At 72.8% G+C, this 57,064-nt stretch carries 50 protein-coding genes and 1 CRISPR repeat array (2 of these 51 cut by a window edge); of the genes, 32 read left to right on the top strand and 18 right to left on the bottom strand.

The window, feature by feature from the left end; genetic code table 11:
- The 12 genes from AB0I42_RS20155 to AB0I42_RS20100 form a co-directional block, all read left to right on the top strand.
- Positions 1-2,176 carry the 3' portion of a helix-turn-helix domain-containing protein gene (locus AB0I42_RS20155; protein ID WP_357539068.1) on the top strand. Its footprint begins 77 nt before the window's first position, so the window shows 2,176 of its 2,253 coding nt (coding positions 78-2,253); its start codon lies beyond the left edge, outside the window; its stop codon occupies positions 2,174-2,176.
- 263 nt (positions 2,177-2,439) lie between these two features.
- Positions 2,440-3,267: an alpha/beta hydrolase gene (locus AB0I42_RS20150; protein ID WP_357539057.1), complete on the top strand. Its 828-nt coding sequence runs from the start codon at positions 2,440-2,442 to the stop codon at positions 3,265-3,267.
- Positions 3,264-4,166, top strand: coding sequence for an alpha/beta hydrolase (locus tag AB0I42_RS20145; RefSeq protein ID WP_357539067.1), 903 nt, complete (start codon positions 3,264-3,266; stop codon positions 4,164-4,166). The genes AB0I42_RS20150 and AB0I42_RS20145 overlap by 4 nt, the downstream gene beginning before the upstream one ends.
- A 58-nt stretch (positions 4,167-4,224) precedes the next feature.
- Positions 4,225-5,049, top strand: a complete 825-nt coding sequence (locus AB0I42_RS20140; protein ID WP_357539056.1) for an alpha/beta hydrolase — start codon at positions 4,225-4,227, stop codon at positions 5,047-5,049.
- A gap of 77 nt (positions 5,050-5,126) precedes the next feature.
- The gene (locus AB0I42_RS20135; protein WP_357539055.1) at positions 5,127-5,918 is read left to right on the top strand and encodes an MBL fold metallo-hydrolase; all 792 of its coding nucleotides are present in this window, start codon (positions 5,127-5,129) and stop codon (positions 5,916-5,918) included.
- Between the two features lie 479 nt (positions 5,919-6,397).
- Positions 6,398-6,757: a DUF1508 domain-containing protein gene (locus AB0I42_RS20130; RefSeq protein ID WP_357539054.1), complete on the top strand. Its 360-nt coding sequence runs from the start codon at positions 6,398-6,400 to the stop codon at positions 6,755-6,757.
- A 160-nt stretch (positions 6,758-6,917) separates the two neighbouring features.
- On the top strand, positions 6,918-7,721 hold the full coding sequence (locus AB0I42_RS20125; protein ID WP_357539053.1) for an LPXTG cell wall anchor domain-containing protein: 804 nt from the start codon (positions 6,918-6,920) through the stop codon (positions 7,719-7,721).
- A 20-nt stretch (positions 7,722-7,741) separates the two neighbouring features.
- Positions 7,742-8,752: a phosphate ABC transporter permease subunit PstC gene (gene pstC, locus AB0I42_RS20120; protein WP_357539052.1), complete on the top strand. Its 1,011-nt coding sequence runs from the start codon at positions 7,742-7,744 to the stop codon at positions 8,750-8,752.
- 21 nt (positions 8,753-8,773) lie between these two features.
- Positions 8,774-9,937: a phosphate ABC transporter permease PstA gene (gene pstA / locus AB0I42_RS20115; protein ID WP_357539051.1), complete on the top strand. Its 1,164-nt coding sequence runs from the start codon at positions 8,774-8,776 to the stop codon at positions 9,935-9,937.
- Between the two features lie 26 nt (positions 9,938-9,963).
- Positions 9,964-11,571 (top strand): phosphate ABC transporter substrate-binding protein PstS, encoded by a 1,608-nt coding sequence (locus tag AB0I42_RS20110; RefSeq protein WP_357539050.1) that lies wholly within the window; start codon positions 9,964-9,966, stop codon positions 11,569-11,571.
- Positions 11,568-14,060 carry a hypothetical protein gene (locus AB0I42_RS20105; protein ID WP_357539049.1) on the top strand — a complete coding sequence of 831 codons (2,493 nt, stop codon included), beginning with the start codon at positions 11,568-11,570 and terminating at the stop codon, positions 14,058-14,060. The genes AB0I42_RS20110 and AB0I42_RS20105 overlap by 4 nt, the downstream gene beginning before the upstream one ends.
- Positions 14,061-14,131: 71 nt before the next feature.
- On the top strand, positions 14,132-14,995 hold the full coding sequence (locus AB0I42_RS20100) for a sortase (RefSeq protein WP_357539048.1): 864 nt from the start codon (positions 14,132-14,134) through the stop codon (positions 14,993-14,995).
- 58 nt (positions 14,996-15,053) lie between these two features.
- Here the strand turns inward: AB0I42_RS20100 and AB0I42_RS20095 are convergent, their stop codons facing one another.
- On the bottom strand, positions 15,054-16,094 hold the full coding sequence (locus AB0I42_RS20095; protein WP_357539047.1) for a substrate-binding domain-containing protein: 1,041 nt from the start codon (positions 16,092-16,094) through the stop codon (positions 15,054-15,056).
- Positions 16,095-16,351: 257 nt separating this feature from the next.
- On the opposite strand from AB0I42_RS20095, the gene AB0I42_RS20090 reads away from it, so the two are divergent.
- A complete protein-coding gene (locus AB0I42_RS20090; RefSeq protein ID WP_357539046.1) occupies positions 16,352-17,191 on the top strand; it encodes a phosphate ABC transporter ATP-binding protein in 840 nt (279 codons plus the stop codon).
- 44 nt (positions 17,192-17,235) lie between these two features.
- Here the strand turns inward: AB0I42_RS20090 and AB0I42_RS20085 are convergent, their stop codons facing one another.
- Both AB0I42_RS20085 and AB0I42_RS20080 read right to left on the bottom strand, forming a co-directional pair.
- The gene (locus tag AB0I42_RS20085) at positions 17,236-18,153 is read right to left on the bottom strand and encodes an alpha/beta hydrolase (protein ID WP_357539045.1); all 918 of its coding nucleotides are present in this window, start codon (positions 18,151-18,153) and stop codon (positions 17,236-17,238) included.
- A complete protein-coding gene (locus AB0I42_RS20080; RefSeq protein WP_357539044.1) occupies positions 18,146-18,613 on the bottom strand; it encodes a hypothetical protein in 468 nt (155 codons plus the stop codon). Before AB0I42_RS20080 ends, AB0I42_RS20085 begins: the two co-directional genes overlap by 8 nt.
- Before the next feature lie 127 nt (positions 18,614-18,740).
- Between AB0I42_RS20080 and AB0I42_RS20075 the strand changes: the two genes are divergently transcribed.
- Positions 18,741-19,550, top strand: coding sequence for an inositol monophosphatase family protein (locus tag AB0I42_RS20075; protein ID WP_357539043.1), 810 nt, complete (start codon positions 18,741-18,743; stop codon positions 19,548-19,550).
- Between the two features lie 12 nt (positions 19,551-19,562).
- Here AB0I42_RS20075 and AB0I42_RS20070 read toward each other — a convergent pair whose 3' ends face one another.
- Positions 19,563-20,312, bottom strand: a complete 750-nt coding sequence (locus tag AB0I42_RS20070; protein ID WP_357539042.1) for a phosphotransferase — start codon at positions 20,310-20,312, stop codon at positions 19,563-19,565.
- 80 nt (positions 20,313-20,392) lie between these two features.
- Positions 20,393-21,181, bottom strand: a complete 789-nt coding sequence (locus AB0I42_RS20065; protein ID WP_357539041.1) for an alpha/beta hydrolase — start codon at positions 21,179-21,181, stop codon at positions 20,393-20,395.
- A gap of 106 nt (positions 21,182-21,287) precedes the next feature.
- Here AB0I42_RS20065 and AB0I42_RS20060 point away from each other — a divergent pair, with 106 nt between their 5' ends.
- From AB0I42_RS20060 to AB0I42_RS20050, 3 genes are all read left to right on the top strand, one after another.
- Complete coding sequence (locus tag AB0I42_RS20060) at positions 21,288-22,232, top strand: NAD(P)H-binding protein (protein ID WP_357539040.1); 945 nt, start codon at positions 21,288-21,290, stop codon at positions 22,230-22,232.
- 519 nt (positions 22,233-22,751) lie between these two features.
- Positions 22,752-23,877: a CRISPR direct-repeat array (repeat unit 28 nt; unit sequence GGATCACCCCCGCGTGCGCGGGGAGCAG).
- A 272-nt stretch (positions 23,878-24,149) separates the two neighbouring features.
- Positions 24,150-24,290 carry a hypothetical protein gene (locus AB0I42_RS20055; protein WP_357539039.1) on the top strand — a complete coding sequence of 47 codons (141 nt, stop codon included), beginning with the start codon at positions 24,150-24,152 and terminating at the stop codon, positions 24,288-24,290.
- Between the two features lie 91 nt (positions 24,291-24,381).
- Entirely contained in the window at positions 24,382-25,998 is a 1,617-nt protein-coding gene (locus tag AB0I42_RS20050; RefSeq protein ID WP_357539038.1) for a glycosyltransferase 87 family protein, read from the top strand.
- A gap of 34 nt (positions 25,999-26,032) precedes the next feature.
- Here AB0I42_RS20050 and AB0I42_RS20045 read toward each other — a convergent pair whose 3' ends face one another.
- The 4 genes from AB0I42_RS20045 to AB0I42_RS20030 are packed head-to-tail and all read right to left on the bottom strand — an operon-like array spanning position 26,033 to position 29,598.
- Complete coding sequence (locus AB0I42_RS20045) at positions 26,033-26,662, bottom strand: response regulator transcription factor (protein ID WP_357539037.1); 630 nt, start codon at positions 26,660-26,662, stop codon at positions 26,033-26,035.
- Positions 26,659-27,936, bottom strand: a complete 1,278-nt coding sequence (locus tag AB0I42_RS20040; RefSeq protein ID WP_357539036.1) for a sensor histidine kinase — start codon at positions 27,934-27,936, stop codon at positions 26,659-26,661. Before AB0I42_RS20040 ends, AB0I42_RS20045 begins: the two co-directional genes overlap by 4 nt.
- A gap of 3 nt (positions 27,937-27,939) precedes the next feature.
- Entirely contained in the window at positions 27,940-28,680 is a 741-nt protein-coding gene (locus tag AB0I42_RS20035) for an ABC transporter permease (protein ID WP_357539035.1), read from the bottom strand.
- Positions 28,681-28,689: 9 nt separating this feature from the next.
- Positions 28,690-29,598 (bottom strand): ABC transporter ATP-binding protein, encoded by a 909-nt coding sequence (locus AB0I42_RS20030; RefSeq protein WP_357539034.1) that lies wholly within the window; start codon positions 29,596-29,598, stop codon positions 28,690-28,692.
- A gap of 279 nt (positions 29,599-29,877) precedes the next feature.
- Between AB0I42_RS20030 and AB0I42_RS20025 the strand changes: the two genes are divergently transcribed.
- From AB0I42_RS20025 to AB0I42_RS20015, 3 genes are read left to right on the top strand one after another with little or no spacing between them, the layout of a single operon-like run.
- Positions 29,878-30,483 (top strand): DedA family protein, encoded by a 606-nt coding sequence (locus AB0I42_RS20025; RefSeq protein WP_357539033.1) that lies wholly within the window; start codon positions 29,878-29,880, stop codon positions 30,481-30,483.
- A 25-nt stretch (positions 30,484-30,508) separates the two neighbouring features.
- A complete protein-coding gene (locus AB0I42_RS20020; RefSeq protein ID WP_357539066.1) occupies positions 30,509-31,240 on the top strand; it encodes a polysaccharide deacetylase family protein in 732 nt (243 codons plus the stop codon).
- A 9-nt stretch (positions 31,241-31,249) separates the two neighbouring features.
- Positions 31,250-32,485: a UDP-N-acetylglucosamine--LPS N-acetylglucosamine transferase gene (locus AB0I42_RS20015; protein ID WP_357539032.1), complete on the top strand. Its 1,236-nt coding sequence runs from the start codon at positions 31,250-31,252 to the stop codon at positions 32,483-32,485.
- A gap of 15 nt (positions 32,486-32,500) precedes the next feature.
- Here the strand turns inward: AB0I42_RS20015 and AB0I42_RS20010 are convergent, their stop codons facing one another.
- The gene (locus tag AB0I42_RS20010) at positions 32,501-33,682 is read right to left on the bottom strand and encodes a divalent metal cation transporter (protein WP_357539031.1); all 1,182 of its coding nucleotides are present in this window, start codon (positions 33,680-33,682) and stop codon (positions 32,501-32,503) included.
- 457 nt (positions 33,683-34,139) lie between these two features.
- Between AB0I42_RS20010 and AB0I42_RS20005 the strand changes: the two genes are divergently transcribed.
- Positions 34,140-35,909 carry a glycoside hydrolase family 15 protein gene (locus tag AB0I42_RS20005; RefSeq protein WP_357539030.1) on the top strand — a complete coding sequence of 590 codons (1,770 nt, stop codon included), beginning with the start codon at positions 34,140-34,142 and terminating at the stop codon, positions 35,907-35,909.
- Between the two features lie 30 nt (positions 35,910-35,939).
- Here AB0I42_RS20005 and AB0I42_RS20000 read toward each other — a convergent pair whose 3' ends face one another.
- The 3 genes from AB0I42_RS20000 to AB0I42_RS19990 all read right to left on the bottom strand — a co-directional run bounded on the left by AB0I42_RS20000 (position 35,940) and on the right by AB0I42_RS19990 (position 41,333).
- Complete coding sequence (locus AB0I42_RS20000) at positions 35,940-37,064, bottom strand: IS630 family transposase (RefSeq protein ID WP_357539029.1); 1,125 nt, start codon at positions 37,062-37,064, stop codon at positions 35,940-35,942.
- 100 nt (positions 37,065-37,164) lie between these two features.
- Positions 37,165-38,247 (bottom strand): enolase C-terminal domain-like protein, encoded by a 1,083-nt coding sequence (locus AB0I42_RS19995; protein ID WP_357539028.1) that lies wholly within the window; start codon positions 38,245-38,247, stop codon positions 37,165-37,167.
- Positions 38,244-41,333 carry an FAD-linked oxidase C-terminal domain-containing protein gene (locus AB0I42_RS19990; RefSeq protein WP_357539027.1) on the bottom strand — a complete coding sequence of 1,030 codons (3,090 nt, stop codon included), beginning with the start codon at positions 41,331-41,333 and terminating at the stop codon, positions 38,244-38,246. Before AB0I42_RS19990 ends, AB0I42_RS19995 begins: the two co-directional genes overlap by 4 nt.
- 251 nt (positions 41,334-41,584) lie before the next feature.
- On the opposite strand from AB0I42_RS19990, the gene AB0I42_RS19985 reads away from it, so the two are divergent.
- The 7 genes from AB0I42_RS19985 to AB0I42_RS19955 all read left to right on the top strand — a co-directional run bounded on the left by AB0I42_RS19985 (position 41,585) and on the right by AB0I42_RS19955 (position 50,812).
- A complete protein-coding gene (locus tag AB0I42_RS19985; protein WP_357539026.1) occupies positions 41,585-42,400 on the top strand; it encodes a type II CAAX endopeptidase family protein in 816 nt (271 codons plus the stop codon).
- Between the two features lie 227 nt (positions 42,401-42,627).
- A complete protein-coding gene (gene kdpF / locus AB0I42_RS19980) occupies positions 42,628-42,717 on the top strand; it encodes a K(+)-transporting ATPase subunit F (protein WP_212817665.1) in 90 nt (29 codons plus the stop codon).
- The gene (gene kdpA / locus AB0I42_RS19975) at positions 42,717-44,372 is read left to right on the top strand and encodes a potassium-transporting ATPase subunit KdpA (protein WP_357539025.1); all 1,656 of its coding nucleotides are present in this window, start codon (positions 42,717-42,719) and stop codon (positions 44,370-44,372) included. The genes kdpF and kdpA overlap by 1 nt, the downstream gene beginning before the upstream one ends.
- A 20-nt stretch (positions 44,373-44,392) precedes the next feature.
- Positions 44,393-46,594, top strand: a complete 2,202-nt coding sequence (kdpB, locus tag AB0I42_RS19970; RefSeq protein ID WP_357539024.1) for a potassium-transporting ATPase subunit KdpB — start codon at positions 44,393-44,395, stop codon at positions 46,592-46,594.
- Entirely contained in the window at positions 46,594-47,475 is an 882-nt protein-coding gene (locus AB0I42_RS19965; RefSeq protein WP_357539023.1) for a potassium-transporting ATPase subunit C, read from the top strand. The genes kdpB and AB0I42_RS19965 overlap by 1 nt, the downstream gene beginning before the upstream one ends.
- 89 nt (positions 47,476-47,564) lie before the next feature.
- Positions 47,565-50,120 carry a DUF4118 domain-containing protein gene (locus AB0I42_RS19960; protein WP_357539022.1) on the top strand — a complete coding sequence of 852 codons (2,556 nt, stop codon included), beginning with the start codon at positions 47,565-47,567 and terminating at the stop codon, positions 50,118-50,120.
- Entirely contained in the window at positions 50,117-50,812 is a 696-nt protein-coding gene (locus AB0I42_RS19955; RefSeq protein ID WP_357539021.1) for a response regulator, read from the top strand. Before AB0I42_RS19960 ends, AB0I42_RS19955 begins: the two co-directional genes overlap by 4 nt.
- Positions 50,813-50,869: 57 nt before the next feature.
- On the opposite strand, the gene AB0I42_RS19950 is transcribed toward AB0I42_RS19955, so the two are convergent.
- Positions 50,870-51,088: a hypothetical protein gene (locus tag AB0I42_RS19950; protein WP_357539020.1), complete on the bottom strand. Its 219-nt coding sequence runs from the start codon at positions 51,086-51,088 to the stop codon at positions 50,870-50,872.
- An 87-nt stretch (positions 51,089-51,175) separates the two neighbouring features.
- Between AB0I42_RS19950 and AB0I42_RS19945 the strand changes: the two genes are divergently transcribed.
- Positions 51,176-51,901: a TetR/AcrR family transcriptional regulator C-terminal domain-containing protein gene (locus AB0I42_RS19945; protein ID WP_357539019.1), complete on the top strand. Its 726-nt coding sequence runs from the start codon at positions 51,176-51,178 to the stop codon at positions 51,899-51,901.
- Here the strand turns inward: AB0I42_RS19945 and AB0I42_RS19940 are convergent.
- Complete coding sequence (locus AB0I42_RS19940; RefSeq protein ID WP_357539018.1) at positions 51,898-53,115, bottom strand: MFS transporter; 1,218 nt, start codon at positions 53,113-53,115, stop codon at positions 51,898-51,900. The genes AB0I42_RS19945 and AB0I42_RS19940 overlap by 4 nt on opposite strands.
- A gap of 188 nt (positions 53,116-53,303) precedes the next feature.
- Between AB0I42_RS19940 and AB0I42_RS19935 the strand changes: the two genes are divergently transcribed.
- Positions 53,304-53,735: a hypothetical protein gene (locus AB0I42_RS19935; protein WP_357539017.1), complete on the top strand. Its 432-nt coding sequence runs from the start codon at positions 53,304-53,306 to the stop codon at positions 53,733-53,735.
- A 79-nt stretch (positions 53,736-53,814) separates the two neighbouring features.
- On the opposite strand, the gene AB0I42_RS19930 is transcribed toward AB0I42_RS19935, so the two are convergent.
- Positions 53,815-54,363 (bottom strand): CGNR zinc finger domain-containing protein, encoded by a 549-nt coding sequence (locus tag AB0I42_RS19930; protein ID WP_357539016.1) that lies wholly within the window; start codon positions 54,361-54,363, stop codon positions 53,815-53,817.
- A gap of 79 nt (positions 54,364-54,442) precedes the next feature.
- On the opposite strand from AB0I42_RS19930, the gene AB0I42_RS19925 reads away from it, so the two are divergent.
- The gene (locus AB0I42_RS19925; RefSeq protein ID WP_357539015.1) at positions 54,443-55,414 is read left to right on the top strand and encodes an EamA family transporter; all 972 of its coding nucleotides are present in this window, start codon (positions 54,443-54,445) and stop codon (positions 55,412-55,414) included.
- A gap of 38 nt (positions 55,415-55,452) precedes the next feature.
- Here the strand turns inward: AB0I42_RS19925 and AB0I42_RS19920 are convergent, their stop codons facing one another.
- Positions 55,453-55,938, bottom strand: a complete 486-nt coding sequence (locus AB0I42_RS19920) for a hypothetical protein (RefSeq protein ID WP_357539014.1) — start codon at positions 55,936-55,938, stop codon at positions 55,453-55,455.
- Between the two features lie 66 nt (positions 55,939-56,004).
- On the opposite strand from AB0I42_RS19920, the gene AB0I42_RS19915 reads away from it, so the two are divergent.
- Positions 56,005-56,334, top strand: a complete 330-nt coding sequence (locus AB0I42_RS19915) for a hypothetical protein (RefSeq protein ID WP_357539013.1) — start codon at positions 56,005-56,007, stop codon at positions 56,332-56,334.
- Positions 56,335-56,430: 96 nt separating this feature from the next.
- Here the strand turns inward: AB0I42_RS19915 and AB0I42_RS19910 are convergent, their stop codons facing one another.
- On the bottom strand, positions 56,431-57,064 hold the 3' portion of the coding sequence (locus AB0I42_RS19910; RefSeq protein WP_357539012.1) for a GNAT family N-acetyltransferase. 128 nt of this gene lie beyond the right edge of the window; the window shows 634 of its 762 coding nt (coding positions 129-762); its start codon lies off the right edge, out of view; the stop codon is at positions 56,431-56,433.

The following is a 57,064-nucleotide window of genomic DNA, read 5'->3' as shown; positions in this document are numbered from 1 at the left end:
GACCTCCGGGGTCAGCGGGCGGGCGATCAGCGACATGGAGCGTGGGCGCAGCCGGGCACCGCAGGCGCGCACGTTGTCGGCGTTGGCCGACGCGCTGGGACTCGACGACAGCGACCGCGCCGATCTGGTCGAGTTGGCGCGTTCGAGGCGGTCGGAGAGCACGGTCGGGCGACCTCGGGGCGGGGAGCTGCCGCGCGGGGTGAGCGAGTTCGTCGGCCGGGCACCGGAACTGCGGCTGTTGCACCGGCACGGGACGGCCGGAGCCGTGGACGGCCCGACACCGGTGGCGGTCGTGCACGGCCCGCCCGGACTCGGCAAGACGGCGTTCGCCGTCCACGCCGCCGGGCAGTTGCGGGACCGGTTTCCCGACGGGCAGTTCTACGTCGACCTGCGCGGCACCGACGCGGCGCCGATGGCGGCGGGCGAGGCACTGACCCGACTGTTGCGGGCGTTGGACGTGAACCCGCGCGCCATCGCCGACGACGAGCCGGAACGGGCCGGCCAACTGCGGACCATCCTGCGGCAGCGGCGCTGCCTGCTGGTGCTCGACAACGCCGCGCACGAGGCCCAGGTGCGCCCGTTGATGCCGGGGGCGGGGGCGGGGCTGGTGCTGGTGACCAGCCGCCGCGCGCTGGGGGGCCTGGAGGGGGTGCTGCGCATCGGGCTGCCGCCGCTGGCGCCGGCGGAATCGGCCGGCCTGTTGCGGGCACTCGTCCGCGACCTCGCCGACCGGGCCGTGGCGCAGGACGTCGAGGCGGTGGCCCGGTTGTGCGGCCACCTGCCACTGGCGTTGCGGATCGCGGGAACCCGGTTGGTCAGTCGTCCGGAATGGACGATGGCGCACCTGGCGGCGCGGCTGTCGGACGCGGACCGGAGGCTGGCCAGCCTCTCGGTGGGCGACCTCGGGGTGGAGCCGGCCTTCGCGCTGTCGTACGCCCAGCTACCCGGCCCCGCGCGGGCGATGTTCCGGCGGCTGGCGCATGTGCCCGGCGTCGATTTCGCCGCCCCGCTGGGCGCGGTGCTCACCGGGACCGGTCCGCACGACGCGGAGGAGCAACTCGAGGAACTGGTCGAGCTGGGGCTGTTGCAGCCCGTCGGGTTCGACCGGTACCGGTTCCACGATCTGATCCGGCTGTTCGCCGAGAAGCGGCTGCGGAACGAGGAGCCGGCCGACACCCGGGCGGCGACCGAGCGCCGGATGATCGACTGGTTGCTGGAGACGGCGATCGTGGCCGGGCGGTGGTTCGAGCCCGGGTTCGGCGCCCCACCGGCCGACTGGCGCGGTCTGGTTCCACTCGGCACGGCGGAGCAGGCGCAGAGCTGGTTGCAGGCCGAGGCGGACAACTGGCTGGCCGCACTGCGCGGCGCGGCGGCGGCCGGGCAGCACCAGCGGGTGGTCGACGTGGCCGAGGCGATGCACTGGTATTCGGACCGCATGACCCACTGGGGGCACTGGTCCGAGGTCTACCAGCTGTCGTCCGCCGCCGCCGCCCGCCTGCCGGACCGCCGGCAGGAGATCACCCACATCAACTACCACGCCTGGGCACAGGCGGTCTGCGGCCGGCACTACGACGAGAGCGCCGCCCTGGCGATGGACGCCTACCAACTCGCGGAAGCGCTCGGCGACGTCGGTGAGCAGGCGAACGCGCTGTCCTACGCGGGCGACGCCTGGCGGTTCGCCGGCGAGTACGGGCGCGCGCTGTGGGCGTACCGCCGGGCGCAGGAGTTGGCCGACTCGGCCGGCAACCATGACGAGTTCGTCCAGATGGGCCTCGGGGTCGGTCTCGCGCTCATCGGGCTCGGCAGGTTCGACGAGGGGTTGGCGGAACTGCGGACGGTTCTGCGCGAGGTCGACACGCGCCCGGTGGCGCCGTCACCGAAGAACGCGGCCCAGGTGGTGGCCCGGGTGTTCACGGCCAGGGCCCTGGCCGAGCTGCGGCGCTGGCCGGAGGCCATCGAGGAGGCGACGGCGGTGCTGCCCGCCGCCACCGGGTTCGGCGCCCTGACGCCGCTCGGCCACCTCCATCTGGCGCTGGGCCGGGCGTACGCCGCACTCGGCTCGACCGACGAGGCGCGCGGGCACCTCACCCGCGCGGTCGAACTGTTCGACGAGGGCGGCGCCCGCGAGGGTGCGCCCGAGCTGGCGAGATCCGCGCTGGCGGCCCTCGACGCCTGAACGCCGTCCCGGGGTGGAGACCCCGGTTCTGCGTATTGTTCTGCATGGTTCCCGCCTTCCGTCGCTGGTTGCATGGCTGTACGAGCCGATCCGCCCGACGACGCGAGGATCGGCCGGACACCGCAGGCGGTGGACCGCCGGGTGACCCCCGGCGCGTGTCCGCCAGACCACCAGCGCTCCTTCCTTCCACGTCGCCCCGTGGACCGACCCCGTACGCCCTCCGCCGCCCGGCGGAGCCGTGCCCGCCGAAGGGAAGAACCGCCATGCCCGTCTCCGCCAGCCGCCGCTCGCTGCTCGCCGGCACGGCGCTCGTCGCCGCCACCGCGCTCGCCGCCGCCCCGGCCGCGTCCGCCGGCCCGCGGCACCGGCCCGATCCGAAGCCGACCGTCGTGCTGGTGCACGGCGCGTTCGCCGACGCGTCCGGCTGGGCCGAGGTGACCCGCAGGCTGCAACGCGGCGGCTACCCCGTGCTCGCCCCGGCGAACCCGCTGCGCGGCGTCGACTCCGACTCCGCCTACCTGGCCAGCATCCTGCGGACCATCCCCGGCCCGGTCGTCCTGGTCGGCCACTCCTACGGCGGCGTCGTCATCAGCAACGCCGCGACCGGCAACCCCAACGTCAAGGCCCTGGTGTACGTCGCCGCGTTCGCCCCGGACGAGGGCGAGACGGTCTACGCGCTCCAGGGCAGGTTCCCCGGCACCAAACTCACCGAGGAGGCGCTGGACCTGCGGCCGTACCCGCTGCCCGACGGCACCACCAGCTACGACGGGTACGTCAAGCCGGCCCTGTTCCGTGACATCTTCGCCGGCGACCTGCCGGCCGCCACCGTCGCCGTCATGGCCACCGCCCAGCGGCCCGGTGACGCCCACACCCTCCAGCAGCCGGCCGGCGCGCCCGCCTGGCGCGGCATCCCGTCGTGGTACCTGGTCGCCCGCGACGACAACCTCATCCCGGCGGCGACCCAGCGGTTCATGGCCCGGCGGGCCGGTGCCCGCACGGTCGAGGTCAGGGCCTCGCACGTCGCGATGATCTCGCAGCCCGAGGCGACCACCGACCTGATCAAGGCGGCCGCCCGCGCCGCGACCCGCTGACCGCCTCGACGGGACGGCGGGCCGTCGACCGGCGGCCCGCCAGCGCGGAACGAAGGGAATCCCCGATGAGCTACGTGACCGCCGCCGACGGCGCCCAGATCTTCTACAAGGACTGGGGCGCCGGCCGCCCGGTCGTGCTGTCCCACGGCTGGCCGCTGAACTCCGACAGTTGGGAGGCGCAGGCGCTCTTCCTGGCCGGCAACGGCTACCGGGTCGTCGCCCACGACCGGCGCGGCCACGGCCGCTCCACCCAGACCTGGCACGGCAACGAGATGGACACCTACGCCGACGACCTGGCCACCCTGATCGACACCCTCGACCTGCGCGAGGTCACCCTGATCGGCTTCTCCACCGGCGGTGGCGAGGTCGCCCGCTACATCGGCCGGCACGGCACCGCCCGCGTCGCGCAGGCCGTCCTCGTGTCCGCCGTACCGCCGCTCATGCTGCGCACCGACGACAACTCCGGCGGCGTACCGGTCGAGGTCTTCGACGGCATCCGTGCCGGCTCCCGCACCGACCGCTCCCAGCTCTACCGGGACCTCGCCGACGGCCCCTTCTTCGGCAACAACCGGCCCGGCGCGAACGTCTCGCAGGGCATCCGCGACGCCTTCTGGCTGCAGAGCATGCAGGCCGGCCACCGCAACGCCTATGAGTGCGTCGCCGCCTTCTCCGCCACCGACTTCCGCCCCGACCTCGACGCCTTCGACATCCCGACCCTGGTCATCCACGGCGACGACGACCAGGTCGTCCCGTTCGAGGTCGGTGGCAAGGCCGCCGCCGCCCGGATCAGCAACGCCGAACTCAGGGTCTATCCGGGCGCCCCGCACGGCATCACCGACACCCACAAGGAGCAGCTCGGCTCCGACCTGCTCGCCTTCCTCGACACCTACGGCGCCTGACCCACCATCCTCGACACCTACGGCGCCTGACCCGCCCTCCTCGAAAGGACGATCCGCCATGACCGGCAAACCCGACACCATCCTTCTCATCCACGGTTTCTGGGTCACCCCGCGCTCCTGGGAGAACTGGAAGACCCGCTACGAGAGCCAGGGCTACCGGGTCCTCACCCCCACCTACCCCGGCTTCGACGTCGAGGTCGAGGCGCTTAACGCCGACCCGACCCCGATCGAGACGGTGACCGTGCCGCAGATCATCGACCGCCTCGAAGCACTGATCAAGGAACTGCCGACCCCGCCGATCCTGATGGGACACTCCGCCGGCGGCGCGTTCACCCAGATCCTGCTCGACCACGGGTACGGCGCCGCCGGCGTCGCCATCAACTCCGCCCCCACCGAGGGCGTGGCGGTCGTGCCGCCGAGCCAGATCAGGTCGCTGCTGCCGGTGCTGAAGAACCCCGCCAACCGGCACCGGGCCGTCGGCCTCACCTTCAAGCAGTGGCGCTACGCCTTCACCAACACGTTCCCCGAGGAGCGGGCACGGGCCACGTACGAGCGCTACCACATCCCGGCCCCCGGCTCGATCGTCTGGGGCAGCGCGCTGGCGAACTTCCAGCCCGGCCACCAGGACACCTGGGTCGACTACCACAACGACGACCGGGCGCCACTGCTGTTCATCGCCGGCGAGAACGACCACATCATGCCGCCGGTCATCCAGCGCTCCAACGCCAGGCACTACAAGTCCCACACCACCACCGAGGTCGTCGAGTTCCCCGGCCGGGCACACCTGCTGCCCGCCGAGGACGGCTGGGAGGAGATCGCCGACTACGCCCTGAATTGGGCCCTCGAACACGCCCGCCCGGCCACCCCGACCACCGCCCGCTGAACCTTCGCCGGTGGTCGTTCCGGGGGCCACCGGCGTACCCGTCCCGACAGGACCACCAGGAGAGGTAGCCAGAGGTCATGACCGACGTACGCATCACCCACATCGGCGGACCGACCGCGCTGATCGAGTTCGGCGGGTGGCGCCTGCTCACCGACCCGACCTTCGACCCGGCCGGCGAGCGGTACGGGTTCGGCTGGGGCACGTCGTCGCGCAAGCTCACCGACCCCGCGATCACGCCCGGCGAACTGCCGCCGATCGACGCGGTCCTGCTCACCCACGACCACCACGGCGACAACCTGGACCGGGCCGGCCGCGCCCTGCTGCCGTCGGCCGGCACCGTGGTCACCACGACGTCCGGCGCCCGCCGGCTCGGCGGCACCGCCCGCGGCCTCGCGCCCTGGGCGGCGACCCGGCTCGAGGCACCGGGCCGACCCACGATCGAGGTAACCGCCACCCCGGCCCGGCACGGCCCGCCGCTGAGCCGCCCGATCGTCGGCGGCGTGGTCGGATTCGCCTTGCGTTGGGCCGGCCAGCGGCACGGAGTCCTGTGGATCACCGGCGACACCGTGCTCCACTCCGGCCTGAGGCGGGTCGCCGACCGCTTCGCGGTCAGCGTCGTGCTGCTGCATCTGGGCGCCGTACGGTTCCCGGTCACCGGCCCGTTGCGCTACACGATGACGGCGCGTGAGGGTGTCGAACTGTGCCGCCTCGTCCGGGCGCGGACCGTCGTGCCGGTGCACTACGAGGGCTGGGCACATTTCCGGCAGGACGGTGACGCCGTCGACGGCGCCTTCGCGACGGCGCCCGACGAGATTCGGCGCGGCCTGCGCCGGCTGCCGGTCGGCACCCCGGCCACCGTCACCGTCTGAACCCGGTCACCGCCGCCCGGACCCCGGCGGCGGTGACCGTACGGGTCCGCGTCCCGACCATCTGGCGATATCAGACCGGCGTCCGCCAGGTGCTTTCCCAGCCCGGGAAAGCTGCCTCGACGCACCATGTCTGACGTTATTGGCCGAGGATTGAATACGTTCGTTGGGCGACCATTTCGCCGATCATTGTGCCGCCCCGGAAACCGCTGCGCGGCCACCCCGTCCAACGCCTGGTGAACGTCGGCGAATGCTCCCGTTCATGCGTAGCACGCCCGTCGTTCACACGTGCCTCCACTCATGGTTAGTGCCTACTTGGAGCATGCGTCTCCGGGGGCGAAGCGCCCTGTGTATCCGGCATTTCGGCGACCCGCGCGATATGACCTATGGCGTGGGCGATCAGGCCATGCCCGAAGATCCGGCGTGGCGGGACGGAGCGCTCGCGTATGGATGCTGGCCACCGGCCGGTCGCGCAGTTCCGCGTGTACCGCACTTCGCGGGGGGTGATCGTCTGGCGGCTGGTCGCCTCGAACAACCGCGTCCTCGGGGTGTCGTCGAGCGGCTTCCCCGCACTTCAGGACGCGATGACGGCGATCCGGGCGGTACGCGACGGGGTGTCGGCCGCATCGATCGAGGTGGTCCACGTCCCGGACCGGGACTGGACGTGGCGGATGTACGGGAACGGGGACGACGTGACCGCCGTCTCCTACCGCAGCTACAAACGCAGAATCGACTGCCACCGGGCAACCGAACGCTTTCTCGCGGCCGCACCGTACGCGGAGGTCGACCCGGCCGTCGGCCGGCGCGGACGATTCTGGTCGGCGGACCCACCCGCCGGCTAATGCGATCTTGAATTGTGGCCGCCGTTTCGCGGTGACGCTTCCTTTGTGGTCCGTTAACCGGGCGTCGACACCCCGGTAACCGGCCCTGAGTTTCCTGGGCTCGATTCCCGGCGCGGGATCCCGCGCAACCGGTCGCCGGTTTCCGACAGGAGTTCTCATCGTGCCTCGCAATGCGTCAACGCCGTCGCGCGTACGGACCGCCCGGCTGTTCGGTGCCACCGCGATCGCCGTCGGGGTGGCGGTGGCGGTCGCCGTACCGGTGCTGGTCGGCCCCGCCGTGGCGGCACCGGTCGGGACGATCACGCTCGACCCGACCGCCGGCCAGGTCGCGACGGCACCGTTCGCCGACTTCACCGCCAGCGGACCCTGCCCGACCGGCTACGGCACCGCCGCGGACCTCTTCCTGCGCAACGACGAGGTGACGCCGTTCAGCCTGGTCTCCGTTCCGGGACCCGGCCTGGACCAGGCTCCGGTGAGTGGCACGGTCGACGGCTCGCTCACCGACCTCGCGCAGGCCGGCGGCGTCCTCGACCTGCCCGACGGTGCCTACGTCCTCGAACTGATCTGCTACGACGACGAGTTCAACTTCTCGCCGGACACCCTCGAGGCCCGGATCCGCGTCACCGGAGACGGATGGGAGGTCGTCACCGGCGAACCGACCGCCACCCCGTCGGCCTCCGCCTCGCCGACGCCGTCGCAGTCGCCGACCGGATCGCCCTCGCCGACCCCGACGCCGACCGGATCGCCCACCCCGACGCCGACGGACGACCCGACGCCGACCCCGACGCCGACCGAGGACCCGACCCCGACCCCGACCGGCACCCCGCCGCCGGGCTCGCTGCCGAAGACCGGGATCGGGCTCGGCGGCTTCCTCTACGTCGCGGCGCTGCTCGTCGCCGGCGGTGCGGCGGCCGTGCTCTGGGCCCGCCGGCAGCAACTCGCCGCCGCCCCGCCACGGCCCTGACCGGGACGGGGGGAGCGGTGGTGCGCGCCACGAAGGTGGACGACGAGCGGCGCCGGTCGACGGGCACCGGTGCCGCGCCGGTCGACCGGCTCTTCCGGGCCGGGGCCCGCGCCGCTGGCGTCCTCATGCTGCTGATCATGGGTGGGATCGGGGTCTTCCTGGCCGTCCAGGCGGTGCCCACGCTGCGCAACTACGGGTGGCGGTTCTTCGTCGAGAGCGACTGGAACCCCGAACGCAACGTGCTCGGCATCGCCGCCGTCGTGGTCGGTACGGGGCTCGTCGCCGCGGTGGCCATCGCCGTCGCCTTCCCGCTGGCGCTGGTGACCGCGCTCTACATCACCGAGTACGCCCCGACCCGGCTGCGCCGGCCACTGGTGTCCACCGTGGACCTGATGGCGGCCGTACCCAGTGTGGTCTACGGGCTCGTCGGGCTGGCGTTCCTCCAGCCTGAACTGATCAGGATCGCCCGCTGGCTGCACGCGTACGGAAGCTGGCTGCCGTTCTTCGCCGTCGGGACGGACGCCGACCCGGTCGACCCGCACGCCGCGATCTGGCCGGAGAGCCGCTACACCTCCTCGGCGTTCGTCGCCGGTGTCGTCGTCGCCATGATGGTGCTCCCGATCGCCTGCTCGGTGATGCGGGAGGTCTTCGCGCAGGCCCCGCAGAGCGAACGGGAAGCGGCCTGGGCACTGGGCGCCACCCAGTGGGGCGTGATCCGTTCGGTGGTCCTGCCGTTCGGCCGGGGCGGGATCATCGGCGGCGCCATGCTCGGCCTGGGCCGGGCGCTGGGCGAGACGATCGCCGTGGTCTTCATCATCTCGACCGCGTTCGACGTGAAGATCCGGATCCTGGAGAACGGCACCATCACCACCTCGTCGCTGATCGCGGTCCGGTTCGGCGACGCCGACGCCGGTCAACTCTCCGCGCTGCTCGCGGCGGGCCTGGTGCTCTTCCTCATCACGCTGGCCGTCAACACGGTCGCCGCCGTCGTCGTGGGCCGTGGCCGCAGCGGCGCCGCGACCGAGATCTGACCGAGAGAGCGAGCCCGACCGGTGCCGACCGAGACGACCACACCACCACCCGCCGCCCCGCCGGCCGGCAACGGCACCGTGGCGCGCGGCACCACCAGCGTCCGCGCCGAACCACCGCCGGCCGCCGCGGAGCCGTCGGCCGCCGAGCCGCGCCGCGAACTGCGCCCACGCACCCTCGACGACGTACTGGCCCTGGTCGGCTCGGTCGTCGGCGGGCTGTCCCTGGCCTGGCTGCTGTTTCGCGGGCTGCTGCCCACCGACGGCACCATCGGCTTCCTGCTGCTGTGGCTCGGCTGCTTCCTGCTGCTGTACGCCGCCGTCACCGTGGTCCGGCACCCGGCCCCGGTGGTCGCCGACCGGATCGCCGCCGCGGTCGTGCACGCCGGGGCGGCCCTCGTCGGCGCCGCCCTGCTCACCGTGATCGGCTACACCGTCTGGCGCGGCCTGGACGCGCTGGTCCAGCCGAACTTCTACACGCAGGACCTGTCGGCCGCCGGCCCGCTGACCCCGCTCGACACCGGCGGCGCGCTGCACGCGATCGTCGGCACCCTCATCGAGATCAGCATCGCGATCGCCGTGACCCTGCCGCTCGGCGTGGCCACCGCCGTGTTCATCACCGAGGTCGGCGGCCGGTTCAGCCGCCTGGTCCGCACCATCGTCGAGGCGATGACCGCGCTGCCGTCGATCGTGGCGGGCCTGTTCATCTACACGGTGCTGCAGGTGACCCTCGGCTTCCCGCGTTCCGGGCTGGCCGCCGCGCTGGCCCTGTCGGTGATGATGCTGCCGATCATCGCCCGCGCCGCCGACGTCGTACTCCGCGTGGTGCCCGGCGGGCTGCGCGAGGCGAGCCTGGCCCTGGGCGCGTCGCAGTGGCAGACGGTGTGGCACGTGGTGCTGCCGACCGCCCGGCCGGGCCTGGCCACCGCCCTGATCCTGGGCACCGCCCGCGGTGTCGGCGAGACCTCGCCGGTCCTGCTGACCTCGGGCGCGTCCAACTTCCTCAACGCCGACCCGCTGAACAACTCGATGAACTCGCTGCCGCTGTTCGTCTACTCGCTGGTCCGCAGCGGCGAGCCGACGTACATCGCCCGGGCGTTCGGCGGCGCGGCCCTGCTGCTCGTACTCGTGCTCGTGCTCTTCGTCGTGGCCCGCCTGGTCGCGGCCCGGCGGGACGGCACGCGATGACCACCGAACCGTCTGGAGGAGCAACGATGAAGCGGCGCGGCAGGCTGGCCGGCGCGGTGCTGGCGATACTGGTCGCGGTGACGACACCGGCGGCACCCGCCTTCGCGGTGCCGTACGAGCAGGTCGAGGGGACCGGCTCGACGTGGAGCGCGAACGCGCTGCAACAGTGGGTCACCGGCGTGCAGACGACCGGCAACCGGGTCGTCTACACCGCGAACGGGTCGTCGGCGGGGCGCCGCGACTTCAGCAACTTCCAGAGCGACTTCGGCGTCTCGGAGATCCCGTACCAGACCCGGCCGGACCCGGTCACGGGCGTGGTCGAGGAGGCCCGGCGGGAGTTCGCCTACATGCCGATCGTCGCCGGCGGCACCTCGTTCATGTACCACATCGAGGTCGGCGGCCGGCTCTACCGCGACCTGCGGCTGTCCGGCGAGACGATCGTCGGCATCTTCACCAACCGGATCACCAAGTGGAACGACCCGGCGATCACCCGGGACAACAACGGCCGGGCGCTGCCGGCGATCGACATCGTCCCGGTGGTGCGCTCCGACGGCTCGGGTACGACCGCCCAGTTCTCGCTCTGGATGGACAAGCAGCATCAGCGGCAGTGGCGCGACTACTGCGGCTGCCAGGGCCTGACGTCGTACTACCCGCGCAAGGGCCGGCAGGTGGCGCAGAGCGGGTCCGACAACGTCGCCAACTACGTGGCCGCCGGCTCCGGCAACGGCACCATCGGCTACGTCGAGTTCTCCTACGCCCGCAACAAGAACTATCCGGTGGCCAAGATGCTCAACCGGGCCGGCTACTACGTCGCGCCGACCGACCACAACGTCGCCGTCGCGTTGCAGGAGGCCCGGATCAACACCGACCGCAGCAACCCGCGCGAATACCTCACCCAGGTCCTCGACGGGGTGTACGCCAGTTCCGACCGGCGGGCGTACCCGCTGTCGTCGTACTCGTACATGATCCTGCCGGTCGACGTGAACGACCGGCGGATGACGCCCGGCCGGGCCCGGGCACTGGCCGACTACGCCTATTACTCGATCTGCGAGGGGCAGCGCAACGCCGGCCAGCTCGGCTACTCGCCGCTGCCGCGCAACCTCGTGCAGGCCGGCTTCGACCAGATCGGCCGGATCGCGAAGCTCTCGGCCGAGGACCGGACCGACAAGGACTTCGCCAACTGTCCGAACCCGACCTTCGACCCGCGTAACCCCGGTGTCAACAAGCTCGCCCGCGAAGCGCCGAACCCGCCGGAGTGCGACCGGCAGGGCCAGGGCCCGTGCGGCGCGGCGGGTGGCGGCCCCCGCCCGACCGGTACGGCGACCCCGCCGCCCGGCGGCGGCACGCCGTCGGGCGGGGTGCCGTCCGCCGGTACGTCCCCGTCGGCGGGCGCGCCCCCGGTCGACCTCGACGGCGACGGCATCGCCGACGTCGACCCGGAGACCGGCCAGCCGATCCTCGCCGGCGGGTCCGAGACCGACCTGGTCGGCTCGGCGACCGAGGTGGCCGCCTTCCGGCAGGACGGCACCAGCCGGTGGCTGCCGGTGCTCGCCGCCGGCCTCGTCCTGCTCGTGGTGCTGCTGCCCGCGCTGGTCACCCGGTCGCTGGCCCGCCGGCCGGAGCCCCGGCGGTGAGCGCCGCCCGACGCGCCGCGTTCGCGGTCGCGCTGCTCGCCGCCGCGGCCGTCGCCCCCGGCCTGCTCGGCCGGCCGGCGACGGCGGAACCAGCGGCCGCGGTCGCCTGGACCCTGACCAGGGAGATCGAGCGCGGCGACCGGGAGACCCGGACCGCGACCGTCTCGGTCTCCGCACACCAGAACCTGATCAACCGGCAGGTGATCCGGTTGAGCTGGTCCGGTTTCGTGCCCAGCCACGGCCTGCCGATCGGGACCGTCCCGCAGAACGCCAGCGTGCCCCACGAGATGGAATACCCGGTCGTCGTGATGCAGTGCGCCGGCGTCGACCCCGCGCAGGAGGACTGCTACTTCCAGCGCCCGATCGTCCACATGGCGTCGCGGATGTCGTACTGGGACGCGCTCCAGCCGGCGCCGCGGCAGGCCGTCGGATACGTGCACCCGTTCAAGGCGGTCACCCGCGGCGAGCCGTACCGGATGCAGACCGGCGACGTGCCGCCGGACTTCGGCACGGCTTCCTTCGCCGGCACCACCCTGGTCGAGCCGACCGGCCTCTCCGGCAGCCGGTCCGACGTCCGGTTCGAGATCCGCGACGAGGTGACGACCCCGAGCCTCGGCTGCTCGTCGACCCGCGAGTGTTCCATCGTGGTCGTGCCGGTCATGGACCTGGTCTGCACCGCCGACGCCGACGCACCCTGCCGGGCCGGGCCCCTCGCCCCGCTCGGCGCCCCGAACCAGGGCGTCACCTTCAACGAGAGCCTGACCGCACAGGCGTGGTCGCTGGAGTCGAACTGGCGCAACCGGTTCGTCGTGCCGATCACGATCGCGCCGCCGGACGCGACCTGCGACGCCACCGACCCACGGCCTCAACGCGCCCTCGTCGGCGCCGAGACCGCCGACCTGGCGATGCGCCGCCTCGGGCAGGACATGTGCGTCGACACGTCCGCCCCGAAGATCGCGCACGTGCGGCAGAGCGAGGAGGTGGCCCGCAACCTGCTCGTCACCCCGAGCGGCACCGAGTACGCCGCCGACGCCGCCCTGGTCACCCGGCCGGTGACGAACTCGCCCCGGCCGCTGGTGCACGCACCGGTGCTGGCCACCGGGGTCGCGGTGACGTTCGCGGTCGACGTGCAGGTGCCGGGCGCCGACCCGTACGAACTGGCCGGCCTGCGGCTCAACCCACGGCTGCTGGCCAAGCTGCTGACCCAGTCGTACAAGAACGTCGGCTGGGGCAACCACGACCACCCGGCGGTCGGGGAGAACCCGCAGACGCTGTTCCACGACCCGGAGTTCCACGCCCTCAACCCCGACTATCCGGTCGCCGACGGGGAGCCGGCCAACCGCAACAACGCGGTCGTGGCGCAGAGCATCGCGGTGATCACCAACGACTCGGACGCCTACCACGAACTGACCCGCTACATCGCCGCCGACGGGGAGGCGGCGCGGTGGCTCGGCGGCCAGCCCGACGAGTACGGCACCGTGGTCAACCCGGCCTACCGGGGCACGCCGTTCCCGATGGCCCGCTTCGAGCTGCGCGACGACTGGCGGCAGGAGGGCGTGCCGTGCGGGCCGCTGCCGGCGCTGACCGCCAGCCAGCACGTCGCGCCCAGCCTGGAGGCCGCCGCCTACATGATCGCCGACTCGCAGGGCCTCAACCAGGAGTGCAGCAACACGGGCACGATCGAGGCGCCGAACTGGGTGTGGAGCAAGCCGAACCGCCTCTACCACCCGAGCCGGGTCTACCTCGCCGTCACCTCGGTCGCGTACGCGCGGGCGTACGGGCTGCCGACGGCACAGCTTCAGACCGGCCGGACGGCCGACGGCGGGCGTACGTTCGCCGGCCCGACCCCGGAGTCGATGACGGAAGCGCTGCGGCACACGGTGCGTGACGAGGCGAGCGGCACGCTGCGTGTCGACCACGCCAACCTGCCCGCCGGCGCCTACCCGGGCACGCTGCCCGTCTACGCGGCGGTGCCGACCGCCGGGCTGGCCGCCGACGTCGCCGCCGACTACGCCGAGTTCCTGCGCCGGGCGGTCGACGACCGGCGGCAGACGCCCGGCACCGGACCGGGGCAGCTGCCCGACGGCTACGCGCCGCTGCCGCCGGAGTTGCGCCGGCAGACCCGCACCCTGGCCGAGGCGGTCGCCCGGCAACAGGGAGCGCCGCCGACACCCACCCCCGGGCCGTCGTCGCCGGCCGGTGCCGGCGGTGGGTCGACGGACCCCGGTCCGACTGGCACCCCGTCGGCGCCGGCGTCCGGCACGCCGGCACCGACGTCGGCGGCACCGGCACCGGCCGGACCACCGGCCGTCGTGCCACGGGCGCTGACCCGCGGCGAGACGTCGGTGCTCGGCCGGTGGGCGCTGCCGGCGGTGCTCGGCACCGGCCTGCTCGTCCTGCTCGTCCTGCCGTTCGTGCTGCTGGCCGCCCAGCCGGACCATCCGCTGCGCCGGCTCGGCCAGACCGCCCGGCGGCTGCTGGTCCGGTAGCGGATCCCGTTTCTCCCCGGCCGGGGGCGGCCCACGCGCCGCCCCCGGCCTCGTCACGAAGGAGCCAGGAAATGGCTGGTACGCAGGTCGACGCCGGTCCGGTCCGGACCGGTCGCGGCGCGTTGTCGGTGGCGGGCGCGCTGACGCTGGTGGCGCTGCTGGTGTTCGGCTTCGTCGGCTATCTGCTGGTGGTCAGCCCGTTGCAGCAGCAGCGGACGCAGAACAACCTGTTCGACCAGATCCGGGGCGACCTGGCGCAGGCCACCGCGCCGATCGGCGGTGCCATCGCGCCCGGCACGCCGGTCGCCGTCCTCACCGCCCCGTCGATCGGGCTGGAGACGGTGGTGGTCGAGGGCACGTCAGCGGCCGACCTGCTCGCCGGGCCGGGACACCGCCGCGACACCCCGCTGCCCGGCCAGGCCGGGGTGTCGCTGCTCTACGGCCGGGCCGGCACCTTCGGGGCGCCGTTCCGGCGGGTGCCGGACCTCGTCCCCGGCGCGACCGTCAATCTCGTCACCGGCCAGGGCGAGGTCACCTACCGGGTCGAGGGTGTCCGGCGCGACGGCGATCCGCTGCCGGCACCGCTGCCGGCCGGTGGTGGCCGGCTGACCCTGGTGACGACCGACGCCACCCGGATGCTGACCGCCGCCGACACCGTCTTCGTCGACGCCGTACTCGTCGGCGAACCCTGGCCGGCACCGGCCGGCCGGCCCCGGCTCGTGGCGGCGTACGAGCGGGCGCTCCAGCCGGACCCGACGGCCGCGTTCCCGCTGGTGCTGTGGTTGCAGGCACTCGCCCTGGCCGCCGGGGGGCTCACCTGGGCCCGGCACCGCTGGGGCCGGGTCGAGGCGTGGGTGGTCGGCACCCCGATCGTGCTGGCCTGCGGCTGGCAGGTGTACGAGGCCGCCGTCCGGCTGCTGCCCAACCTGCTCTGAGCGGGGTATGGAGCGGGGCCGGACGGCAACGCCGTCCGGCCCCGGGAACAGGTGCTCGTCACACGCCGCAGTTGCCGGGGGACGTGCCCTTCGGCAGCGGCGTGAAGCCGTTCGCCGTGATGATGGCGTCAGCGGCGGCGCTGCAGACGAAGCCGGTCGGGGAGAAGAAGGCGCCGACCGTGGCGATCCGGCTGACCTTTACCACGTTGTAGAGCCGGCGGCTGGGGTTGAAGTTGCCGGTGCTGGTACGCAGGGCGATGATCTTCTGCCCGTTGACCACCGGGACGTCGGTGTTGTAGCGACCGACCGAGAACGGCGCGATCGCGTTGGCGTTCGAGTTGATCGGGGCCGGGTCGTGCTCCTGCGGGTCGTCGTTGACGCAGAAGCTGCCCGGGCTCTCGCTCTTGGTCACGATCTGCGCCTCGGTCAGACCGATCTGGGAGAGGAAGTAGGAGCGGGTGCCGGAGCCGGGCTGGGGCAGCAGCGGCCGGATGGTGGCGGTGGAGGCGCCGGGGACGAAGTCGCTCCACTGGTTGGCGGTCGCGGTGCACTGGTAGATCGCGGCCAGCCGGGCGACGGTGAAGACGAGGGTCGCCGGGGCGTTGGTGTTCGGGGAGCCGTCGGCGTTGCTACGGGCGACCGCGATCGCCAGCGAGTCGAGGGCGAAGGGGTAGAACTTCAGCGGAACCGGCGGCGACGGGTAGTTCTCCGGCGGGCTGGACGAGCGGGCGAAGTCGAGGTAGTCGTCCTCCGGGTTGCTGGTGGGGCTGTTGGCGGCGGCGGTCAGCGCGTTGATGCCCGCGGTCGAACCGTTCGGGCGGGCGATGGACGGTGCGCCGGCCTGCGGCTGGAGCGGGTTCGGCGTACCGGTCGCGTCCCACGAGGCCAGCCGGCTGGTCGGGGCGGGGCTCTGTCCGTTGTAGGAGGTGGCCAGGGCGTTCAAGACGAACTGGCTGGTGTCCGAGCCCGCGCCGACGATGTCGTCGGCGTCCGGGGTGAACGGCGGGTCGGCGTACGCGGCGTTGCCGGCACCGAGCGCCAGCGACAGAGCCACGGCGGTGAACGCCACCGCGGCACCCTTCAGGGTGGTCTTGCGCATCTGCGGGATACCTCCGCTGGATTTCGATCAGCCTCGATCTGAGGCCGGGTCCCAGCCCATCAGTCGGTGACTCTTCGTGCCACCAACGTCACTCAACGGCTGAATTCGCGCGACACGGCCTCCGCGTTAACGCGCAGCCAATCGGGCAAAAGGGCTCCGGATGCCCGGCCATTTCCAGGAGTGTCCACGTTCACCCTCCGGTCGCCGGAAACGGTTAACGTCCCCGGCGGCCGCGCTCGGATTCGAAGGAGTCGCCGATGACTGCCGCCACCACGGAATTCGAACTGGACGGGATCCACGCCCACGCCCCCGCCCACGCCACCGGCTCGGCCCTGCGTACGCAGGACCTGTCGGCCTGGTTCGGCACCCACAAGGTCCTCGACCGGGTGTCGCTGACCATGCCCGCCGGCGTGGTCACCGCCCTGATCGGACCCTCCGGCTGCGGCAAGTCGACGTTCCTGCGCATCCTCAACCGGATGCACGAACTGGTGCCGTCCGCGTCGCTCGCCGGTGAGGTCCTTCTCGACGAGCAGGACATCTACGCGCCCGGGCCGCGGCTCACCGAGACCCGCCGACGTATCGGGATGGTCTTCCAGAAGCCGAACCCGTTTCCCACCATGTCCATCGCCGACAACGTCACCGCCGGCCTCAAGCTCACCGGCATCCGTGCCGGCCGGGCCGAGAAGGCCCAGCTCGTCGAGGAGTGCCTCACCCGGGCCGGACTGTGGCGCGAGGTCAAGGACCGGCTCCGGCAGCCCGGCGGGGCCCTGTCCGGTGGACAGCAGCAGCGGCTGTGCATCGCCCGCTCCCTCGCCGTACGCCCCGACGTGCTCCTGATGGACGAACCCTGCTCGGCGCTCGACCCGACCTCGACCCGGCGCATCGAGGAGACCATCGGCGAACTACGTTCCGAGGTCACCATCATCATCGTCACCCACAACATGCAGCAAGCCGCCCGGGTCTCCCAGCAGTGCGCGTTCTTCCTCGCCGAGGAGGGCCGGCCCGGCTACGTCGTGGAGCACGGCGACACCGGGCGGATGTTCGGCGACCCGCAGGACCGCCGCACCGCCGACTACGTCAACGGCCGCTTCGGCTGACCCGCCATCCCGGGCCGCGCCCGCCGGTCGGAGCGACCCCGCGCTCAGCGGCCGGCGGCCGCCGTGGCGAGGAAGTCGGTGACCAGCGCGGCGATCCGCGCCGGGTCCTCGGCGACCATCGCGTGGCTCGCGCCGGAAAGACACACCACCCGCAAGGCCGGATTGTCCACAGCGGCCAGCCGTTCGGCGGTGCCACGACGGTACGCCGCGTACAGCTCGCGGAACGGCTGCTGTTCGGGCAGATCCTCGGTGGCGAGCACGAGCAGCAGCGGGGACCGGGTCTCCCGGTAGGCCGGGAGCAGGTCGAGCGAGGACATCGCCTCGCGCAGCCGGGCGGTCAGCTCCGGCCCGGGACGCAGCCGGCTGCGGCCGTCGTCGCACGGCACCAGGTTGCGTTCGAACGCCGCCGCCCACTCCCGCGGGTCCGCGCCGTACCGCTGCGCCATCGCGCGCTGCCCGGCCAGTGCCGCGGCCACCTGGTCGGCGCCGAGCGGCTCGGCGAGCATCGCGCCCATCGCGTCGAAGACCGCCCGCAGCTTGGCGAGGTCGCCCGCCGCCTGCTCCGCGTCCATTCCGGACAGTTGGTCGAGACGGTCCAGGGTGGGGGTTCCGTCGAGGCTGACCGCGCCGGGGCACTCCGGGTGGCGCTGCGCCCAGAGGGCGGCCAGCATCCCGCCGAGCGAGTGGCCGACCACCGCCGGCCGGACCAGGCCGAGGCTGTCGGCGACGCCGGCCAGATCGGCCAGGACCTCGTCCCAGTGCCACGGTCCGTCCCCGGATCGTCCGTGGCCGCGCAGGTCGACGGTGACCACCCGGTGTGCCGGCCGCAACGCCTCGGCGAGAGCCGTCATCTGGGCGAGGTTGCCGCCCGCGCCGTGCAGGAGCAGCAGCGGGCGTCCGGGGCCGCCGAGGTCGCGGGCCGCGATGGGTACGGGGCCGGAGTCGACGAGCGTGTCAGGCATTCCTGCTTCCCTGCTGTAGTAGCCGGTCGCGGACGGAGGCGGGAAGCACGCCGCCCTCCGGGTGACGGGCGAGCTTGCCACGGGAGACCAGGTCGTGGACGCCCTGCCGGGTGATGCCGAGCATGGCGCCGGCCACCGCGTACGACACCGACTGGGCGGTGGGGTGGCCCATCCGTCCGGCGACGACCTGGCCGAGCGGGCTGCGCCACCAGTCCAGGGGCGGGTCGAACGGGCTGTCGCCCGGGTAGAGCGTCGAGATTGCCCGCACGATCGCCCCGACGGCGACCCGGTGATCGTCGCCGAGCATCTGGGTGGCCCAGGACCTGGCGCGGGAGCGGACGATTTCCCGTAGGGCGGCGACCGCGTCGTCGCCGTCGAGCAGGATCTCGAGCGGGTCGAGCAGGCGGATGTCGATCAACCTGACGAGTTGCTCGACCAGCTCTTGCTGGCTCGGTGGCAAGGTGGCACCTCCTTCATTGCTTGACGCTTATCGTCAAGTACTTGATGGTTGCTGTCAAGTAGTGGAATCCGGTCACCCGCCGCGACCGGGGCGCACGGCAGCCACGGCCGGCCCATATCCTGCGCGCATGCCGATGACCGACCGGGACCTGGCCATCACCGCCGCGCGCGCCGGGGCCGCCGTCGTGCGTTCCAGGTACGGAACATCGCTGACGCGCGTCGAGAAGGGTGACGGCGACTTCGCCACCGCCGCCGACCTCGAGGCGGAGCAGGCCATCCTCGACGTCCTACGGGCCGCCCGACCCGACGACACCGTGGTGGGCGAGGAGAGTGGACGCAGCGGGGCCGGCACGACCGGCCGGGTGTGGCTGGTGGACCCACTGTGCGGAACCGCCAACTACGCGGCACGCGGCATGCTGGTCGCGGTGAACGTCGCCCTGCGCGCGGGTACGCGAACCGTGGCGGCGGCCTGCGCCGACCCGTTCGCCGACGAGGTGTTCTGGACCGACGGCACCCGCGCGTGCGTACGCCACGGCGGCGTCGACGAGCCGCTCACCCCGTCGGCCGGCACGCGACTCGTGGACGTCAACCTCGACTCGCCGGACCCGTACGACCCGGCCTTCCGGGCACTCCGGCTGATCGCCGACCCGCGGTTCGTCGAGCGGTTCCGGCCACGCGTGGTCTCCACCACCCTGGCGGTGACCTGGGTCGCGGCCGGCCGGCGGGCCGCCTACGTCACCGACGGCGACCTGCGCGACAGCGTGCACTTCGCCAGCGGCATCGCCCTGTGCCAGGCCGCCGGCTGCGTCGTGACCGGCATCGACGGACAGCCGCTCCACACCGGCGCGGGCGGGCTCGTCGTGGCCGCCGACGAGGAGACGCACACCACCCTGCTGGCCCTCCTCGACGGTCAGCCCTTGGCAGCAGCCGGTCGGTGAGCCGACCCTCCCTCAGCGCAACGCCTCGCGCCACGCCTCGCGGTGCGCGTCGAGATACTCCGCGGTCGCCAGCCAGTAGGGGCCGTTCTCGGTCCAGATCCTGGCCCACGGCTGAACCTGCCGGTCCGCGCCGTCCCGCAGCAGGTCGTACATGGCCCGGGCACGGCGCCCCAGCAGATCCGCCAACCCCGCGCGTACGGCGTCATCGGCGCCGTAGCCGTCGACGAACGCCCGCAGCCGGGCCGCGGACTCCGGCACCGGCCGGTCGACGCGCAGGCCGGCCATGCTCTGCGCCGCGTACGCGACGTCCCAGGACCGCGAACCCGGCGCCGCGGCGTCCCAGTCGATCAACACCCAGCCCCGGTCGGACCGGACCAGGTTCCACGGCGCCACGTCGTTGTGGCAGACCATCTCCTCCCGGTCCGGCGGGATCAGCCGGTTCCAGACCGCACCGGCCGGCGGCACGAAACCCGCCAGCGCCTCGTGCAACCCGGCCAGCATCCGGCCGATCGCGGGCAACTCCGCCGTCGGGTAGGTGCCGGCCGCGTCGCCGATCTCGCCGGGGACGTACTCCAGCACCTGCCGGCCCCGCTCGTCGCGTCCGAGCGGCCGGGGCGCCCCGGTGAAGCCCACCGCGGCCAGGTGTTCCAGCAGGGCGTCGACCGCGTCGGTCCACGGCCCGGCCGGACGCCGTACGGTGTCACCGACGCGTACGACGCCACTCGTGGCGTTTCCCGGCAACGGCTCCTCGTCGGCATACATCCCGGCATGATGGCCCACGCGGGCGGCGGCCGGCGATCCGTTATCGGCACGGGACCGGGGGTTCCGCCGGTCCGGCGCGGTCAGCCCACGAACGCCCGCAGCACGTCGACCCAGGCCCGGTGCTGGTCGAGGTGCACGTCATGACCGGCATCCGCGACGACAACGTGCGTGACGTCGGCACCCGTAGCGCACATGCGCGCCAGTTCCTCCGGCTGGACGGTGCCCCGCTGGCCGGACACGAGCAAGGTGGGGGCTGCCACCTTGCTCCACTCCGGCCAGCGGGCCGTCTCGACGACCGCCGCGATGGCGTCCCGCATGACATCCGGTTCGAACCGGGGCCACAGACCGTCGGGACGCTCCTCCAGATCCCTGATCCACGACCGCGACATCGGGGTCGTGCCCAGGAAGTCCGCCGCCGCCCGCGCGTCGCGGAACGGCACCGGCCAGGAGGCGAACCAGGCACCGAGTTCTGCCGGCAGGTCCCCGCCGCCGCCCCCGACGCCGGCCTCGACCATCACCAGCCGGCGCACCAGCTCGGGATGCCAGGCCGCGACCAGCATGGCGGTGTGTCCGCCCATCGACTGGCCGACGAGCGTCACCGGCCGCTCGACGCCCAGCGCCTCGATCACGTGGACCACGTCGCCGACGTACGCCCGGCGGGACAGGTCGTCGGGGCGGCGGGCGGAGTGGCCGTGCCCGCGCTGGTCGACGGCGACGACGCGGTGGTGCGGGGCCAGCGCGGTCGCCGACGGCCACAACTCCCGGGCACTGCCGGCCAGTCCGTGCAGGAAGACGACCGGGTCACCGCCCGATCCGCTGTCGAGACAGGACAGCGTCACACTCCCGTTGCGGATCTCCACCCGTTCCATCGGGGTATTCCAACCGAGGTCCGCCGGCATCCGCAAGCCGTGCAAAGCACGCCCAGAAGCGGTCATCGCTTGACAAGGGGCCAGGTCCAGCGTGGACGATCCAGGTATGCGGATTCTCGTGGTGGGTGGAACCGGCCTGATCGGCTCCCATGTCGTGGACGTACTGCGCGAGCGCGGCCACGCCGCGACCACCCTGGCACGCACCGCCGGCCCGGGCGTCGATCATTCACTCGATTTCGGATCTGCCTCGACAGACGAGCTGCGACCGTTGCTCGCCGGCCACGACGGTGTCGTGTACGCCACCCGCGCGGACGAGCCACGCTCGCTGCCCAGGCCGATCTATCCCAAACTTCGCCGAGACCTCGTCGACCCGGTGGTACGCCTGCTCACCGCCGCCCGCGAGCAAGGTCTCACCCGCGGCGTCGTCATGGGGTCGTACTACACCTACTACGATCGGCTGCATCCCCAATGGCGCCTCCCGGCCCACCACGCGTACATCCGATGCCGGCTGGAGCAGGCCCGGGAAGGACGAGCGGCTGCCGGCCCGGGTCTACCGGTCGCCGTACTCGAACTGCCTTTCATCTTCGGACGGGCCGGCGACCGGGTGTCGAACTGGGTCGGTCCGCTGGATCGTTGGGCGAGGTCTCGCGCACCCCTGCTCGTCCCGGCCGGCGGGACTGCCGCAGCCTCGGCACGCAGCGTCGCCGATGTCGCGGTCGACGCACTTGAGCAGCGTCGAGGTGAGGACATCCCGGTCGGTGACGAGAACCTCACCTGGTCCGAGATGATCGCCCGCATCGCCGAGGCCGTCGACCGACGCCGCCGGGTCGGTCGCCTACCGGCAGCCGCCGTCCGGACCTCTGCACGACTTGGTGGCGCGTTACAGGCCCTCGGCCGCAAACAGTCCGGCATCAACCCAGCCCACCTCGCCGACCTCCTGCTCGCCGAGTTGTTCATCGAGCCGACGACCGGCCGGTCACTTGACCCGGCGCTTCGCGAAACCTTCACCGAACCAACGGCAGCCGCAGGGCACGAATCGCCGCGAAGCTGACCACCGTTTGGTGATCGTGGCCGTGAAGCCGGCAGCGGGCGCGTGTTCCCGACAGGCGCATGCACGATGTCGGCGGCTACCTGGGCCGCTGCTCCTCCGCGTGCTGTCGCGGAAACACCCTCCTCGGCTCGGCTTGTCCGCGGCTACCCGATCATCTGGTAGGTGCCGCGTTCTGCTTGGGCGTCGTTCGGAGCCCAGCTTTCGCACCATGTCGTCCATCGCGGAGAAGAAGGTCAGGCCAGGTCAGCCCTCACTATCTGGGACGAGCCCTAAGCCAATACCGTCCGCACCTTCTCTGGGACTACACCGTGTACGCGGGGAACAGTCGGCTGGCGTCGCCGACGCGGTCAAAGCGATGGGATCATCCCCGCGTGCGCAGGAAACGACCGACCACCAGCCGGCCCCGCCGGTCGGTCCGGGATTACCCCCGCGTACGCGGGGAACAGGCTCGCACCGGCTACGACCCGATCCACTACGGGGGATCAGCAAGCGTGCGGAGAGAGGTTGATGTGACTACCGGGATCACCCCCGCGTGCGCGGGGAACAGAGCTGACGGCCGGCATCCTGCATGGCGAGAGCGGGATCACCCCCGCGTGCGCGGGGAACAGGGTGATATCCGCCCACCGCAGGACGGCACCCAGGGATCACCCCCGCGTGCGCGGGGAGCAGTAGGCCGGCACGCGATTGAGCGCCGCCACCTACGGATCACCCCCGCGTGCGCGGGGAGCAGAGCAAGGACCACGAATGGCACGGGCACGCCGACGGATCACCCCCGCGTGCGCGGGGAACAGTGGCCCTCCAATGCCGGAGACCTTCTCGCGCCGGGATCACCCCCGCGTGCGCGGGGAACAGAGAACCGGTACGGCGCGCGCTCCTGACCGAGGTGGATCACCCCCGCGTGCGCGGGGAACAGTGCGAGTGCGGCGGCGTGCCGGCGCTGCCCGTGGGATCACCCCCGCGTGCGCGGGGAGCAGAGCCTCAAGAACACGGATCGCAGGTTCACGCCGGGATCACCCCCGCGTGCGCGGGGAGCAGGCGAGTGCCGCCTGCACCTCCGCGCGGAGCTGGGGATCACCCCCGCGTGCGCGGGGAGCAGACCATGGCCCAGCCGGGAGAGCCGACCTCGGCGGGATCACCCCCGCGTGCGCGGGGAGCAGGACGGGGGCGATCCGACCCTCTTCGTGTTCCCGGGATCACCCCCGCGTGCGCGGGGAGCAGTCCGACGGCCCGAACGGCGCCCAGGAAGCACAGGGATCACCCCCGCGTGCGCGGGGAGCAGGGCTGTACGGCCTGCTCAGGCGCGACGCACGCGGGATCACCCCCGCGTGCGCGGGGAGCAGCCAGCCACCGCCGGGTTCGAGTCCTGCGCCTCGGGATCACCCCCGCGTGCGCGGGGAGCAGGGAGAATTCACATGCTGCTCTTCGCCGGTCGGAGGATCACCCCCGCGTGCGCGGGGAGCAGTTCCTGGCGGCGCCGGCGGGCGCCGCGTACCGAGGATCACCCCCGCGTGCGCGGGGAGCAGAAGCGCGGACGGGCGTTCAAGCCGGAGGACTTCGGATCACCCCCGCGTGCGCGGGGAGCAGGTGCGCGACTTCTTCGCAGCGATCGCGCGCACGGGATCACCCCCGCGTGCGCGGGGAGCAGGCTTCCTGACCTGGTGTTCCAGTGATCAACTACGCGGTTTTTCTTCACTTTGGTTGGCAACGCTGCCATCTGGGGCCCAGGGCTCTGGCGACGATCTCAGCGTGCACCACCCCGGTCAACGGGTTCGTTTCGACGGGGCCGGCTCGTCGCAGTGATCTTCTCGGTGGTCGGGAGTTCGCGGCTCTCGGACGCATTGTAGAGGAGCGAGTGATGTCGGCTTCTGTGTGCGAGACGCGCTCTGGTCCGTCTCAAGGAGCGTGTCGAGGGCGTCGATGTCCTCCTGGGACGGGCTTCGCCGCGAAGCCGCACACGGCCTGGCCGACAAGATCGCCGCGTCCGGCGGGCGGGAGACCGACCGGGTCGGATACGCCCGCGCCGAACTCGCCCGGTTCGGCCGGGCAGACGCATCCTGACACCGCGCCCACCGCCGAAACCCAACCCGCTCGCGGTGGCGGCACCACAGCATCGGAGCCTGGGCTTGAACGCTCCTTTTATCCTCAGCGGATGCGAGACCGTCGGGTGATTCTGCTGTGGACCGTGTTCGCGCTCGTCGCGGCGGTTTCCATCGGCCTGGTGCTCCAGCGCCCCGACCATCTCTCCGACCTGTACATCTACCGGGGCGCGCTCGCCGACCTGCTCGCCGGTCGGCCCCTGTACGAGTACGAGGCGGCCAACGGAGGCCCGTTCACCTACCCGCCGTTCGCCGCGCTCGTGCTCTGGCCGGTCGCGGTGCTTCCGGCGCCGGTGCTGGAGGTGGTCTGGCTGCTGCTGACGGTCGCCGCCGTGATCGCCGTCGCGGTGCCGGTCGGCCGGGTCCTGGCCACCGCCCCGCCCGGCGCCTCGACGGCGCGGTTCGGCGGGCCGCTGGTCGTCGCGGCGACCGCGACGGTGCTGATGCTCTCCGCGCCGGTGCAGAGCAACCTGCGTTTCGGGCAGGTGAGCATCTTCATCGTGCTGCTGGCGCTGCTGGACGGCATGAAGATCGTTCCGGCCCGGTGGCGCGGGGTGCTGGTCGGGGTGGCCGCCGCGGTGAAACTGACTCCGCTGCTGTTCGTGGCGTACTTCCTCGCCGCCCGCCGCTACCGTGACGCCGCCCGCGCGATGGCGGCCTTCCTGGCCTGCGCGGCGGTCGCCGCCGTGGTGCTGCCGGGGGAGAGTTGGACCTACTGGGCCGGCACGGTGGCACAGACGTCGCGGATCGGCGACCTGGCCTCGCTGGGCAACCAGTCGGTGCACGGGATGCTGATGCGGATCGGACTGCCCCCGGCCACCCTGCCGTTCGTGTGGGCCGCCCTGGTCGCCGCCATCTGCCTGGTCGCGCTCTGGCGGGCCCGGCAGCTCACCGTCGACGGGCGCCCCGGGCACGCCGCGGTGCTGGTCGGCTGCGCCACGGTGGCCGCCTCGCCGGTCTCCTGGACCCACCACCAGATCTGGCCCGTACTGGCCGGGATGCTCCTGATCGGATCGACCGGTGTGGCCCGGCGGGTCGCCGGGGCCGCCCTGCTGCTGACGATGGTGGTCTCGCTCGGCGTGGCGTTCGGCCCGGTCTCGACCCGACCGGGGGTCCAGTTCCTGCTGGAGAACGCCCGTACGATCGGCGCCTGCGTGCTCTGCCTGGCCGGCTTCGGTGGCGTCGCGGTCGCCGCCTCCCGGGTACGCCGTCACGGGACCGCCGGCCGGGCGTGGCTACGGGTCGGCGTCGCGGCCACCGCCACGCTGGCGTTCTTCGCCGTACAACCGCTGCCCGCCGGCGCCGATCCGACCTTCAAGGCCTACTCCCTGGCCGAGGTGGCCAATCCCCGCTACTTCTTCGTCTGCCGTGGCGCCGCCGAGTGCGCCGCGTACGGCGGCCCGGAGCCGGTCACCTTCGGCACCGCCGTCGAGCCGACGAAGGTACGCGTCAACGGGGTGGTGTCCGGGCAGGTGGACCGCCTGGAGTACTACTCGGCGCCCGGCGGGGCGCCCCGGGGCATCCCGCTGCTCGCCGCCTACCCCGGATCCCGCACGTTCTCCTTCCGGGCCGCGACGATGGCCCACGGCCGGCTCGTGGCGTACGCCGCCGACGGCCGGCCCCTCGCCACGTACGACGACGAGTTGGCCGCCGCGTTCGCCCGCCGGTGACCGGATCGCGACGGGCGGGGCGGCCGCCGGCCCGTCAGGCCCGCGGCGTCAGGTAGCCGCGCGAGAACGCCTCGGCCACGGCCGCCGCCCGGTCGTTGACGCCGAGTTTGGCGTACACGTGCAGCAGGTGTGTCTTGACCGTCGCCTCGCTGATGAACAGCCGTTTCGCGGCCTCGCGGTTCGTCGAGCCCCGGGCGATCAGCTCCAGGACCTCCAGCTCGCGCTGGGACAGCGGCTCGGACGCGGGCTGGCGGACCTGTCCCATCAGCCGGGTCGCGACGGCGGGGGAGAGCGCCGCCTGCCCCCGCGCCGCCGCCTCCACCGCGCGGAACAGTTCTTCGCGCGGCGCGTCCTTCAGCAGGTAGCCGGTGGCCCCGGCTTCGATGGCCGGCAGGACGTCGCTGTCGGTGTCGTACGTGGTGAGCACCAGCACCCGCGCCGGGACGCCGCGTTTCGCCAGTTCCTTGATCGCGACGACGCCGTCGGTCCTCGGCATTCGCAGGTCCATCAGGATCACGTCGGGTCGCAGCCGTTCCCCGGCCGCGATGGCCTCGGCGCCGTCACCGGCCTCGCCGAGCACCTCGAAGCGTGGGTCGGCGCTGAACATGCTCCGCAGCCCGTCCCGCACCACCGGGTGGTCGTCGACGATCAACAGCGAGATCAAGGCCGGGCTCCCGCCGGGATGGCGGGTACGGTCGCCGAGATCGCGGTGCCGCCGCCCGGCTCCGACTCGATGTCCAACCGGCCGGCGAGCCGCTGCACACGCTGCCGCATGCCGGCGAGCCCGAAGCCTCCGGTCGTGGAACCGTTGACCCGCCTGGCGTCCGGCTCGAAACCCACCCCGTCGTCGCGTACGTCCAGCGTCACCAGGTCCTCCATGTACGACAGGGTCAGTCCGACCCGGCTGGCCTTCGCGTGCTTGGCCACGTTGGTCAGCGCCTCCTGCGCCGCCCGCAGCAGCGTCACCTCGACGTCGGCGTGCATCGGCCGGGGGTCGCCGGTGGTCGTCAGCATCGCGTCGATGTGGTGCGCCTCCGACCAGCGCCGGGTCACGTCGCTGATCGCGTCCGGCAGCCGGGCCTCGGCGAGCATCGCCGGTCCGACCGCGTGGACGGTCCGGCGGGCCTCGGTGAGGCTCTCCCGGGCCAGGTTGATCGCGTTCGTGACGTGTCGGCGCGACACCGCGGGCCCGTCCGGTGACTGTTCGGCGGCCTGGAGCTGGGTGATGATGCCGGCGAGCCCCTGGGCCAGGGTGTCGTGGATCTCCCGTGCCATCCGCTGCCGCTCGTCCAGCACCCCGGCCTCGCGTGCCTGGACCAGCAGCTGGGCGTGCAGGCCGGCGTTCTCGGCCATCGCCTCCTCGAGCTTGACGTTGGCCTCGTGCAACTCGGAGAGTGCCCGCTTCTGCTGGTGGTTGCGCTGGTGACCCATGTCGGCGAAGTGGAAGAACGCCCCGGCCAGCACGATGGTGATCAGGGCGACGACCACCCACTCCCACCATCCGTCGGCGCTGATGCGGGCCAGGCCGCCGACGTACGACACGGCCTGGACCATCGACGTGGCGGCGACGCCGACGTATCGCCAGCGGCCCCGCAGCAGCAGGAAGGCGTGGACGTAGCCGACGAAGGTGAAGATGCCGTACCAGGGCGCCAGCGCCACCAGGCTCCCGCCGAGCACCATCAGGCCCGCGTAGTACAGGCCCATCAGCGGGCCGTCCTGATGCCACTGCGGGCGGGTGTGGAACCAGACCACCCAGATCGTGGTCGCGAGCGTGAGCCCGAGCACCGCCGGAAGGTGCATCTGCGCGCCCCAGATCCGCTGGAGCAGTGTGACGACGGTGCTCGCCGCCAGGAGGAGGTAGGGGAGGACGTTGATGACCGCGTACTCGCGGCGTTCCCAACGGTCGAATTCCTCGCGCAGTTCGGCCTCGATGCTCACGACCTACTCCCAGCGGAAGTACCGGGCGGCCAGCCCGCCGGCCACGATCGCCCATCCCAGCATGACGGCCACGTGCGGCAGTGACGGCCAGTGACCGGCCGTGGCGTCCTGCAATGATTGCACGCCGGCGCCGAGCGGCGTGAAATCGCTGATGGTGCGCAGCACGTCGTTCATCGCCTCCCGGGGTAGCCACAGGCCGGCGAAGAACATGATCGGGAAGAGGAGCACCGTCCCGGCCGCGCCGGCACTCCTGCCGCTGGGCGCCAGCGCGGCCACGAGCAGTCCGATGGCGAACATCGCCAGCACACTCAGCAGGTACGCCACCAGGTAGGCGGGTATCTGGCGGGGCAGGTCCACGCCGAACGCCAGCCGGCCCAGGGCCAGCACGGCCAGCATCGTGACCACGGACAGGAGCGTGGACATCAGAAGTTGCGCGCCGAGCATCATCGCCGGCCGGACCGGGGTGGTCCGCATCCGCCGCAGGATGCCCTTCTCGCGGTAGGTGGCGAACTGCTGGGGCAGGCCGGTCATCGCGAACATGGTGATGCCCATCGCGACGACGATCGGCGCGTACAGGTCGAGGATCCGCAGCCCGCCGAGGTCGGGGTCGGGCTCCCGGAACGACGGGATCGCGCCGAAGATGACGAGCAGGAACGGCGGGAACGCGAGCGCGAAGCCCACGCTCATCGGCTCGCGGAAGAACAGCCTGGTCTCGGTGGCGGTGAGGCGGAGCAGGGCGGACACGACGTCTCCTCAGTGGTCTGCGGGGCGGCCGGTGAGCGCGACGAACGCGTCGTCGAGCGAGGTCTGCTCGACGCGCAGGTCGGCGGCGACGACCTGGTGGCGGGCGAGCACGGTGGTGACGGCGAGCAGCAGGTTCCCGGTGCCGGTCACGACGAGTTGGCCGCCGGCCCGCTCGACCGAGGTGACCTCGGGCAACGCGGTCAGCAGCGCGTGGTCCAGCGGCGCGGACGGCCGGAACCGGATCCGCTGCCGGTCGTCGATCTTCGACACCAGTCCGGCGGGGGTGTCGAGGGCGACGAGCCGACCGGAGTCGATCACGGCGAGCCGGTCGCAGAGCCGCTCCGCCTCCTCCATGAAGTGCGTGACCATCAGGATCGTGACGCCGCGGTCGCGGATGTTCTCGATGAGATCCCACGCGTCCCGGCGAGCCTGCGGGTCGAGGCCGGTGGTGAGTTCGTCGAGGACCGCCACCCTCGGGTTGCCGACCAGCGCGAGCGCGATCGACAGCCGCTGCTTCTGCCCGCCGGACAGCCGGCGGAACTGGGTGCCCAGCTTGTCGGTGAGGCGCAGGATGTCGATCAGCTCCCGCCAGTCGGCGGGGTCGCGGTAGAAGGAGCTGTACAGCTCCATCGCCTCGCCGACCTTGAGCTTCTCGGGCAGTTCGCTGCGCTGCAGTTGCGCGCCGAGCACCTGCCGCAGTTCGTCGGAGTCCTGTCGTGGGTCGATGCCGCAGACCCGGATGGTGCCGCCGTCCGGCGTACGCAGTCCCTCGATGCACTCGACGGTGGTGGTCTTGCCGGCCCCGTTCGGGCCCAGGATGCCGAAGATCTCGCCCTGCTCGACGGCGAAGCCGACCCCGTTCACCGCGGTGTGGTCGCCGTAGCGTTTGACGAGGTTGTCTACCTCGATGATTGCCATGACCGAAGCGTGCCGTCCGGCACCGCGCGCCGAATCGACCGCGTGGCCGGCACCGGGCGGGAACGCGATGGGTGCCGCGGTCAACCGGTTGGTTGATGCGCGGATCGGTAGGGCGGCGTACCGGGCCGGACGGGGCGACCCGAGGCGGCCGAATCCGGTCCCCGGCGCGGCGTGCGGCGCGTACGTTCGGGGGCGGGAGACCGGCCGTCGGCCGGCCACCACTCGACGCGGAGCCGGGTGCGGAAGACGGGCGGTTACGACAGAGCTGTGGACCGGGTCATGGCGGCGATCACCGGGCTGCCGCCCGTACTGGTGTTGGTGGTGGTGTTCGTCCTGCCCGCACTGGAGTCCTCGACGTTGCTGGGCGTCGTCGTGCCCGGCGAGATCGCCGTACTCCTCGGCGGTGTGGTGGCCCACGGTGGCCGGCTGCCGCTGTGGGCGGTGCTGGTCGTCGCGGCGGCCGGCGCCGCCGTCGGCGACCAGGTCGGCTACCTGCTCGGGCGCCGGTACGGGCCGGGGCTGCTGGCCCGGGCCCCGGAGCGGATACGCCGCTCACCGGTGCTGGACCGGGCGCGGGCCCTGATCCGTACCCGGGGCGCGGTGGCGGTGGTGCTGGGCCGCTGGACGGCGGTGCTCCGGACCGTGGTGCCGGCGGTCGCCGGGGCCGGTGGCATGGCGCGGATGCCGTTCACCGTCGCCAACGTGACCGGCGGGCTGCTCTGGGCGGCGGCCGTGAGCGTCCTGGGCTATCTCGGTGCCGCCTCCTACCACTACCTGGAGCGCAGGCTGAGCATCGGTGGCGAGGTGCTGTTCGGCGTCGTCGCCGTGGTCGTGGCGCTGTGGATCTGGCGGCAGCGGGTGGCGACGCGGCGTGCGGCCGACTGATCCGGCCGGCGGTCGCCCCGCACGGATGCCGGCCGGCGCGGCCGCCGTCCTGGCCGCCGGCATGCTGGCGCACGCCGTGCCGTCGCTGGCCGCGATCTCCGCGCTGCGCCGTCGGGCGTTCCCCGACCTGGCCGGCGTCGGTGCGCCCACCGGCATCGCGCTGACCTTCGACGACGGCCCCGACCGCGAATCCACCCCCGCGTTCCTCCACATGCTCGCCGAGATGGACGTACAGGCGACGTTCTTCCTGCTCGGCCGGATGCTGGACGCCGACCCCGGGCTGGGGCGCGAGATCGTCGCGCATGGCCACGAGGTCGCGGTCCGCGGGTGGGACCACCGCTGCCTGCTGTGGCGGACGCCGCGGTCGACGTACCGGGAGATCGCCCGGACCAGGGACCGGATCGTCGAGGTGACCGGTGCGGTGCCGCGGTGGTACCGGCCGCCGTACGGGGTGCTGACGGCGGGTGCCCTTTCCGCGTGCCGTCGCCTCGCGCTCCAGCCACGTCTGTGGACCGCCTGGGGGCGGGACTGGGAGGCGGGCCGGACCGCGACGGCGATCCAGCGAACCGTGATCCGGACGCTCGGCGCCGGCGGCACCGTGCTGCTGCACGACTCGGACTGCACCTCGGCGCCGGGATCGTGGCGGGCGACGCTGCGGGCGGTGCCCGGTCTCGTCGAGTGGGCCCGGCTACGCGGCCTCGACGTCGGGCCCCTTCGTCGGCACCACCGGCTCGACGGCGAGCCGGACCCTCCGTGACCGGCCGGAATGATCCGGGCGGAGCCGGGTAACCGCGCCGACGTGATGCGGGAGCGGGGTGCGTACCTGGCTCGACCCGCGCCGCCCCGGCTCGCTTCGCGTCCGTGGACCCCGGTCCTCGCCGGCCCGGGGGTCGGCCCCGGCGGCGCCGGGCGCCGGGTCGTGATCGTCTCCGGCGACATCGGCGGCGGGCACGACGCCGCCGCCGACGAACTGGCGGCGCGTCTCGCGGCCCGGGGCGTCCCGGTCGACCGGCTGAACTTCCTGTCTATGCTCTCCCGCCCCGTCCACGCTCTGGTGCGGGAGTCCTACCGCACCATGCTGCGCTGGGCGCCGTGGAGCTACCAGGCGTTGTTCGCCGCGACCGGCGAGTCGGCCTCGTCGGTCAGGCTGATCCGCGGTGCGCTTCGGCCGGCGTGGAGCCGGGTACGGCGCCGGCTGCCCGGCGACACGGGGGTGGTGGTGACGACCTTCCCGTTCGCCAACCAGCTCTTCGGCCCGCTGCGCCGGCAGGGTGGACTCGCCGCGCCGGTGGTCACCTACGTGACGGACTTCGTGGCGCACCCGATCTGGCGCTGCCCCGGCGTGGACGTCTACTGCGTGGTCCACGAGCAGGTGCTCGGCCGGGACCCGGCGACCGGGGCCGGCGACGTGCGGGTCGTACGCCCGCTCATCTCCGATCGGTTCGGCGTGGGGCCGGGGATCAGCCGGGCGACGGCCCGGCACCGGTTCGGGCTACCGGAACGCGGCCGGCTCGCGCTGATCGGCGCCGGGGCATGGGGCGTCGGCGACGTACGACGTACCGCCGCGGACGTGCTGGCGACCGGCTGCGCGCTGCCGGTGGTGCTGTGCGGCCGCAACGAATCGCTCTACCGCCACATGCTCGGCTTTCCCGGGCACGTCCTGGGCTGGGTCGACGACATGCCCACCCTGATGCGGGCGGTGGACGTCGTCGTCGAGAACGCCGGCGGGCTGACCTGCCTGGAGTCGATCGCGTCCGGCCTGCCCACCGTCACCTACCGGCCGCTGCCCGGCCACGGCCGGGCGAGCGCGGCGGTGCTGCGGGGGACCGGACTGACCACGTACGTCGACTCGGTGGAGCGCCTCGGGCCGGCACTGACCTCGCTGCTCGACGGCGGGGGGCCGGCCGCGAACCTGGCGGCGGAGGCCGAGATGGCGGACGTCGTGTCGGAGGCGGCGGCCCGGCTGCCCGGCGGTCCGCCGGGTCATGGCCGGCCGGGCTGAACACCGCCCGGGCACTCACAGCCGCACGAGGTGGAACTGCTGGGCCAGGAACAGCAGCGATACGGCGGCCGTACCGGCGGCGACGAACCAGCCGGCGGCGCGCAACCCCCGGCTGATCGGCCGCTCACCGACCAGCCTCGGGTTTCCCGCGCAGAGCACCAGCAGCACCAACCCGAACGGCGTGGCGACGCCGGCCACCAGGCTGGCGAAGAACAGCAGTCGGATCGGGCTCACCACACCCATCGCCAGTACGGAGCCGACGACGGCCTGTAACGCGATCAGCGCGTAGAAGCCGGGTGCCTGCCGTGGGCGGTAACTCAGGCCGCGCCGCCAGCCGAACGCGGACGCCGCCGCGTAGCCGCCGGCGGCCATGATGACCGGGGCCGCGATCACCGCGGCCGCGAGCAGTCCCACCGCGAACAATTCACTGGCCAGGGAACCGGCCAGCGGCCGCAGCGCCTGGGCCGCCTGCTGCGCGGTGTCGACCTTCTCGTGGTGGACGCCGAGGGTGGCCCCGCTGGCCACCAGGATCGACCAGCCGATCACGCACGCCAGCGTCGCCCCGACCACGGCGTCGAACTCACGGATCCGCAGGGACTTGCCGGCGGCCTTCTCCTCCACCTGTTCGACCGTCTGCCACAGGTACATGTACGTCGTCAGCAACGTCCCAAGGATCGCCAGCGCGCCGGTGACGTGCGCCGCGGTGACGGACAGCGGCGGCAGCAGGCTGCCCCGGGCCACCGCCGACCACTCCGGCCGGGCCAGCACCACGGCACCGCCGTAGGCGAGCAGGCCGATCATGATCCACTTCAGGACCCGCTCGACCTCGTCGTACCCGCCGAGGAACAACAACGTCAGCACCGCGACCGCGAACACCGGAACCAGCCACCGCGACTCCAGCCCGACCAGCAGGCCGATCGCGGCCGCCCCCGCCGCGATGTCGGCGCCCACGGTCACCACGTTGACCACCAGCACGGACACCAGCAGCAACGAACTCACCAGCCGGCCGTAGCCGTCCTGAACCGCCCGCTGCAGATTGCGCCCGGTCAGCGCGCCGACCCGGGTTGCCAGCACCTGGACCACCGCCAGGGCCGGAATCGCCAACAGCGTCAGCCACGCCAACCCGTAACCGGAAGCCGCCCCGACCACGACCAGGGTCGCCACCGTCGTCGGGTCGGTGTCCGCCGCGCCCGACACCAGCCCGGGGCCGAGGGCCCGGAACCCCGGCTTGGACCCCTGCCGCCGTCTCCGGCCACCACCTGCCCACACGGCCCGCGCCCTTCGGCTCCATCCGACGTCCGCCCGACGCCGCCGCCGAGAACCCCGGCGCCGCCGCCACGGCCCGCCACCGCCCATGACCTCCGGGCGGCGGACGGACGCGGAGTACGAGGTACGGCCGTAGTCTGCCGACGGCCGGAGCGCCCGGTTCGCGAACCGGCATTGAACAGGCCAAAAGCGGTCGGCGTCTGGCGGAACAGTCACCGGGCGGGGGCCACCCCGCCGCTTCCGCCGACGCTCCGGCCCATCCGGCCACCGAGGCAGCGGGGGAGCCCGGCCCGCGTCCCCGTTTCGGTGGTCCGCGCCGGGGAACTCCGGCCAGTCAGACGGTGGCGTGGGCGGCCGGCGAGCGCCCGGGCGCGGTGGAGGCTCCGGAATGTCGCACGGTGACGGTGCCGCGAAGGGCGCGACGGCGCCGGCCATCCTGCGCGACTACGCGCTGCTCGCCGACGGCCACCGGGGTGCCCTGGTGGGGCCGGCGGGTGAGGTGGGCTGGCTCTGCGCGCCCGGATGGTCCGACCCGGCGGTCTTCAGCGCGCTGCTCGGCGGGGCTGGACGGTACGTGGTGACCCCGGCGGCGGACCGTTTCGTGTGGGGCGGGTACTACGAGCCGGACTCCCTGATCTGGGTGAGCCGTTGGGTCACCACGGACGGCATCGTCGAGTCCCGGGAGGCACTCGTCTTTCCCGGCGAGGCGGACCGGCTGGTGCTGCTGCGCCAGGTTCGCCCGCTGGACCGGCCGATGCGGGTGCGGGTAGTGCTTGACCCGCGCGCCGACTTCGGCCGGGAACCGGTCCGTGACGTCGCCCGGCACGGCGACCTGTGGACGGCCCGCACCGGCGGGCTGCACGTGCGGTTCACCGGCGGCGGCGATCTCCACCAGGGGCCCGAGGGCTTCCTCGCCGGTGACCTGGTCGTGCCGGGCGGTGGCCGGCACGACCTCGTGCTGGAACTGTCCACCAACCCGCTCACCGGGACCAGCCCCGAGGCGGGCGAACTGTGGCGTACGACCGAACACCACTGGCGGTCGGTGGTGCCGTCCCTGGCCGGCGCCGCGCAACGGGACGCCACCCTGGCGTACACCGTGCTGCGCGGGATGACGCGCCCCGGCGGTGGCATGGTCGCCGCCGCCACCACCGCGCTGCCCGAGCGGGCGCTGGCCGGCCGCAACTACGACTACCGGTACGCCTGGATCCGGGACCAGTCCTTCGCCGGACAGGCCGCCGCCCTGGTCGGCCGGTACGACGTGCTCGACGACGCCGTCGCCTTCGTCACCGACCGGATCCTCGCCGACGGGGACCGGATGGCACCGGCGTACACGGTGTGCGGTGGGCCGGTGCCGAACGAGCGGTCGCTGCCGGAGCTGCCCGGATATCCGGGCGCCGACGGGCGTACCGGGAACTGGGTCCGCGAGCAGTTCCAGCTCGACGTCTACGGCGAGGTGCTCATGGTGCTCGCCGCGGCGCACCGCCACGACCGGCTGGACACCGACGCCTACCGGGCCATGCAGGTGGCCGCGGACGTCATCGCCGGCCGCTGGACCGATCCCGACTCCGGCATCTGGGAACTGCCACCACGCCAGTGGACGCACTCCAAGCTCACCTGCGTGGCGGGACTGCGCGCGGCGGCCCGGTCGGCGACGGCGGAGCTGGCGGGCCGGTGGTCGACGCTGGCCGACCGGGTCCTCGCCGACACCGCGGTGCACGGGCTGTCCCCGCAGGGGCACTGGCAGCGGGCGTACGACGACGGGCGGGTCGACGCGGCACTGCTGCTGCCGGGCATCCGGGGCGCGCTGCCGGCGGGGGACCCGCGCACCGAGCGGACCCGCCAGGCGGTGCTGGGGGAACTGACGTCGGACGGCTACCTCTACCGCTTCCGGCCCGACCGCCGGCCGCTGGGTGACGCCGAGGGGGCCTTCCTGCTCTGCGGGTTCACCGCGGCACTGGCGGCGTGGCAGGCGGGGGACGTGGTGGACGCCAACCGGTGGTTCGAACGCAGCCGGGCCGCGTGCGGGCCGCCGGGTCTCTACACCGAGGAGTACGACGTGCAGCAGCGGCAGTTGCGCGGCAACCTGCCGCAGGGGTTCGTGCACGCGCTGATGCTGGAGACCGCGGTGACACTTGGCCAGGTGGACCCGTGCGGCTAGTGCTCTGACCACGAACGTTCACGGTGTGGGTCAGGCTGCCGTTCGCGCGGCGGGCTGACCCCATCGTCGTTGGCGTTCGGAGCGGATGCGAGCGCGTTCGCGGCGTTGTGCGGCCAGGACGTCGGGGTGTCGGGCGTTGGCGTTGCGCCACCGTAGATAGGCGTGGATCGCCTTGGTCGAGGACGGGTGGTTGGGCCGGTTCGACCCGGCGACGGTGAACATCCGCAGCGGCCCGAAGTGCGCCTCGATCGGGTTCGCCCAGGACGAGTACGTCGGCGTGAAACACAACTCGACCCGGTTGTGTGCCGCCCACTGGCGGATCTTCACGCCGCGGTGGGCGGACAGGTTGTCCAGGATCACGTAGATCGGTGCCCCGTCGGGGCGGGCCCGGCGGATCGTCTTGAGCGCGGCCAGGGTGTTGGTCGCGGACTTGCGCCGTCGTACGACGCCCCAGAGGGTGTCGTCGCCGATGCTGTAGCAGCCGTGGAACTGCCGCACCCCGTGCAGCTTGTGATAGTTCGCGGGGAGCCGGTCGGGGTGCCCGGCCGGTGCCCAGGTCGCGCCGCCGTGCGGGCGGATGGTCAGCGGCCCGAACTCGTCGAACGCGAACGTCCGGTCCGGGAACTCGGTCATGACCTGTTCGATCCGGGCGAGTTTGGTGGCTTTGGCGGGGTCGTTGGACTCCTTCCATGTCTTCGTCCGTTGGAAGGTGATGTCGTGCTTACGCAGTAGTTGCCGGAGTCGTTCCCGACCGACCTGGACCCGGCGGGGGCCGGGATTGTGGGCGAGGTGGTCGGCGAGTTTGCGCAGGCTCCACCGGGTGAACGGCTGGCCGAGGGCTTCGGGTCGGGTGTTGGCCGTCGCGACGATGAACGCTTCGTCGTCTTCACTGATCAGGCGGGGACGGCCACCCGCCCACCGAGGGTTCAGACAGGCCATGCCCATCTCGTTGAACCGGTGGATGACCTGCCGGACCGAGTCCTCGTCGGCCTGGACCAGCCTTGCGATCACCGGCACGGTGTTGCCGCCGGCCGAGGCGAGCACGACCATCGCCCGCCGCAACCGGATCGCCGACCCGGTCCCTCGTCTGGTTATTCGCAGCAACTGCTGACCTTCCTGGTCAGACAGCCGCCGCACACGCACGGGTTCTGCCACCGGCACAGCCTGAACGCAGACACGCCGCCCACCCCGGAGGCTGAGCGGCGTGTCATCCAACACCGTGAACGTTCGTGGTCAGAGCACTAGCGGCCGGCGCTCAGGCCACCCGGTATCCCTCGGCCCGCCCGGTGCGGAACTCCAGCCCGGTGCCGGGCCGGTCCAGGACGACGTCGACGCTGCCGCCGGTCGCCGGCCCCGCCCCGTCGAAGAGCATCGACTCGACGCGTACGTGGTCGTGGAACCACTCCAGGTGCCGCAGGTTCGGGGTGGCCGCCGCGACCGCCAGGTGCTGGTGCGGTGCGCAGTGCGCGGAGACCTCCAGGCCGGCCGCCTCGGCGACCGCGGCCGCCCGCAGGAAGCCGGTGATCCCGCCGCAGCGGGTGACGTCGATCTGGAGGCAGTCGACGTACGGCGCCATCCGGTGGAAGTAGACCAGGTCGAAGCCGTACTCGCCGGCGGCCACGTCCGGCCCGACCCGGTCGCGGACCAGCCCGAGACCGGCCAGGTCGTCGGAGCTGACCGGCTCCTCGAACCAGCGCACGTCCAGGTCGGCGGCGGCACTCGCCACCCGGATCGCCTGCTTGCGCTGGTACGCGCCGTTGGCGTCGACGTACAACTCGGCGTCGTCGCCGATGGTCCGTCGCGCGGCGGCCATCCGGGCCAGGTCCCGGGGCACCTCGGTGCCGCACGATCCACCGATCTTGATCTTCACCCGGGGGATGCCGTCCCGGTGCACCCAGTCGGCGAGCTGCCGCTGCTGCTGCTCGTCGTCGTACGTGGTGAAACCGCCGCTGCCGTAGACCGGCACCCGCCGGCGGGCGGTGCCGAGCAGCCGGGCCAGCGGCAGGTCGTGCCGGCGCGCCTTGAGGTCCCAGACGGCGCAGTCGGCGGCGGACAGGGCGAGTCCCGCGATCCCGGGCCGGCCGGCGTTGCGCAGGTTCCGGCGCATCGCCGACCAGACCGCCGGCACGTCGTCCGGCTCCAGGTCGGTCAGCGCCGGGTCGAGCAACTCCGGCACCGCGGCCGCGACGGCGGACGGCCCGTACGTCCAGCCGGTGCCGGTGTGCCCGTCGGCCTCGGCCCGGACCAGGACGAGGGTGGTGCTGGTCCAGGCCAGGGTGCCGTCCCCGCCCGGGAGGTCGGTCGGCAACCGGTACGCCGCCGCGGACAGCCGGATCACCGTCGTCGCCGGGCGGCCCGTACGGCGAGCGCGGCGGCCGGCCCGACGGCGGCGAGCCCGGCGAGCCCGGCGGCCATCCACCCGGCCCGCCGGGACGGCGGCCCGGGCCGGTCGCCCCAGCCGGACTCCGGCGGATCCGGTACGGACCCGTCGCGCAGCCCCGCGCGCAGCAGTTCGGCCAGGTGGATCGGCGACCGGCCACCGGCCGCGCCCTGCTCGACCTGGGTACGGCAGCTGAATCCGTCGGCCAGGATGACGTCGGTGGCGGCGGCGCCCCGGACGGCGGGCAGCAGCACCCGCTCCGCGCACGCCTGGGACACCTCGTAGTGCCCGCGCTCGAAGCCGAAGTTGCCGGCCAGCCCGCAGCAGCCGGAGTCCAGGAGGTCGGCGTCGACGCCGGCCGCGGCCAGCACCGCCCGGTCGGCGGCGGTGCCGAGGATCGCGTGGTGATGGCAGTGGGTCTGCACCAGGGCGTGGGCCGGCACCCGCGGCGGCCGCCAGCCCGGGCTGTGGTCGTGCAGCAGCTCGGCGAGGGTGACGGTCTGCTCGCGCAGCCGGGTGAAGTCGTCGTCGCCCGGGAAGAGTTCGTGGGCGTCGCTGCGGAACACCGCGGTGCAGCTCGGCTCCAGGCCGACGACCCGGGTGCCGGCCCGCAGGTACGGGCGCAGCGTGTCCACGGTGCGCCGCAGCACCCGCCGGGCGACCCCCAGTTGCCCGGTGGAGATCCAGGTCAGTCCGCAGCACACCGTACGGCCGGGCACCCGTACCCGCCAGCCGGCCGCCTCCAGCACCTCGACCGCCGCCCGGCCGACGCCGGGGTGGAAGCGGTTGTTGAAGGTGTCCGGCCACAGCACCACCTCGCCGCGTGAGCCGTCCCCGGCCGGCGTACGGCGGGCGAACCAGCGCTGGAACGACTCGGCGGCGAAGACCGGGATGTCCCGGCGCGGGTCGATCCCGCCGGCCAGCTTGGCGAGCCGGCCGAGTCCGGGCGCGTGCGCGGCGGCGTTGACCGCACGCGGTGCGAGACCGGCGGCGGCCGCCACCACCGGCAGCCAGCCCATCGAGTAGTGCGAGCGGGGCCGCAACCGGCCGGCGTAGTGGTGGGACAGGAACTCCGCCTTGTAGGTGGCCATGTCGACGTTGACCGGGCAGTCGGCCCGGCAGCCCTTGCAGGCCAGGCAGAGGTCGAGGGCGTCGCGGACCGCCGTCGAGCGCCAGCCGTCACCGATCGTGCCGCCGCGGCCCGTGCCGTCGAGCATCTCGAACAGCAGCCGGGCCCGGCCCCGGGTGGAGTGTTCCTCCTCCCGGGTGACCATGTAGGACGGACACATCACCCCGCCCTCGTGGCGCCGGCACTTGCCCACGCCGACGCACCGCAGGACCGCGTCGCCGAACTTCCCGTCGTCGTCGGGGTAGGCGAACATCGTCTCGACCTCGCCGTGGTCGTAGTCGATGCCGAGCCGCAGGTTGCTGTCGAGCGGGTACGGGGGCATGATCTTGCCCGGGTTCATCCGGTCGTCCGGGTCGAAGATCGCCTTGAGCTGGCCGAACGCCCGGGTCAGTCGTTCGCCGTACATCCTGGGCAGCAGTTCGCCACGGGCCTGGCCGTCGCCGTGCTCGCCGGAGAACGACCCGCCGTGCGAGGCGACGAGGTCGGCGGCGCGTTCCAGGAAGGACCGGAACTGCCGTACGCCGTCGGCGGAGCGCAGCCGGAACGGGATGCTGGTGTGCACGCACCCCTGCCCGAAGTGCCCGTACAGGGAAGCACCCTGGTAGCCGTACTCCTCGAAAAGCTGCTGGAGGCCCCGCAGGTAGGCGCCGAGCCGGTCCGGGGCGACCGCGGAGTCCTCCCAGCCGGGCCAGGTGTGGTCCGAGTCCGGCATCCGCGCGGTGGCGCCCAGCGCCGATTCCCGGACGGCCCACATCCGCTTCTCGTCGACGGGATCGGCGAACTCGTGCACCCGCGGCCCGCCGTCGCGGCGCATCGCGGCGATCAGCCGGTCGGCCGCCGTCCTCGCCTCCTGCGGCGTGTCGGCGCCGAGCTGCACCATCAGCCAGGCGCCGCCCTCGGGAAGGTCGTGCAGGGCGCGCGGGTGCAGGTGTTTGCGTCGTTCGAGGTCGACGAGCTTGTCGTCGATCCCCTCCAGGGCGATCGGCCGGTGTTCCAGGACCTGGGGTACGTCGTCGGCGGCGGTGGCGATGTCGGGATAGCTGAGGAACACGATGGCGTTGGCCTTGACCACCGGGACCAGTCTCAGCCGGGCCCGCAGGACGGTGACCAGGGTGCTCTCCGAGCCGACGAGCGCCTGGGCGACGTGGAAGTCCTTCTCCGGCAGGAGGCTGTCGAGGTTGTAACCGGAGACCCGGCGGGGGATGTGCGGATAGCGGGCCCGGATGTCGGCCCCGTACTCGTCGCACAGTGCGCGCAGTTGCCGGTAGATCTCCGCCTTCCGGCCGCCGTCGCGCTGGATGCGGTCGTACTCCGCGTCACCGGTCGCGCCGACCCACATCCGGGTGCCGTCGTAGAGCAGCACCTCCAGTTCGACGACGTTGTCGACCACCTTCCCCGTACGCTGCGCGGTCGAGCCGCACGAGTTGTTGCCGATCATGCCGCCGATGGTGCAGTGGTCGTGTGTCGCCGGGCGCGGCCCGTACTCCAGGCCGGTCGGCCGCAGCCGCGCGTTGAGCTGGTCGAGCACGATGCCCGGCTCGACCAGGCAGGTCCGGGCGTCGGCGTCGACGTCGAGCACCCGGTGGCAGTACTTCGACCAGTCCAGCACCACGGCCGTGTTGGTGGACTGTCCGGCCAGGCCGGTGCCGCCACCCCGGGAGACCAGCGGCGCGTGGTGCCGGCGGCAGACGGCGACCGCCGCCACCGCCGCCTCGACGGTACGGGGTACGACGACCCCGAGCGGCACCTGCCGGTAGTTGGAGGCGTCGGTCGAGTACGCGGCGCGCGATCCGGCGTCGAAGCGCACCTCGCCGTCGACCTCGGCGCGCAGGTCGGCCGCGAGCGCGGTCAGGTCGACGTCCCGGCCCGGGCCGGGCGGGCGCAGGACCGGGCTGGGCAGCGGCTGCGGGCTCACGGTCGGCACCCGCTGGTCGTGTCGCCGGTGGCGGTCACCCACCGGTGCGGGGGAGTGGTGCCCACCGTCGCATCACCGAGCCTGTCCAGGTCCACCACGCCGACCGCCCTCTCCGTCACCGGTGCCGCGTCGTACCCGCCCACCGCCCGGCGAAACGGCCGGCCCGCAGTTGGCACGGGCGGTCGGCCCGGCGCTCCGTCGGAACGGGGAAGCTCGCGGTGGAAGCCGTGAAACGCTAATACCCTGCGGTTATGGCTACCCGGGGGCCCGCGCGGCGCGAACCCGTCCGGCCGGCCGGGGGGCGACGCCTGTCCGTCCTCGCCTTCGTCGGCCTGGTCGTCGTCTACCTCATCGTGTTGCACGGGCTGGCGTTGATCCTGACCAGTGGCCTGGTGACCAGGTACGCGGCGCCCGGGACGCTGAACGAGATGTGGCGCGGCATCACGCTGCCGGAGGCGGTCTCGGTCGTCCTGGTGGTGGCGGTCATCTCGTGGCTGCGCTGGTGGCCGCCGGTCCTGCGGGACGACCGTCCGGTCCAGCGCTGGGTCGTGGTCGTGCCCGTCGGCATGGCGGCCTGCGCCGTCGTCGTGACCGACTACGCCGCCCTCGCCGGCAAGGGCGCCGCCTTCACCCTGACGCTCCTGCTCTCCGCGGCGCTGATCGGCGTCGGCGAGGAACTGATGTTTCGCGGGCTGGGCGTGACCGTCTTTCGCGCCAACGGCTTCCGGGAGGGAATGGTCGCCCTGTGGTCCACGGTCATCTTCGCCGTGGCCCATGCCGCCAACCTGCTCACCGAGGGCGCCGGAGCCTTCGTCCAGGTCCTGACGACCATGGTCGCCGGCTACTTCCTCTACCTGATCCGGCGCCGGTCGGGAGGCATCGCCGTGCCGGCCGTCATCCACGCCATGTGGGACTTCTCCCTCATCTCGGGTCAGGTGAATCCGGACCGGCCCTACCCGCTCTCGCTCCTGGCCATCGTCACCATGGTGGTCCTGGCGATCGTCGTGCTCGTACGCCGGCACCACATCGAACCGACCCCGGTTACCGGACCCGGCCGGGTCCGGTAACCGGACGGCGCCGTGAAAACGGCGTCAAGAAACGGCTCCCGGGCGTCATCGTCGCGTTATGGCCCCTGTCCACCCGATCGCGGGCGGCGTATTCGTTGTCACGCGGCCCGAAACGGGCGCGAAAAGGGTTCGGTCAAAGGAGTCAGCGTGTCCGACGTGGTGTTCGTGCTGTTGACGGTGGGGCTGTTCGCGGCCCTGGCCCTCGTGGTGCGGGGCGTGGAGAAACTGTGAGCGTCGTCAACTCCGTCGGCCTGGTGCTGGCGATCGGACTGGCGGTATTCCTGGTCGCCGCACTGCTCTTTCCGGAGCGTTTCTGATGACCACGACAACGGCCGGCGTCATTTTCGTGGTGTCGTTGGTGGTGGCCCTGGTCCTCGCCTACCGCCCGGTCGGCGACCACCTCCACCGCGTGGTCTCCGGCACCCGGCACTCTCGCGTCGAGCGGGGCATCTACCGCCTGGTCGGGGTCGACGCGACGGCCGGACAGACGTGGGGCGTCTACGCCCGTGGCCTGCTGGCGTTCTCGGCGGTGTCGATCCTGTTCCTGTACGCGTTCCAGCGCCTGCAGGACCACCTGTGGCTGTCGCTGGGCTTCGACCCCGTCGTACCCCACGGGGCGTGGAACACCGCGGTGTCGTTCGTGACCAACACCAACTGGCAGTGGTACTCGGGCGAGTCGACGATGGGCCATCTGGTGCAGATGGCCGGCCTGGCGGTGCAGAACTTCCTCTCCGCCGCCGTCGGGATGGCGGTCGCGGTCGCCCTGCTGCGCGGGTTCGCCGGTGGCCGTACCGGCGAACTCGGCAACTTCTGGGTCGACCTGACCCGGATCACCCTGCGCGTCCTGCTGCCGGTCTCGGTCGTCGGCGCGCTGGCCCTGATGCTCGGCGGCGTGGTGCAGAACCTGTCCGCCGGCACCGAGGTGACCACCCTGACCGGCGGCACCCAGCTCGTCCCCGGTGGCCCGGTCGCCGGCCAGGAGGTCATCAAGGAACTGGGCACCAACGGCGGCGGCTTCTACAACGCGAACAGCGCCCACCCGTTCGAGAACCCGACCAGCTGGACCAACTGGCTGCAGGTCTTCCTGATCCTGCTGATCCCGTTCAGCCTGCCCCGGGTCTTCGGCCGCATGGTCGGCCAGCACCGGCAGGGCTACGCGATCGCGGCCGTCATGGCGATCCTCGCGTTGGCCAGCGTCGCGCTGACCAACGTCTTCGAACTGACCGGGCACGGCACGGTGCCGCAGGCGGTCGGGGCGGCGCTGGAGGGCAAGGAGACCCGGTTCGGGATCTCGAACTCGGCGACCTTCGCCGCCGCGACCACCCTGACGTCGACCGGCGCGGTGAACTCGTTCCACGACTCGTACACCGCACTGGGCGGCATGGTCCCGCTGGTCAACATGATGCTCGGCGAGGTCGCGCCCGGCGGCGTCGGTGCCGGCCTGTACGGCATCCTCGTCCTCGCGGTGATCACCGTGTTCGTCGCCGGCCTGATGGTCGGCCGCACCCCGGAGTACGTCGGCAAGAAGATCGGCGCGCGGGAGGTCAAGCTCGCCTCGCTCTACTTCCTCGTCACCCCGGCCCTGATCCTCGCCGGCACCGCCGCCGCCTTCGCCACCGGCAACGCCTCGACGGCACTCAACGTCGGCCCGCACGCGCTGTCCGAGGTGCTCTACGCCTTCACCTCGGCGAGCAACAACAACGGCTCCGCGTTCGCCGGCATCACCGTGAACACGCCGTGGTGGAACACCGCCCTCGGCCTGTGCATGCTTCTCGGTCGGTTCCTGCCGATCATCCTCGTGCTGGCGCTGGCCGGCTCGCTGGCCGGCCAGCGGCCGATCCCGGCCTCCGCGGGCACCCTGCCGACCCACCGGCCGCTGTTCGTCGGGATGGTCGCCGGGGTCACGGTGATCCTCGTGGCGCTGACCTTCCTGCCCGCCCTCGCGCTCGGCCCGCTGGCCGAAGGGCTGTGACCATCGTGAGAGGAAAGGCCATGACCACGACCACGCCGGCGCCGCCCGGCGCCGGCACCACCGGTACCACCGCTACCGCCGGCGCACCGGTCACCCGGGGCCGGGCCGGCGGTAGCCTGCTCGACCCCGGGCAGTTGATCCGGTCGCTGCCCGACGCGCTGCGCAAGCTCGACCCGCGCACCCTGTGGCGCAACCCGGTGATGCTCGTCGTCGAGGTCGGCGCGCTGTTCACCACCGTCCTCGCCGTCACCGACCCGTCGGTGTTCGCCTGGTCGGTCACCGGCTGGCTGTGGCTGACCGTCGTCTTCGCCAACCTCGCCGAGGCCGTCGCCGAGGGGCGCGGCAAGGCCCAGGCGGCGACCCTGCGGCGGGCGAAGAAGGACACCGTCGCCACCCGCCTGGTCGGCTGGCGGCCGGGCCAACCGGCGAACCGCCACCGCGAGGAGACGGTGCCCGCACCCGAACTTCAGCGGGGCGACGTCGTCCTGGTCGAGGCAGGGGAGATCATCCCCGGCGACGGCGACGTGGTGGAGGGCATCGCCAGCGTCGACGAGTCCGCCATCACCGGCGAGTCCGCACCCGTGATCCGCGAGTCCGGCGGTGATCGCAGCGCGGTCACCGGAGGCACCCGGGTGCTGTCCGACCGGATCATCGTCAAGATCACCCAGAAGACCGGGGAGAGCTTCATCGACCGGATGATCGCCCTGGTCGAGGGCGCCGACCGGCAGAAGACCCCGAACGAGATCGCGCTGAACATCCTGCTGGCCGCGCTCACCGTCATCTTCCTGCTGGCCGTGGTCACCATCCAGCCACTGGCGATCTTCGCCAAGGGCCACCAGGCCGCCGCCCCCGACACCCCGGCGATCACCGACGGCGGCGTCACCGGCATCGTGCTGGTCGCGCTGCTGGTCTGCCTCATCCCGACCACCATCGGGGCGCTGCTGTCGGCGATCGGCATCGCCGGCATGGACCGCCTCGTCCAGCACAACGTGCTGGCGATGAGCGGCCGCGCCGTCGAGGCCGCCGGCGACGTCGACACCCTGCTGCTGGACAAGACCGGCACGATCACCCTCGGCAACCGGCAGGCCGCCGAGTTCCTGCCGGTCGGCGGCGTCGACGCGGCGACCGTCGCCGACGCGGCACAGCTGTCCAGCCTGGCCGACGAGACCCCGGAGGGCCGGTCGGTGGTGCTGCTGGCCGGGACCGCCTTCGGGGTGCGCGCCCGGGAACCCGGCCTCGTGCCGCGGGCCACCTTCGTACCGTTCACCGCCCAGACCCGGATGAGCGGTGTCGACCTCGACACCGGCGGCGGTGCCCGTGCCGGCCGCCGGATCCGCAAGGGCGCCGCCGCCGCGGTGATGAAGTGGGTACGCGACAACGGCGGCCACCCGACCGGCGAGGTCGGCGACCTCGTCGAGGCCATCAGCGGCACCGGCGGCACCCCGCTGGTCGTCGCCGAACACGTCGACGGCGAGCCCGCCCGGGCGCTCGGCGTGATCCACCTCAAGGACGTGGTCAAGGCCGGCATGCGGGACCGGTTCGCCGAGATGCGCCGGATGGGCATCCGCACCGTCATGGTCACCGGCGACAACCCCCGTACGGCGAAGGCGATCGCCGACGAGGCCGGCGTCGACGACTTCCTCGCCGAGGCGACCCCGGAGGACAAGCTCGCCCTGATCCGCCGGGAACAGGAGGGCGGGCGGCTGGTCGCGATGACCGGCGACGGCACCAACGACGCCCCCGCCCTGGCCCGCGCCGACGTCGGCGTGGCGATGAACACCGGTACGTCGGCCGCGAAGGAGGCCGGCAACATGGTCGACCTCGACTCCGACCCGACCAAGCTCATCGAGATCGTCGAGATCGGCAAGCAACTGCTGATAACCCGCGGCGCGTTGACCACCTTCTCGATCGCCAACGACGTCGCGAAGTACTTCGCGATCATCCCGGCGATGTTCGCCGGCATCTACCCGAGCCTGGACGCGCTCAACATCATGCGACTGGCCGGCCCCGAGTCGGCGATCCTGTCCGCGGTGATCTTCAACGCGGTCGTGATCGTCGCCCTGGTCCCGCTCGCCCTGCGCGGCGTACGGTACCGGCCGGCCAGCGCATCCGAACTGCTGCGCCGCAACCTCTGGCGGTACGGCCTCGGCGGCCTGATCGCGCCGTTCGCCGGCATCAAACTCATCGACCTGATCGTCCAGTCCATCCCAGGGATCTCGTGATGCGCCTTCCCAACTGGCTCGCCCGACACCTTGCCGCCCTCCGGGCCGTCCTGGTCCTCACCGTCCTACTCGGCCTGGCCTACCCGCTGGCCCTGGTCGCCGTCGGCCGGCTCCCCGGCCTCGCCGACCGGGCCGACGGGTCGCTGATCAGCGCGGGCGGTCGGACCGTCGGCAGCGCGCTGATCGGGCAGTCGTTCACCGACGTCGACGGCAACCCCGTCCCGCGCTACTTCCAGTCCCGTCCCTCGGCGGCCGGCGACGGCTACGACCCGACCGCCACCGCCGCCAGCAACCTCGGCCCGGAAAGCGTGGTCGACACCATCGCCACCGACCCCGCGGACTCCGGTCACAGCCTGCTCACCCAGGTCTGCGCCCGCAGCCTGGCCGTCGCGGAACTCGACGGCGTCGACGGGCGGCGGCCGTACTGCACCACAGACGGCGTCGGCGCCGTGCTGGCCGTCTTCCGCGCCGACGGGTTCACCGGACCGGTCGTCAGGGTCGTCAGCGTCAACCAGGTCGCCCCCGCCGCCCCGTTCCTGGCCAGCTACGAAGGGGTGCCGGTCGAGCTGGCCCGGCCGGGCCACGACTACGTCGCCGAAGGCGGCGTCGTCACCCCGATCCGCGGCGACGCACCCGACGAGCCGGCCGTACCCGCCGACGCCGTCACCGCCAGCGGCAGCGGCCTCGACCCGCACATCTCGCCCGCGTACGCCGAGATCCAGGTGGCCCGGGTCGCGCGGGAACGCGGCGTCGACCCGGCGCGGATCCAACGCCTGGTCGACGAGCACACGCGGGGGCGGGGACTCGGCTTCCTGGGCGAGCCGGTGGTCGACGTGCTGCGCCTCAACCTCGCCCTCGACCGGCGGTATCCCGCACCCTGACCGGCACCGCCGGGTGGGCCGCCGGCCCGTGTACAGCCTGGCGGCGTGGGTCCGGTGGGACGGCCGCGTGAACAGGAAGGATGGGCCACGTGCCCAGGGGAGAACTGCGCATCTACCTCGGAGCCGCCCCCGGCGTCGGCAAGACCTACGCCATGCTCGAGGAGGCGCGGCGGCGGGCCGGGCGTGGCACCGAGGTGGTGGTCGGCCTGGTGGAGACGCACGGCCGTCGCCACACCGCGGCGATGATCGGCGACCTGGAGGTCGTACCGCGCCGCACGGTCACCTACCGCGGGGTCGAGTTCAGCGAGATGGACCTCGACGCCGTCCTGGCCCGCCGCCCCGAGGTCGCGGTCGTCGACGAACTCGCGCACACCAACGTGCCCGGCTCCGCCAACGAGAAGCGCTGGCAGGACATCCAGCGGCTGTGCGACGCCGGCATCACCGTCCTGTCCACGGTCAACATCCAGCACCTGGAGTCGGTCAACGACGTCGTCGCCCAGATCACCGGTACGACCCAGCGCGAAACCGTCCCCGACGAGATCGTGCGCACGGCCGAGCAGGTCGAACTGGTCGACATGACCCCGCAGGCGTTGCGGCAGCGGATGGCGCACGGCAACATCTACCGCCCGGACCGGATCGACGCGGCGCTGGGCAACTACTTCCGGGTCGGCAACCTGACCGCGCTGCGCGAACTCGCCCTGCTCTGGCTCGCCGACAAGGTCGACGACCAACTCGACGCCTACCGCGCCCAGCACGGGATCTCCGACACCTGGGAGGCCCGGGAACGGGTCGTCGTCGCCCTGACCGGCGGACCCGAGGGCGAGACCCTGATCCGGCGGGCCGCCCGCGTCGCCGCCCGGAGCAAGGGCGCCGACCTGCTGGCCGTACACGTGGCCCGCAACGACGGCCTCGCCGGCGCCGACCCGGCCCAACTCGCCCGGCAGCGGGTCCTGGCCGAAAGCCTCGGCGGCACCTACCACCAGGTTCTCGGCACCGACATCCCGGCGGCCCTGCTCGACTTCGCCCGCGGCGTCAACGCCACCCAACTCGTGCTCGGGGCCAGCCGGCGGGGCCGCTTCGCCCAGCTCCTGTCCCCGGGGGTCGGGGTCACCACCACCGCGCTGTCCGGGGCGATCGACGTACACCTGGTGACCCACCCCGAGGCGGGCCGGGGCCGGCGGGCGGCCCGGATGCCGGCGGCCCTGTCGAGGCGCCGCCAACTGCTCGGCTTCGCCCTCACCGGTGCCGGGATGCCGCTGCTCACCCTGATCCTGACGGTGCTGCCCGACCTCACCCTGACCAACGACATCCTGATCTTCCTCGCGGCCGTCGTCGGGGTCGCGCTGGTCGGCGGGCTGTGGCCGGCCCTCGTCGCCGCGTTCGGCGGATCCCTGCTGCTCAACTTCTTCTTCACCTCGCCGTACCACACCCTGACCATCGCCGAGGCCGAGAACCTGCTCGCCCTGGCCGTCTTCGTCGGGGTCGCCCTCGCGGTCAGCGGCGTGGTCGACATCGCCGCCCGGCGTACCCGGGAGGCCGCCCGGGCCGCCGCCGAGGCACAGACCCTGGCCACCGTCGCCGGCAGCGTCCTGCGCGGCGAACGCCCCCTGCCCGCCCTGCTCGACCGGCTCCGCGAGACGTTCGCCCTGCGCGCCGTCAGCGTGCTCGAACTCGCCGCCGACGCCGAGGGGCGCCCGGGGCGGGCGCGGGAGGAACAGGCGTGGCGGATCGTGGCGAGCGTCGGCGACACCCCGGCCGGCACCCCGGACGCGGGGGAGACGGTGGTACCGGTCGACGAGCGGCTCACCGTCGTGCTCTGCGGGCGCCGGCTGGCGGCCGCCGACCGGCGGGTCGTCGAGGCGTTCGCCGCCCAGGCGGCCGTCGCGCTACGGCAGGAACGCCTCGCCGAGGAGGCGGCCACGGCGCGACCGCTGGCCGAGGCCGACCGGATGCGTACGGCGCTGCTCGCCGCCGTCAGCCACGACCTGCGTACGCCGTTGGCCTCGGCCAAGGCGGCGGTGTCCAGCCTGCGCAGCCATGAGGTCGAGTTCGACGACGACGACCGCGAGGAACTGCTCGCCACCGCCGACGAGTCCCTCGACCGGCTGCACCGGCTGGTCGCCAACCTGCTCGACATGAGCCGCCTGCAGGCCGGCGTGCTCGGTGTCACCGCGACCGCCATCGGGCTGGAGGACGCCGTACCCCGGGCGTTGGACGAACTCGGTCCCGGCGCCGCCGACGTCACCACCGACATCCCCGCCGACCTGCCCGCCGCCCTGGCCGACCCGGGCCTCCTGGAACGGGTCCTGGTCAACGTCGTCGCCAACGCCCTTCGGTTCAGCCCACCCGGCCAGCCGCCGGCGGTCACCGCCAGCGCCCACGCCGGTCAGGTGGAACTCAGGGTGATCGACACCGGCCCGGGCATTCCGGAGGACGAGTGGGAACATGTCTTCCTGCCGTTCCAGCGGCTCGGCGACCGTGACAACACCACCGGGGTCGGCCTCGGCCTCGCCCTGTCCAGAGGAATGATCATGGCGATGGGGGGCGGCATCACCCCGGAAACCACCCCGGGCGGCGGCCTGACCATGGTGATCCGCCTACCCGCCGCACCCGTACCGGGCGCGCCACCGGGGCCACCGCGATGACCCGCGTCCTGGTCGTCGACGACGAACCGCAGATCCTGCGTGCCCTGCGCATCAACCTGCGGGCCCACGGCTACGACGTCGAGGTCGCCGACAGCGGGGCGGGGGCGCTGCGGGCCGCCGCCGGTCACCCGCCCGACCTGGTGGTCCTCGACCTCGGCCTGCCCGATCTCGACGGCGTCGAGGTCATCCGGGGGCTGCGCGGCTGGACCGCGGTGCCGATCATCGTCCTGTCCGGCCGGGTCGGCAGCCAGGACAAGGTCGCCGCGCTCGACGCCGGCGCCGACGACTACGTCACCAAGCCGTTCGGCGTCGACGAACTCCTCGCCCGGATCCGTGCGGTCACCCGCCGGATTGCCACGCCCCCGGGCGATCCGGGGGCGCCGGCCACCGCGACCCACCGGATCGGATCGCACACCGTCCACCTCGCCGACCACCTGGTCCGGCACGACGACGGCACCGCGGTCCGGCTCACCCCCATCCAGTGGGCGATGCTCGAGATGCTCCTGCGCCACCCCGGCAAGCTGGTCAGCCAGCGCCAGCTCCTGCAGGAGGTGTGGGGACCGGCGTACCACAACGAGACCAACTACCTGCGGCAGTACATGGCCCAGCTGCGGCGCAAGCTGGAGGACGACCCGGCCCGTCCCCGGCACCTGATCACCGAACCGGGCATGGGCTACCGCTACCGTCCCTGACCGGCCGGGCAGGTCGCCGCGGCCACCTCCGGCGCCGGCCGCGGGTCGCGGCCGGTGTCACGCGGTCGTGTCCGAGTGGACCTCGACGTCGTAGACGAGCCGGACCGGCCGCCCGTTCGTGATCCCGATGAAGACCGGTTCCGCGGCGGGGGTACGGCCACGCCGCCAGACCTCGTCGCGGGCCGCGTTCCTGGACTCGTGGTGGATCTTTCCGGCCCGGTGCAGCTCCAGCACCCGACGTGCCGTGTACCTGTCGCTGTCGATCTGTATCCGCATCAGAGGCATCGGCCGGCACTCTCCTGAACGGTGAACAGTTAACTTATCGTCGTTAAGTTACCTGAGGAACGTACTAGAGTGGCCCGGGTGAACGCGACCGAATTGGGTGGGCCGCCCGACGGCGGGCGGGAGGGGCGACGTGCCCCGGACGCCGGCACGGTCTGGCTCCGCGACGAGCCGGCCCGCCCCCGCCGCGCCCGACCGCTGACCCGGGAGCGCATCGTCGGGGCCGCCGTGACCCTCCTCGACGAGAAGGGCGCCGACGGGCTCACCATGCGGCATCTCGCGCAGCGCCTCGCGGTCACCTCCACCGCGCTCTACTGGCACGTGAAGACCAGGGACGACGTCCTCGACCTGGCCGTCGACCAGATCTTCGGCGAGGTACGGCTCCCCGACGCCGGCGACGACTGGCGGGCCGACGTACGCGCGCTGACGTCCGGGTGGCGTGCGGCCATGCTGCGCCATCCCTGGGCACCCAGCCTCGTCGGGCGGCCGATGCTCGGACCCAACGTCCTCGCCCGCACCGAGTTCCTGCAGGCCGGGCTGGCCCGTGGCGGCTTCACCGGGGCCCGGCTGGCCGTCGTCACCCGGCTGCTGGCCAACTACGTCATCGGCGCGGCGCTGACCGAGGCCACCTGGCACCGGACCGACGACCCCGACGCGCGGGCCGCGGCCCGGCGACACATCGCCACCGATCCGGCCGCCTACCCCACCCTCGTGGCCTCCGGCCATCTCGACGACGGCCGGTGGAACGACGACGAGCTGTTCGAACGCGGCGTCGACGCCATTCTCGCGATCCCGCCGGCGGGCTAGGTTCCCGCTACGCCCGGACGGCCGGTGGGGCGGGAGACGACGTACCACGCGACGGTGGCGAGGACCGCGACGACACCGCTGAACAGGAACGGCGCCTCGACACCGGCCACCGAGGCCAGGCCACCGCCGAGAAGCGCCCCCACCGCGGCGGCGCTGAACGACAACGTACGGCCGGCCGCGGTGACCCGCCCCAGCAGTTCGCCGGGAACGGAACGCTGGCGCAGGGAGACGGCGGTCACGTTGAGGACGGCGAACGACCCGCTGGTGACCACGACGACGAGCACGGCGGCCCAGAGATCGGAGACGAACAGCAGCAGGGCGGGCACCCCGGCGGTCACCAGCAGCGACCAGGTCAGCACGACACGATGGCGGCGGCCGCCCACCAGCCGCTCCGCGACGAACGCCCCGAGCAGGCCACCGAACGCACCGGTGGCGAGCAGGACGCCGTAACCGACCGCGCCGGCCTGGAGGTTCTCCCGGGCGTAGAGCACCAGGATCGCGAACCAGGCACTGTCGGCGGCGGCGACCGCCGCGCAGACGGCGGTCAGCGTACGCAGCATGCGGTGGCGCACCAGCCACCGCAGACCCGCCCGGACGCCGTCCTTCACCACCGGTGCCGTCGTCCCCGCCGTACGGGCGGCCAGGCTCAACGGCAGGGACAGCACGAGCATGACCGCCAGGGCCAGCGACGCCCCGTTGACCGCGAACGGCAGCGCGGCACCGGCGACGAACAGCGCCGCGCCCACCGGCGGCCCGACGAACTCGTTGCCCACGATCTCCCCGGCGACGAGGCGCCCGTTGGCCCGCTCCAGCAACGGCTTGGCCACCAGGCCGGGGATGGCGGTCTGGGCGGCGGTGTCGCGCAGCGTCTCACCGACCCCGAGCAGGAAGCCGGTGGCCAGGACGAGCGGCAGCGACGCCCAACCCGTCGCCACCGCGACCACGAGGGTGGCCAGGACGAGCACCCGCCCCAGGTCGGCCCAGACGATCAGCGCCTTCGCCCCGCGCCGGTCGGCGAGCGACCCCGCGAGCAGGCCGGTGACCAGCCACGGCAGTGCCTGTGACGCGGTCACCGCCGCCACCCCCAGCGGGCTGTCGGTCAGCGACGCGGCCAGCAGCGGGAACGCCGCCAGCCGGATGCCGTCGCCGACGTTGGCCAGCGACGCGGCACCCCAGAACGTCCAGAACGGACGTCCCAGTGATTTCGACTCCATCGTGCCCCCGTCCCACCTCGTCGAACGGTGATCATCGTCGCACGGGTCCCGCCCGGGCCCCGCCCCCCGGGCGTACGGTCCCCGACTTCGGGCGGCCCACCGCGGGGAGGGCCGATCGGCGTGTCAGGATCAGGCGCCCGGCGCGCGTCGCGCGGGGGAGAGGCCGACACGACAGGAGGAGCCCGAGGATGTCCGACGCCTGGGTCACCGACGACGATCTGCGCGCGGCGCGGCTGCGGTTCACCGAGCGGATACCGGGGTTCGTGCTGCCGGCCGCCTTCACCGTGGCCCGCCGGGACGCCACCGGGCTGACGTTCGGGCACCTGAACGGAGTCGGCGAGGTACGACCCCTGTCGGCCGTCGTGCTCGCCTCGGTCTGCGACTACGTGGCCACGACCGGCGTCTTCCCGCTCGACCGGGAACGGCTGGCCGACGCGGTCGGGCGGCTCGCCCCGGCCGAGGCGGCCACCCACCTGCCGCACCCCAACCTGTGGTCGTGGCGCGAGCTGCTCGCCGGGGCGGCGCCGGACAGCACCTTCGTCGCGATCTTCGTCGCCGATGCCGGGGACCGGCCGGTCGACCCGGACGACGCCCAGTTCCGGCGGTTGCTGGCGGGCTGAGTCCCGCGCCGTTGCCGGCCCGCGTCGCTTCAGGTCCGGCGCTGCCTCAGGCCGGCGCTGCTCCAGGCCCGGCGGCGTCTCAGGTCCGGCGCCGGGCCGCCTTGCGGGCCCGGTAGGCGCTGACCGCGGCCCGGTTTCCGCACCCGGCCTCGCAGAAGCGGCGGGACCGGTTCTTCGACAGGTCGACCAGGACGTTGCCGCAGTCGGGGAAGGCGCAGATCCGCAGCCGGCCCAGTTCGCCGGCACGTACGACGTCGACCAGGGCCATGGCGGCCTCGACCGCCATCCGCGACGCCAGCGGCGCGTCGTCCGGCGTGGCGTGCAGGTGGTAGGGCCAGTCGTCGTGCCGGACGAGTCGTGGCAGGGCGTTCTCCTCGCGGAGCAGGGCGTTGACGATCGTCACCACCTCGTCCTCGTCGGCCTCCCAGAGCCGGCGCAGCCGGGGACGCAGGTCCCGTACCGCGTGCAGGTCGGCGTCGGTGCGGGGCGGGCGGCCGGTCCACTGGTAGGTGGCGTAGAACGCCTCGAGGGCCGCGAGGTCGGGCAACAGTTCACCGTCGCCTCCGGCGGTGTTCACCAGGGCCGCGGTTGCCGTCAGGGTCACCTCTGTGTCATGAGTGAAGAACACCTTGACTCCTGTCAGGTCGCGCCTCTAGCGTCATCCGCGTAACGGGGCTTCGCACATTACCTCGAGCTGAAGGTGAGCCATGCACACCCGCCGCACCGCCGGCCTCGGACTCGGCCTGGCGCTGCTGTCCGCGCTCGCGTTCAGCACCTCCGGTCCCTTCGCCCGGTCGTTGATCGACGCCGGCTGGTCCGCCGAGGCCGCCGTCGCCACCCGGGTCGGTATCGCCGGCCTCATCCTCGCCGTGCCGGCCGCCGTCGCGCTGCGGGGCAGGTGGCGTGTCCTCCGACGCAACCTCGGCATGGTCGCCGTCTTCGGCCTCCTCGGCGTCGCCGCCGCCCAGGTCGGGTTCTTCAACTCGATCCGCTACCTGCCGGTCGGCATCGCACTGCTGATCGAATACCTCGGCGTCATCCTCGTCGTCGTCTGGATGTGGGCCGTACACGGGCAACGGCCCCGCCTGCTGACCGTCGGCGGCTCGGTCGCGGCCGTACTCGGCCTCGCCCTGGTCCTCGACCTGGCCGGCGGTGGCGACGGCCTCGACCCGGTAGGTGTGCTGTGGGGACTGTTCGCCGCGGTCGGTCTCGCCGGCTACTTCGTCCTCGGCGCCCGCGTCGACAGCGCCCTGCCCGCGACGGCGATGGCCAGCGGCGGCATGGCCGTCGGCTCGGCCACCCTGCTGCTGCTCGGCGCCGTCGGCCTGCTGCCGATGCACGCCCACTTCGGCACGGTCACGTTCGCCGGCCAGTCGACCAGTTGGCTCGTGCCGATCCTCGGCCTCGCCGTGGTCGCCGGTGTCGTCGCATACGCGACCGGGATCGGCGGGGCGCGGCTGCTCGGCGCCCGGCTGGCGTCGTTCGTCGGGCTGACCGAGGTGCTCTTCGCCGTACTGGTCGCCTGGCTCCTGCTCGACGAACTGCCGACGGTCGTGCAACTGGTCGGCGGGGCCCTGATCCTCACCGGCGTCACGCTGGTCCGCCTCGACGAGCCGAAGCCGCGCCCAGACCCGAAGGACCCCGACGGTACGCCGGCCCCGGCGATGACCGCCGGCTAGCCGGACCCGGTCCGGGCGGCGTCGGCCCCGAACGTGGGCTAGCTGGCGGAGAGCGAGCCTCGCTCGCCGCGGGCGCCTTCCCCCGCTCGCGCCGAACCCTCGCCGGGCAGGACGGCACCACGGTTTCCGCGCAGGGTGGTGAGCGCGATGATCGCGGTTGTCGCGGCGATGACGGCGCAGGTGAGGCCGATCGCGTTGAGTCCGTTGGTGTATGCCGTCGCGGCCGCGGACAGCAGCTCCGCGGCGGTATCGGGCGGCAGGTCCCTGGCGGCGGTGACGGCACCTTCCATGCTGCCCCCGGCGGCTCCTACGGCGGTCGCCGGCGTGCCGTCGGGCACGTCGACCGACTCACGGTAGACGGCGGCGCCGAGGCTGCCGAGCATGGCGACGCCGAGCGCAACACCCAGCTCACCGCCCATCGACGAAAGGGCCGCCGCCGATCCGCCCCGCTCCGGCGGGGCGGCTCCGACGATCAGGTTCGTGCCGAGTGCACCGACGGTGCCGACGCTGATGAAGACGATCACGAAACCGACTATCAGCGTCGGCACTCCGCCCGGCGTCATTCTGTGTCGTGTCGGACCGGCGTCAGGGTGAGCGGCACCGGCGGCACCGCCGACACGTGCGGTACCGGTTACGGTTCGACGCGCATCTGTATCGATTACGACGGTGACTACGTCTTCGTCTACGACGGCGAGGCCGACGGCGGCTCGGGACTGGCGGAAATCTACTCCAGTTCAGGCAGTTACGACTTCAGGTACTGCCGTAACGCGCACGGGGCCGGCACGTGGGCCAGGTGCAATTTCGACTGGCCCGAGGATGCCACCAAGAGGGTGTACGGCGGCGTGCCGTACTCGTACACCAACCACCCTACGAGCTCCGAACTCTGGCATTTCACCGGAGCATGGTTCTGGATCCAGTGAACCTTTCCGGCCAACGAGGAACAGCGAAGACCTCGGGCACGCGGCGTCGCTCGGTCGGCGGCATGACTGGGCGGTCCTCGTCCCTATGGGCCGGGTTCACGGTGCGGCGGTCAGCGAGACGAACTGTGCTACCTCGCGCATTCCGAGCCCTGCGTAGAGGTGACGTGGCACCGGATAACCGTCGTCGCCACGGGCGCCGACGATCGCCTGGGTCGCGCCGAGATCGCGGGCCACTCGCATGATCTCGCTGCACAAGGCCCGGGCCAGGCCGCGCCTGCCGTGACTCGGGTCGGTCCCGACCGGCTCGAAGAGCACGCACCCAGACACGACGTCCAGCCAACCCAGTCCGAAGGCGGCGAATGAGCCATCTGCCGCCACGGCGACCATGTCAAGCTCACTACGGTAGACCGGCGAGGTCATCACGGCTCGATGCTTGACAACCGAGTAGGTCGAGTCGGGCTCCTCGCCGGTCACCGGCAGGCCGAGCATCCCCTTGATTCGGGCTGGTGCCCAGGACCGGCGGTGCACTTCGACGCGTTCCGCGAGTTCGTCGTCACGGACAGAGCGGATCTCATAGCCGCTGGCGACGCCGCAAGCAGCCAGGTCTGAAAGGTCTGCCAGACTCCGCCACAGCTGCACGAACCACGGCCCTGCGGCCTCACGAAGGCCACACCGACCCAGGGCGTCGACAAGGGCCGTGTCCTGGCGGGAGACCTCCACCGTAAGCCTG

The organism is Polymorphospora sp. NPDC050346 (assembly GCF_040655695.1).
GTDB lineage: Bacteria > Actinomycetota > Actinomycetes > Mycobacteriales > Micromonosporaceae > Polymorphospora > Polymorphospora lycopeni.
Note: the sequence above shows the minus strand (reverse complement) of the source record. Positions and strands in the feature narration are given on the sequence as shown.

What these genes read in the sequence shown, in the direction of transcription:
- kdpB (WP_357539024.1), top strand. Translation starts at nt 44,393, where the DNA reads ATGACCACGACCACGCCGGCGCCGCCCGGCGCCGGCACCACCGGTACC.
- AB0I42_RS19925 (WP_357539015.1), top strand. Translation starts at nt 54,443, where the DNA reads ATGCACACCCGCCGCACCGCCGGCCTCGGACTCGGCCTGGCGCTGCTG.
- AB0I42_RS19940 (WP_357539018.1), bottom strand. Translation starts at nt 53,115, where the DNA reads ATGGAGTCGAAATCACTGGGACGTCCGTTCTGGACGTTCTGGGGTGCC.
- AB0I42_RS20020 (WP_357539066.1), top strand. Translation starts at nt 30,509, where the DNA reads ATGCCGGCCGGCGCGGCCGCCGTCCTGGCCGCCGGCATGCTGGCGCAC.
- AB0I42_RS20150 (WP_357539057.1), top strand. Translation starts at nt 2,440, where the DNA reads ATGCCCGTCTCCGCCAGCCGCCGCTCGCTGCTCGCCGGCACGGCGCTC.
- AB0I42_RS20095 (WP_357539047.1), bottom strand. Translation starts at nt 16,094, where the DNA reads ATGCGCAAGACCACCCTGAAGGGTGCCGCGGTGGCGTTCACCGCCGTG.
- AB0I42_RS20090 (WP_357539046.1), top strand. Translation starts at nt 16,352, where the DNA reads ATGACTGCCGCCACCACGGAATTCGAACTGGACGGGATCCACGCCCAC.
- AB0I42_RS20140 (WP_357539056.1), top strand. Translation starts at nt 4,225, where the DNA reads ATGACCGGCAAACCCGACACCATCCTTCTCATCCACGGTTTCTGGGTC.
- AB0I42_RS20055 (WP_357539039.1), top strand. Translation starts at nt 24,150, where the DNA reads ATGTCCTCCTGGGACGGGCTTCGCCGCGAAGCCGCACACGGCCTGGCC.
- AB0I42_RS20025 (WP_357539033.1), top strand. Translation starts at nt 29,878, where the DNA reads ATGGCGGCGATCACCGGGCTGCCGCCCGTACTGGTGTTGGTGGTGGTG.
- AB0I42_RS19985 (WP_357539026.1), top strand. Translation starts at nt 41,585, where the DNA reads ATGGCTACCCGGGGGCCCGCGCGGCGCGAACCCGTCCGGCCGGCCGGG.
- AB0I42_RS20110 (WP_357539050.1), top strand. Translation starts at nt 9,964, where the DNA reads ATGAAGCGGCGCGGCAGGCTGGCCGGCGCGGTGCTGGCGATACTGGTC.
- kdpA (WP_357539025.1), top strand. Translation starts at nt 42,717, where the DNA reads ATGACCACGACAACGGCCGGCGTCATTTTCGTGGTGTCGTTGGTGGTG.
- AB0I42_RS20005 (WP_357539030.1), top strand. Translation starts at nt 34,140, where the DNA reads ATGTCGCACGGTGACGGTGCCGCGAAGGGCGCGACGGCGCCGGCCATC.
- AB0I42_RS20060 (WP_357539040.1), top strand. Translation starts at nt 21,288, where the DNA reads ATGCGGATTCTCGTGGTGGGTGGAACCGGCCTGATCGGCTCCCATGTC.
- AB0I42_RS20030 (WP_357539034.1), bottom strand. Translation starts at nt 29,598, where the DNA reads ATGGCAATCATCGAGGTAGACAACCTCGTCAAACGCTACGGCGACCAC.
- AB0I42_RS19965 (WP_357539023.1), top strand. Translation starts at nt 46,594, where the DNA reads ATGCGCCTTCCCAACTGGCTCGCCCGACACCTTGCCGCCCTCCGGGCC.
- AB0I42_RS20070 (WP_357539042.1), bottom strand. Translation starts at nt 20,312, where the DNA reads ATGTATGCCGACGAGGAGCCGTTGCCGGGAAACGCCACGAGTGGCGTC.
- AB0I42_RS19955 (WP_357539021.1), top strand. Translation starts at nt 50,117, where the DNA reads ATGACCCGCGTCCTGGTCGTCGACGACGAACCGCAGATCCTGCGTGCC.
- AB0I42_RS20135 (WP_357539055.1), top strand. Translation starts at nt 5,127, where the DNA reads ATGACCGACGTACGCATCACCCACATCGGCGGACCGACCGCGCTGATC.
- AB0I42_RS19935 (WP_357539017.1), top strand. Translation starts at nt 53,304, where the DNA reads ATGTCCGACGCCTGGGTCACCGACGACGATCTGCGCGCGGCGCGGCTG.
- AB0I42_RS19950 (WP_357539020.1), bottom strand. Translation starts at nt 51,088, where the DNA reads ATGCGGATACAGATCGACAGCGACAGGTACACGGCACGTCGGGTGCTG.
- AB0I42_RS20100 (WP_357539048.1), top strand. Translation starts at nt 14,132, where the DNA reads ATGGCTGGTACGCAGGTCGACGCCGGTCCGGTCCGGACCGGTCGCGGC.
- AB0I42_RS20050 (WP_357539038.1), top strand. Translation starts at nt 24,382, where the DNA reads ATGCGAGACCGTCGGGTGATTCTGCTGTGGACCGTGTTCGCGCTCGTC.
- AB0I42_RS20065 (WP_357539041.1), bottom strand. Translation starts at nt 21,181, where the DNA reads ATGGAACGGGTGGAGATCCGCAACGGGAGTGTGACGCTGTCCTGTCTC.
- AB0I42_RS20015 (WP_357539032.1), top strand. Translation starts at nt 31,250, where the DNA reads ATGATCCGGGCGGAGCCGGGTAACCGCGCCGACGTGATGCGGGAGCGG.
- AB0I42_RS20085 (WP_357539045.1), bottom strand. Translation starts at nt 18,153, where the DNA reads ATGCCTGACACGCTCGTCGACTCCGGCCCCGTACCCATCGCGGCCCGC.
- AB0I42_RS20075 (WP_357539043.1), top strand. Translation starts at nt 18,741, where the DNA reads ATGCCGATGACCGACCGGGACCTGGCCATCACCGCCGCGCGCGCCGGG.